The sequence below is a fragment of the Priestia sp. Y58 genome, assembly GCF_029522095.1.
GTDB classification, from domain to species: domain Bacteria; phylum Bacillota; class Bacilli; order Bacillales; family Bacillaceae_H; genus Priestia; species Priestia megaterium_E.
Window position 1 is genome coordinate 57,672 of record NZ_JAKWFL010000002.1, and the last position, 57,671, is coordinate 115,342.

The window sequence follows — 57,671 nt, forward strand, 5'->3', positions numbered from 1 at the left end:
TTCTGGCGTGATGGAAAGCTCGCTAATCACTTTTGTTAATTCTAGTTGAAGCGCAAGTTTCTCCGCTTCATTTTGCTGCTGTGACGCTTTTTTGCTTTTACCCGTGTCTTCAATCGCCGCGAGCTCCGCTTTAGACTGTTTTAACGTCAAAACATGCGTCGCAAGCTTTTTAACAAAGTAGCGGTCGTGCGTCACAAATAAAATCGTCCCTGGATAAGCTTTTAATACTTCTTGAAGCGCTTCTTTTGTATGAAGATCAAGATAGTTGGTCGGTTCATCTAAAAGAAGAACGTTGTAGTTTCCTAAAAAGACTTTTGCTAATGCCGTTTTCACTCGTTCTCCTCCGCTTAGCATCTCTACTTTTTTATACACGTCTTCACGTTTGAAAAGTAAGCGCGATAGTACCGTACGAATAAATTGTTCGGTGTACGGACTATCTTCTTTAATGTTTTCTAAAATGCTTTTAGCGGGATCTAGATTTTCAAGACGCTGATGGAAAAAGCCGAGTTTTACAGGCTTCGCAACCGTGATGCCTTCTGCTTGCTGCTCAATCATATTCAGCAGCGTAGATTTTCCGGCACCGTTTTTGCCGACAATCGCTACTTTCCCTCCTGGCTTCACACCGCCTTTTAGATTTTGAAACAGCATATGATTACCAGCTGATGCCGAGACTTTGTCAAAGCTCAGTGCCTGCTTGCTGTGTACTTGGTGAAACTGAGATAAATCAAAATGAATTTCTTCCATTTCTTTTGGCTTTTCTTTTTTCTCCAGCTTTTCAATTCTTGTTTCAATCGCTTTTGCACTTCTATCTAGCTTCGCTTTTTGTTTTCCGACCGCTCGCTTATGAAGTCTCGCTTCAGAGTTCCCCATGCGGCTCGGCGCTTTTTTAAGCGACTTTGATTTTTGGCTTTTTTCTTCAGAGGCCAGTTCAAGACGCTGCTTTTCTTTTACATACTGTTCATATTCAAACTGCTGTCTTTCAACCGCATGTTTTTTTTGCGTCACATATTCTTGATAATTGCCTTCATAGCAGTGAATTTTGCCGTCTTCTACTTCCCAAATGGACGTACAAAGGCGGTTTAATAATTCTCGGTCGTGTGAAATCAGCAGCAGACTGCCTGTAAAAGATTTCATTTCTTCTTCAAATTTTTCTACGCCTTTTACATCTAAGTGGCTCGTTGGCTCATCGGCTGCAAGCAGTTCCGCACCGGATGAAAGAGCAGCTGCAATTTTCTTTCTTGTTTCTTCTCCTCCGCTAAGAAAGTCCGCTTCAGTTGGCACGTTCCACTGACTTTTCATCTCAGGAGAAACGTCTCCTGTAGCTTGAACATCAAGCTGCGGAATCAATGAGGAACGGCCATATGTTTGCACAATTCCTTGATCTGGACTCATTTTTTTCATTAAAATATGAAGCAACGTCGATTTGCCTTCTCCGTTTTTCCCAACAATTCCAATTCGCTCTCCGCGATGTACTTGAAGCTTCTCTGCTTGAAACAGCAGGCGGTCTCCATAGCTTTTTTCAATATTTATAGCTTCTAACAATAACATAAAAAAACCTCCCTAGGATTTCTAGAGAGGATTAGAGGTCATAATTAGGCATACGCAAATATGCACCCTTTTATAGAGTAAAAAAAAGGGAGAAATCACTTCATATAAGACATATAGAAATGGCACCTAAAAATGTACAGACTAATCCTATCTAGACAAATGTTCATTTAAAATAAAGTTTTAAAAGAATGTCTAAAAAAATAGGATTACTTATCCATTGTCTACGGTACCTTTCCTTTCTTAGTATAAAATGACTTGCTTCTTACAGTGTATGATGAAGTTTTTTAAATGTCAATATCGATTTGGATGATATTCCCTTCTTTTCCTAAGTACAAAAGATCCTCAGCTGATTTCAGCCGAGGATTCTTTTATTACACGTATTGGTTCACTTTCCCTGTAAAATCAGGCAGCCACTCGCCGTGGGCTTCAATTAAATCATCGCACATACGAATGATGTCATCCATAGATAATTCCGCATTTGTATGAGGATCTAGCATAGCTGCTTGATAGATGTGCTCTCTTTTTCTAGTGATCGCTGCTTCAATAGTTAATAATTGCGTATTAATATTCGTACGATTTAACGCCGCAAGCTGCTCTGGTAAGTCTCCTACATAAGTCGGCATAATACCGCTTCGGTCTACAACACATGGAACTTCTACGCACGCTTTTGTCGGCAGGTTACTAATTAAGCCTCCGGTATTTAATACGTTACCGGCAAATTTAAACGGCACGTTTGTCTCCATTGCTTCAATAATTCTAGAGCCGTACTCATGTGAACGCGTATGAGTTAACTGACTGTTGTTAACCATTTCTTCTCTCATTGATTCCCAATTGCTGATTTGCTCTTCGCATCGGCGCGGATATTCATCAAGAGGGATGTTAAACTGATCAACAAGATTTGGATATTTATGTTTAATAAAGTATGGATGATACTCTGCGTTATGCTCAGACGATTCTGTAATATAATAACCGAACTTATCCATTAGCTCAAAACGCACCATATCATGATGCTTTGTCTTTTGTTTTTCTTTTGCCAGACGCTTGATTTCTGGGTATAAGTCTTGTCCATCTCTTTTTACTTCTAGCAGCCATGCCATATGGTTAATGCCTGCAATTTTCTCTTGTATTCCTTCATGGTCCATTCCGAGAGAATCAAATAAATCTTTTGTACATACTTGAACACTGTGACAAAGGCCTACCGTCTTTACATTGGTATAGCGCAGCATTGCACCCGTTAGCGTTGCCATTGGATTGGTGTAATTTAAAAACAGCGCATCTGGACATACTTCTTCAATATCTTTTGCAAAATCAAACAGGACCGGAATCGTGCGCAGTGATCTGAAGATTCCTCCAATTCCTACTGTATCTCCAATTGTCTGACGCAAGCCGTATTTTTTAGGAATTTCAAAATCAATGACGGTGCTTGGTTTGTAACCGCCTACTTGAATGGCGTTAATCACATACTTTGCTCCTGTTAAAGCTTCTCTGCGGTTCAAATAGGCTTTAACCGTAATATTCACTTTATAGTTTTCTTTTAGATTGTTTAGCATATTTTCCGAATCTTTTAAACGCTCAGCATCTATATCGTATAGCGCAAATTCAAAGCCAGCTAAAGCAGGCACAAACATGCAGTCTCCTAAAATATTTTTTGCAAAAACTGTACTTCCCGCTCCGATAAATGTGATTTTAGACATTGTCATCTTCCTTCCTCGTATTGGTTTTATCCTTTTACAGATCCTGATGAAAGCCCTGCAATAAAGTATTTTTGTAGCACTAAAAATAAAATGGTCATTGGAAGCATCGCAATAATCGCAGCTGCTCCTACTAAGCTAAGATTATTTTGATTTTCGGCAAAAAAGCTTGCTAACGTAACGGTTAACGTATGCATTTCCTTATCTTGAAGGAAGAAAATTGCAAACTGATAGTCGTTCCAAATATAGACGCTTGCAATAATTAAAATGGATGCAGTAACAGGCTTTAGCAGCGGAAATACGATTTTAAAGAAAATCGTTAACGTGCCGGCCCCATCAATTCTTGCTGCTTCCTCGAGCTCTTTAGAAATAGTGGAGCGAATGAAGCTCGCATACAAAAAGATCGTTAGCGGCAAAAATGCTGCGACATTATTTAAAATAGCAATTTGGTACGTATTCATCATCCCCATATTCACAACCATTTTGTACAGCGGAACTAACGCTGTTAAAGGCGGTATTACCATCACGGCGATAAAGATAAAATAGACGTACTTATTTAGTTTCGTTTGGCGGCGCGCTAAAGGATACGCAGCCATTGATCCTAAAAAAATAAGCAAAATCGCCGAAACGAATGTAATAATAAATGTGTTAACAAAAGAATTTCCTAAGTTCGCTTGCTCCCAAGCCGCTGTGAAATTTTCAAGGTGTATACTTTTTGGAAATACCCATTTTGAACTAAAATCCCCGGTTGCCTTTAAAGAAGTCGTAACTAGAATATAAAAAGGGACAATATGAACGAGCGTTATACAAAGCGCTAGAAAGGTAAAAAACCGTTTTTTCCGTTTATTTGTATAGTCCATCACGCTTCTGTCTCCTTTCGCTTAAAGTACACAAGTGCTGATAAGCTAATGACTAAGATAATGAGCGCCATGCACACACCTTGAGTTGCAGCATAGCCGGCGTCCTGTCTTCTAAAATATAAATCATACATAAAAGTAGACATTGACTGCGATGCATCTCCAGGTCCTCCTCCTGTCAGCGCAACAATGACGTCAAACAGTTTTAAACCTCCGATAATATTTAAAACGACGTTAATTGTAATCGAAGGCATGAGCAGTGGAAGCGTGATGTTTTTAAACTGCTGAAGAGCCGATGCTCCGTCAAGCTGCGCCGCTTCGTAATAATCTTTTGAAATACTTTGCAGCCCCGCTAAATAAATAATCATCGCAATTCCAACGAATTGATACGTATTGACGAACACAATAATCCAAGAGTTAAGCTCCGGAGTCCCCAAAGCATTAATCTTCTCAAAGCCTAAAAATACAAGAAGGTCATTTAAAGCGCCTCCTTGGTAGGCAAAAAAGAAGTACCAGATATACCCCATAATAATTGGGCTGATAATAACTGGAAGGTAGACAATTGTTCTTGTTACAGCTTTCATTTTAATGCTTTGATTGAGAAGCAAAGCATACAACAAGCCAATAATGTTTTGGAAAATTGTACTGCCTATTCCGTAGAGCAGCGTATTTTTTATCACAAGCCAAGTCGTTGGGTCTGCAAGCAAACGTTTATACTGCTGGAGCCCAATCCAATCGTATGTTTGTGAAAATCCATTCCAATTAGTAAAGGAAAGTCTAATTCCGTTAATAAAAGGATAGATAATAAAAACGGTGATAATTAATAAGCCGGGAAGGTACATCCACCATAAAGAAGACTCTGTTTTTAATTTTTTCTTTCGTTTTTCCGTATCTCTTACTACGGAAACCGACTCTTTCCTGACTATTTCATTCATCGTGTTCACTCCTATTTCAGCTTGTGTTGAAAAGAAGCAGAAGCCTATCTCCCTGCTTCTTAGCGAACAAGGAACTTTTGCACACTATTTTATTGTTTACTGAGACGCTTGTACTCTTTTTCCATCTCTTTTGATAATTGCTTTGGCGTTAAACTTCCCGCTAGCAATTCTTGACCTGTAGAAGACATCACTGCCCACATACCGCTCGGTAAATACTTTCGGTCGAAGTATGGCTCAACTTTAATATCGCTATACTTATCGTAGTATTCAGAGTAGTAGTTTTGGGTTTTATTGTTTGTCAGAGCCGATGCTGAAGACGTTCCTTCGGCAATCTTTTTGGCAACTTCCGGCTGTGACACAAATTCAATAAATTTCTTAGCTTCTTTAAGGTGCTTAGAATCCTTCCACGCAGCAAGGGTAAAGCGCTCTCCGCCAATCCAGCTTTGCGTGCCTCCTTTATGAATAGCAGGAACCGGTACCGTTCCTACTTTTACTTCAGGATTTAATTCTGTTGCATCAGGACCAAGAGATCCCCCCACAAATGTAAAAGCAATTTTATTTTGAGCCATTAATTCCGTTGCTTGAGATACTTTTGCGGTTAATACATCTTCATTCAGCAGCCCTTTTTTCTTCATTTCTGCCATTGTTTCCGCTAGCGGCGTGTAGTTTGACCAATTGAATGTTCCTTTTTCCAACTGCTTAGCATAGTTCTTATTCTTTGCTGTAATAAGCTGAGGTGTAGCCAGCTGATCAAACACTTGAGCAATATTCCCATTTTCCCCTCCTGGGATCCATAGAGGCGCTACTTCTCCTTTGCTTTTCTTTTTTACTGTTTCTAACGCTGTTATAAATTCATCCATTGTGTTAGGAGGCTTTATTCCGTACTTTTTTAATAACGTCGCATTATAGCTAATTCCGTCTTTTGCTTGATTTAAAGGATACGCATACACTTTGCCGCTTTTATCTTTTAAAATTTGATTTAGCGCTGGATCCAAATGCTGAACCCAATCCATATCTTTTAAATCTGCTACATACTCCCCGTAGCGAAGCTGAGACCAGCCGTGCGTATCAAATAAATCCGGCATATCATTTGCACCCATTTTCACACGAAGCATATCTTCATAGCCGTTACCCGGAAAATTTGCATCAATTTTAATATCTGGATTTTGTTTTTCAAATTCTGCAATCGCGTTTTGAAGCGCTTTTCTCTCGCCTTTATTACTCATCGTAGAAAAAAGCGTTAATGTTATTTTCCCATTTCCGCCTGTTGCTGCTTCTTTATTTCCGCAGCCTGCTGCCACAACAGAAAAGACTAGTAATAGAACGAAAAGATACGTAAGCTTTTTCATTTATCTTTTTTCCTCCTTATACTCTATCAAGTGGTAAATAACAGAATATTCAGTATTTTAATCATAGACAAATTTATTGCACAACGAAATAAAGTCACTTATAATTTAGTCCTATACTTTTACAAAGGTTCAAAGAGTCCTAGAGATGAAAAAGCTTTTTCATTTACATATTTATCTGCCAATAAGTATGTAGTTTCTAGGGCTTTTTAACCTGCCTTTTTTATGATTTTTTCTATTTTTCTTCCCCCTTATCACTCTTTATGTATGAATTCTGATTTTTTATCACCCCCTTTCAAGTTATAGCTTTTAGGTTACTGCTTCTTGAGCAAAGCTCCGCAGCTTTCACGGTAAATTAGTTTAGTCGGCACCATGACTTTTAAAGGAATAGACCTGCCGCTTAGCCGATCTACTAGCATTTTAACAGCCTGCCTTCCCATTTCTTCGGTATATACTTTAACCGTGGTGAGCGGCGTGCTCGCAAATGCTGCGACATCCACATCATCAAAACTTACAATCGCTACGTCTTCAGGAACCTTTATATTTGATTGCTGCAGGGCACGCATCGCCCCTATCGCCATTGCATCACTTGCGATAAAAAATGCCTGAGGAAGATTTCCTTGCTTAATCGCTTGTGCCATCAGCTCATACCCTTCAGTCATTGAGTACTCCCCTATATAAACTTTCTCGGAATCAAACAGTCCCTTTTTGTGCATAACGCTTTCAAAAACCGTTTGACGCTGATCTTCAATAATAGAACTTCCATTTATATAGTGTTCTCTTTCTGTCCCTCCGATATAGCCAATTCTTTTATAACCGAGGTCAAATAAATGATTTAATGCATGTTTAGTAGCTTTCTCAAAATCAATCATGACCGAATCGTACAAATCCTCATCCGCTTTGTGATTGATAAAAACAATAGTATCTAAATGATTGCTCACTTCTTGAACCGTTTCTGGACTAACTCTTCCCACTACAATTACTCCATCAAGATCCTGCAGCAGCTCTTCTTGCTTCATGCCTTTTAGTCTAAATGACTTTACTGTAAAAATTTCTTTTTCTGCGCATTCACTCTCTATTCCATGGCGAATAGAAGAGAAAAAAGGGTCTACTAACTCTTCTTCAAGCGATTGAGCAAAAATAATACCTATCCTTGGAGCTTCTATGTCTTTTCCGTTTGCCGTTCCTTTTCGTATCTTCACAGGCGTATATTGCAGCTCCTTGGCTGCATGAAGAATGCGCTCACGGGTAACCTCAGATACAGAAAGCGTATGATCATTATTTAGTACTCTGGATACGGTTGAACTGGAAACATTAGCGTACGCCGCTATATCTTTTAAAGTTGCCATCTTTTTACCTCTCTATTATAATCTTCTATTTTTACTAAATATTTATCTCTTATATTGGAAGAATAGCACATTAATAAAACGCTTTCAATAAATAATTTTAAAATTTCAGTAAATTTATTAAAATATTCTCCAAAATTCTTCATTTATTTTGTTAGTTTCGCCTTTAAAATGACAAAATCACCGCTATTACTACTTTGTTTTTATCACACCTCACTAAAACTTAAGTAAACTTTTAGTAAATATTAATTTTCATAAGAATTTGTTCGTGTTTGATATAAAACGGTTTGTTGGGGAAAATAAAAGAAGAAATACTGATAAGGAAAGAGAGAGCCTATGATGAGCCAACATTCTTATTTCCAACAATGTCTGCCTGCCATTAAACAATTGCATAATATGAATTTCACGAAAGAACAGCTGTTGCAAAAAGACTTTTTAATAGGACAAGAAAATGGATTAAGCATGTACTACTCACCTCATAACGACTACATAAATCCAGACGCTCATATTGTCATTGCGGGCATCACACCGGGCTGGTTTCAAATGAAAACCGCTTTTAAACAATGCGTTTCCAGCCTGTCCCATCATCATCCGCTTGAACAAGTACTGTACGAAACAAAAAAATCCGCTAGCTTTAGCGGAACGATGAGAGTAAATTTAATAGACATGTTAGACAGGTGCGGCGTTCAAAAAGCGATCGGTATGGACAGTGCCGCTGAGTTATTTGCTTCACAGCGAGATATGCTGCATACCACGTCCGTATTAAAGTATCCTGTATTTTACAAAGGAAAAAACTATACGGGTCATCAGCCGCCAATTGAACGATCAGCGCTTCTTTCACACTATGCTTTTGAAGTGTTCACGCATGAATTGAGCGAAATAAAGAATCCATGTTTAATCATTCCGCTAGGAAAAGCAGTTGAAAATGTTTTAAGAAAACTTTCGCGTGAACCTTCGTTTTCTCGGCATACGTATTTATTTGGCTTTCCTCATCCATCCGGAGCAAACGGACATCGAAAACGGATATTTGAAGAACACCTAGATGAATTCACGGAAATTGTGGAGGATTGGGCTGTAAAAAGAAAGAGCTGAAACTAGTTTTGCCTCTTTCTTTTTGTAATTTAAGCCTCTTTATTTCGGGCGATATTTGATGCTTTATTACGCAGCCCTGCACGCATAAAGATTCGCTCTGAGATAAAAGCAGCGATAAAAAATAAAGCGACTAGTCTTCCTAACGTGAACACTAATGAGCATACAGCAATCAAGTGATAGAGCGCTGAAAACATGGGTTCACGTTTTTCACTTGTTTTTTTAATTGAAACGTTCACGGCTAATTCAATCACGGCGGAAAGCAAAATGAGCAGTGCTATTACTTTACCCATCCAATGAAAATCACCAAATCGAGTAGGAATATCAAATACTGGCAGTTTAAGATCCAAATGCAGCCACCGATCTATATAGCTGAAAATAATAGATACAGCAGCTAAGAATACGCAGAAAGTCCAAACCTTGACGACGACAAATCCCACCGCTATTTTTCTAATCATAAAAGAATATAGATACTCCAAATTATTTACCACTCCATTTCTCTATGTTTTTAAGAACATTAGGAACCTTATTTGCTATAATTATGTAAAAATACGCCTACACGGAGGCCAGCCTTTATGTTAACAAATTTAGACGAATATAATAACCCTCTTTTATACGATGATGAAAATGAGCAGTATACAGAAGACGTTGCTTTTTTACTAACAGAAGCAGCTAACAAACGCGGAATGATCCTTGACTTAGCCTGTGGTACAGGGCGCGCAACTATTCCATTAGCACAAGCGGGACATTCACTGATTGGAGTAGATATTCATCCACCTATGCTGCAAGAAGCGCAGAAGAAAGCCGAGGCTTTGAAGCTATCTGTTAAATGGGTGGAACAAGACTGTACTAAACTCGACTTAAAAGTAAAAAGCGACTTTATTTATATCGTAGGAAATTCATTTCAGCATTTTCTAACAAATGAAGAGCAGCATGCCTTTTTACACCGCGTTTATACGCATTTGAACGAAGGTGGAACCTTTATTGTTGGAATACGTTTTCCTTCTATAGAAGAGCTAACATCAACAGAAGCAGAAGAATATTGGAAAAGCTATCAAGATCCTGACACCCGATATACAACAGACGTCTACATAAGCAGCCACTATGATGCCATCAAACAAATTCAGCATAACCTCACAACTAGAAAGATAAGAGATTACGATAAAACAATCATAAAAGAAATAACAACGAAAATAGATTTACGCTACACGTTCCCGCAAGAAATGGCGCATCTTTTAACACGTAGCGGATTTATGATTACGAGCGTCTACGGAGATTGGAAAAAGAGCGCTTTGACCAACCAAAGCACTCAAATGATTTACGTTTGTAAAAAACAAAGAGTCAATTCCACTCCTTAACACGGTTTATAGCCTGTTTATTTCTAGTATTACAAAGAAGGATACACATATCACCTTAGCTTTTTCTTCTTTTGGCATCTCCTTCTTTTTCTTCTATTTCTCGTTCATTTTGCGCTTCGTGAAACTCTTCTTCTGTTTGTGCAGCAAGATAATCAAACGGCGTATAGTAATTACGGGGAAGCTTTCGATGCCACACCGTTTTAATCATAATAATCATCAACGGAATACTCACCATTAAAATAGCGGCTAAAACTAGTAGCGAAAAAATCATAAATTATTTCCTCCTGCTTTATAAACCGTTCCTCCTGGAACAACAAAACGGATACCTTACACCCATTCACTTATATTCAATCTACATTTACCGCCATCAGTATACGAGATTCATCAGTTGCAAAACCGTTTTTTTCAAAGAAACGTTCTGGTTTGCCTTGGCCTCTTTCAGTAGACACATAGACTTCTTTCACTTCTTTTTGTATAAGTAGCTCTTTAAGGAAAGATAAAAGACTCGTTCCTATGCCAGTTTGCTGAGTGCTGCTTAACACACAAATTTCATTTACATAAAACGTCTTATAGTTCGCCCACTGTTCTTCATTTCCTACTATAAATCCTGTGAGTTTATTGTTTTCACTATGAAAGTAACCTATCCCTATGTAACCTGGAGTTTTACTGATATCGTATAAACGGGCATAAGCAGTGTTTATACTCCAAGGTTCATTCCAAGGCCGGGCGCTAAAAACGTTTGTATAGATGATTGCTGCTTCTTTAAGATCTTCATCAGTCAATAGACGAACTTCGGTTTTCATCGTGTTTCTCCTTTTCACATCAGCATTCTTGAAACTCATTAATAACGTTTAACACCTCTTTTAAATTCTCTATTACATACGAATCTTTGAAACTTCCGTCAAAGAAAACGTCTTTTTTCCATACAGCATGCATGCCCGCGCCTCTTGCGCCAAGCACATCATTTTCTGGATGATCCCCGATATATACACTTTCTTCAGCCGACACATCAAGCGCTTTTAACGCTCGCAAAAAGATATCTTTATGCGGTTTTTTAATGCCTTCTTGTTCGGAAACAAGTATGGTATCAAAATAGTGATCAATTCCAAGCCCCTTAATATTCATCCACTGAAAGTCCGTAAAACCATTTGTGATCATGCCTAGTAACAACCCTTTTTTCTTTAGCTCTTTTAGTACATCCTCCATATGTAAAAACGGAACGCAGTGAGCTGGAAAATAGTGAAGGTAGTCGTCTAGCATCCCTTCCCACGTTAAACTTGGAATATCATATTCAGTCAAAAGCTGCTGGTATACTTTATCTTTCCATACGTAGCCTTTTTGATCTAACTCAATAAATCTAGATGTGTACTCTTGCTTGGGTATGAGTGCTAGTTCTTCACTATATCTCTCGTACTGATCTTGAATAAAAAGCTTTAGTGAACTGTCTCGGTCTAATAATGTCCCATCTAAATCAAAAATGACGGCTTTAATCATGATTTTCCTCCTCTATATGTAAATCAATTTAACGATTGGTTAATTATAACATTTATGGCTGTAAAACTAATAAACCATATTTAGTTCTTTCCTGTAAAAGAAAAAGGAGACCCACAGTTCGGGGCTCCTTTTCTTGGATACACTTTATTTTTTTGTACTTGAATTAATAGATGTATCTATAAAATCATTTACATATTTGCTGATTTCTCTGTACTTCGTCCAATGTAAATAGTGATGTCCTTGTAAAACAACTAGCTTTTGCGACGATACGTGACTTAATTGATTTTGATAAAACGTAATATTCGATTTTCCTTCTTTTGCTTCTTTATCTATTTTTCTAGTAAAAATCATTACAGGAATCTTTGAAGGAAACGACATATCGATGGTTTTATTTATATTGTTGTTCAGTTCTTTTGCTTCATCGATGACGTTTTTGTTGTAGCCTTTCCAGCTGGAGATTGCTTTTGTCATTTTTAAATTTTTTGTTGTATACGTTCCTTCTTCGGCTAGAGGTAGATACTGATTAGGACTAGTAAGAAGGGCTAAGCGAGCAAGTCCACTTGGCGCTAAAACACTCATCAAACTTGGTATATTCGGCGCTTCTTCTTTAAAATAATCCAGCGCTTGTGGCAACGTAGGGTCTATTCCAATAATTGCTTTTACTTCATCTGGATATTTATTAGCGTAATACATGCTGTACACGCCAGAAACCGAGTGTGGCATTAATATATACGGACCCTTTATATTCGATTTTTGCAAAGCTTCTCTCATTTCACTTACACTATTTTCTACTGTGCGCTTTTTATTCGTAATGTCACTCCATCCGTATCCAAATGGTTCTACTACCACAACTTTATTATCCTTCGACAGTTCATTTACTAAAGGTTCAAAATCCAGTGCAGGCGCAGTCGTTCCTAGGCCGGTTAGTAGTACAATTGTATTTTTTCCTTTACCTTTTGTATATACATGAATATCTCTGCCATCAACCTCTACTAATTGACCAATAGGCGGGTACTTTTTCTTTTCTACTGCCGTCATTACTTGATTCGTTACACTCCATATGATGCATATCCCCAATATAGCTACTATCACGTTTCGTAGAATCCTCAAGAACCTAAACTTTTTTTGCACGTTTACTTCTCCTTTCCGTAAGTAGCAATTAACAAGCAGATGCCAACCCTAGTGACTCTTTGTGACTGCTTACTTACTATGACGCTTCAGAAAACATTTAGTTCTATTTCCTATATAAAATTTAAAAGAATGATAGCAGCTTACTTCAGCACTAAACGAAAAAAAGGCCTCTTCTTATGGAAGAGACCTTTTACTATTTATTAAAAAGAGAACAATAAAAACTGTAACTCCTTCACTTGATGCCTAAGCGTATAACTGACGCTACGTTTTTAGCCGTTCTTTCAATATTTTCATCAGCTTTTTCTAGCGCTTCCTGAAGAGACACTGCCCCGGGCACGACGCTGAATAAAGCAGAAATACCGTGTTCATACACAGCTTCACTTCCCGCTCCAATGCTCCCTGCTATCGCTATCACCGGAACGCTATGCTTTTTTGCTGTTTTGGCTACGCCAATGGGTGTTTTTCCGTAAATGGTTTGTCCATCTATTCTTCCTTCACCGGTAATGACAAGATCGGCATTTTTAATATAGCTTTCTAGCTGAGTTGCTTTAATGACGATGTCTACACCTGGCTTTAACTCCGCAGATAAAAATGCCAGCAGGCCGCCTCCTAGTCCTCCTGCCGCTCCGGCACCAGGAATACTTTGAATATGAATACCCATTTCTTTTCCAACAATCGCTGCGTAATGAGCTAAATTACGGTCAAGCTGTTTAACCATATCAGGAGTCGCACCTTTTTGAGGACCAAACACAGCGGATGCTCCGGTTTCACCCGTTAACGGATTGTCTACGTCGCACGCCACTTCTACTTTGACTTCAGCAAGCCTGGAATCCAAGTTTGTCAGATCAATAGCAGTTAACCGATCTAAGCTGCCTCCTCCTTCTTTAATTTCTGCTCCGTTAGCATCAAGAAGCTTTGCCCCTAAAGCTTTTGCCATACCGGCTCCTCCATCATTTGTAGCACTTCCTCCGATGCCAATAATTATATGCTTCACTTTGTGATCTAACGCTTTAAGAATGAGCTCCCCGGTTCCTCGCGTTGTTGTGATAAGCGGATTTCGTTTATCGACAGAGACATGATGAAGACCTGAAGCGGCCGCCATTTCAATAACAGCCGTTTTCCTGTCTCCAAGAATTCCGTAAAAAGCTTCCACCTCTTTCCCTAAAGGTCCGGTTACTCGCGTTTGTATAATCTCTCCACCCGTTGCGTCTACAAGCGACTGAACGGTTCCTTCTCCTCCATCTGCCATAGGTACTTTACTAATCCCCGCGTTAGGAAAATGAGTTTTTATTCCTTTTTCCACGGCTTCACAAACGCGCAAAGCCGTTAAGCTTTCTTTAAATGAATCCGGTGCAATCACAATTTTCATGCGCAAACACTCCTTTTTGTTTTTACCCGTATAGCTTTAATACACCAAATATAAGCGTAGATACAATTGCCATAATGAGTCCAATAAGCGATTCGTACGGTATTAATTTTAAACGTTCTTTTATTTTCATATTTACACTTCCGCCCGTTGCGTGGAAAAAGCTTCCGTGCGGAAGGTGATCAAGTACGGTTGCTCCCGCATGAACCATAGCAGCTCCGGCTAAAGCAGAAACGCCTAGCTCTAAAATCGTCGAGCCAAAAACTTGGCTTGCGACTGCTGTTCCTGCAGTTGTCGAAGCGGTTGCGGCTGACATAAAAATACCTGAAACCGGAGCTAAAACATAAGCTGGCAATCCAATGGCAGACAAGCCTTGAATAATCACGTCTTTTAACTGAGAGTTAGCAATGATTCCTGCCAATGTCCCCGTTCCAAGTAGCATAATGGCTACACCTGACATTTTCCCTAACCCTGAAATAGCGTATGTATTAAGCTGTTTTCCTTTTTTCATCACAATGGCACCAACAATCCCTCCTGCAGGAAGTGCAACCATCGGATCAATATTAAGGTCAAAAAGCGGTCGCAGTGCCAGCAGCACGATGGTAACAATGGGTGCTATGATAGCCGTTAAAAACAGCGGCAAACTGCTTGCATCCACTGTATCTATTTCTTCAGCTTGAACCATTGTTCCTTTTTTCACTAATCGTTTGGCTACTAGATAAGTGGCCGCTACGCCAAATACAGCGGGAATAATTCCTGCAGCCATCACGGATGTAAGAGGAATATTAAATGCATCTGAAGCAGCAATAGCGTTAGGATTAGGAGACATTAAATTCCCTGCCTTTCCCCCTCCAATCATTGCTAATAAAATAGCTGGCTTTGACATACCCGTACGTTTAGCAATAGCTAAAGCAATAGGCGCCACTGTGATAACCGCTACATCAACAAACACGCCTACTGTCGTAAGAATAAGTGTGGCTAGCGCTAGAGCTAAAAGCGCTTTTGTTTCACCTAGTTTTTTTACAATGGTTTCTGCTATAACCGCTGCAGCACCTGATTCTATTAATACGCCGGCTAATATTCCAGCTGCAAGAATCCGCAGTACTGCCGGAATAATTCCTTGTGCGCCTTCAATCATTAAATTAATGGTATCAGCGATATTAACTCCGCCAATCAGTCCTCCAATTAAAGCTCCGGCTATCATTCCGTATGCTGGAGCCACTTTCTTTAAGATTAATATAATAGCAATTACTAATGCACAAATAGCGCCTAATGCGCTTACTTGAACGTCCATAAAGCATCCCCTTTCTTGTTTCTCCTGTCCCTAAAGTAAATTGTAAGCGCTATCTAATATTCTTTCATTAGTCACTTCAACAGAAAAAGACCTTGCTATCACAAGATCTTTTATGCACGTGCACAATTATGAAATTTTAGATAGCAGTAGCGCTACATACAGTTCGAGAAGGTCTTTTACTTTCCTTGGATCTTTTCCCGTAATATCTTGAATTTTATCTAGACGGTAGCTTAGCGTATTGCGATGTATAAAAAGCTTTTTAGCTGTCGTGCTTCCTTCGCCATTTTCTTTTATGTAGGTCGTTAACGTTTCGATAAGCTCTTTTTTCTTATCATATTCCTTAAGCTTTTTATAGTGATGCAACAGATCATGATTTTCTTGAAAACCGGCGCGTTGACGTAACAGCACAGGAATTTGATAATCCGAATAGCAGTAGAAAACAGCTTCTGGATGAAGCTTTGAACCAACCGCAAGCGTATCTTTCGCCTGCTGATAAGATACAGGAAGGCCTTTAAAATCAGCTTGAACAGATCCTGCCGCTAACTTACACACCATACCAGACGCCCGAAGCTGTTTTTCCAGCTGTTCCGCATAGCTACTAGCGCTGCCGGCTTCTAGAGATTTTAATAGAACCACTCCGTCTGGAAGCATAGCGTATAGGTCATTATTAGCTATGTATTTCTTTACAAGCTTCATAACTTCATGGCGATTGTTCGCTGTAACAATCAGTGCCACTCGTGGAAGATATAAGTTAATATCAAAGCGATTCGCCCGGTCAAAAAATAAAGAGTCAAACGGATCTTCTTGTTGAAGAAGTTGATGAACCACCTCTTCTTTTAATCGTTCATCCCATTGAATTTCTTCTATTAAAATCATTTCTTGAAAAATCATTTCAGCCGCCATGCGAACAAGCTCTCCGTAATTACGAATCTGTTCTGGCAGTCCTGTTAATCCCACAACCCCAACAATTTCTCCGTTAAAGAAAATAGGCAAATTCACGCCCGGTTTGGCTCCGCGCAGCGAGTCAGCCTGCTGCTGAGTAATTTCGTAGGAACTGCCGCTTTTTAATACCATTAGCGCTCCTTCGTGAATTTGGTCCATTCGCTTTTTGTCACCAGAACCAATAATGACTCCTTTTTCGTTCATCACGTTAATGTTGCAATCAATAATCTCCATTGTTCTACCGACAATTTTCTGAGCTAATTCTTTTGTTACGTATCTCAACATTTCCCCATCCTTTGCCCCTGTGAAGTAAAGCTCAATTTTTTCGTGACAGCTAATTTGCATTCCATTCAATGAAAAATTTGCGATACTTCATTATAATATACGTAGAAGCAAAACCACATCTTTGAAACCGCCACTAAAACAGTACCTACAGGAGGACGAAAGAATGACTGTGTCAAAACTAGTTTTCACCCCTCTCAGCTACACAGGATGGGGATCACTTCAGCAATTGCTTCCGGAAGTAAAAAAATATCACCCTGCTCATATTTTAATTGTCACAGACCCTGTTTTAAAAGATATTGGACTTGTAGATAAAGTGAGTTCTCCCCTTATCCAAAATGGATACGAAGTAGATGTATACGCAGATACGGCACCAGAGCCGCCCTTAGCACTTGGTGAAAAACTCGTATCTTACGCAAAAAGCCGAAAATTTGATTTAGTCATTGGTGTTGGCGGCGGCAGCGCGTTAGATTTAGCAAAACTTACGGCCGTTTTAGCTGTTCATGACGGAGCTGTAGAAGAATATTTGAACTTAACTGGGACGAAACAAATTACGGAAAAAGGGCTTCCAAAAATTTTAATTCCTACGACCTCCGGCACGGGCTCAGAAGTAACGAATATTTCTGTATTATCTCTTGAAAGCAGCAAAGACGTCGTGACCCACGACCATTTGCTTGCGGACGCCGCCATTGTAGATCCCGAGCTTACGCTGAGCGTTCCTTCTAAAGTAACGGCGGCTACAGGGATTGATGCATTAACTCATGCCGTTGAGGCTTATGTATCCGTAAATGCAAATCCAGTAACGGACGCCTTAGCCCTAAAGGCTATACGCATGATCAGCTCTTCTTTAAGAACAGCTGTAGAAGATGGCGAAGATAAAGAAGCGCGAACTCAGATGAGCTACGGAAGCTATTTAGCAGGTCTTGCTTTTTTTAACGCTGGTGTTGCTGGTGTTCATGCACTTGCATATCCGTTAGGGGGACAGTTTCATATTTCTCACGGTGAATCAAACGCCGTACTGCTTCCATATGTTATGGGCTATATCCGCAGCAGCTGCGTGGCAAAGATGGGGGGTATTTTTGAAGCACTAGGCGGAAACGCTACCTCTTTATCGAAAGAAGAAGCTTCTTATCAGTGTGTGAAACAGTTGCAAACACTTGTTAAAGACGTTGGCATTCCTCAGACGCTTCGCGGATTTGGTATTCCAGAAAGTGCCCTTCAAAAACTGACAGAAGATGGCGTCCAGCAAAAACGAATTCTTGCTCGCAGTCCTTTGCCTCTTTATGAAAAAGACATCCGAGCTATTTACCAATCGGCGTATGATGGTGCTATAGTAGAACCTGTGCACTAAAAAACTCCCCCTTATGTAAGGGGGAGCTCTATTTATGCTGCTTTGACCGTTGTACCGAAACGATTTTCTTTTGGATCGCTAGGCTGGAAGAATAAAACAATTAGCCAAATACCTCCAATCAGTGGAACCAAGGTAATGAGCTGCCACCATCCACTTTTTCCCGTATCATGTAGCCTTCTTGCTCCTACCGCTAACGAAGGGACTGCAACCAATAACGAGTAGATTACCGGCAGAAAAAGAGGCTTATCAATAACGAACTGAATGAAAGAAAGAATAAATGAAACAACAAAGTTCACTAACACAAACATCCAGTATTCAGTTCGGCTTGCTCTGCCAGAAAACGTCCCGTAATTTTTCAACACTTTTATGTACCACTTCATATGCAACACCCTCCTTTTTTAGTATAAAATTGTAAATTTATAGTTTATATATCCTTTTTATTCAAAAAACAAACCGTTAAACGAACAAATAACGACATTTTTTACAAGAAGAAAAAACTTCTTTTAAAAAAGAAGTTTTCTTCATGTATTATGCTTTTTCTATTTAATCAAATCATTTCGGTCTTCCATACTTGGCGGTTCCTCAAGCCATCCGTTTTTGGCCATGATTTTTCCCCCGTCTTGCCCATATGTTAAAATGTCTTTGGCCGTACTGACAAGAGTAAGAGGAAGATCTCCACGCAAACTAAACGCAGTGCCTAAAGCGTTGCTTCCTAGCCCGAAACTGCAGAATAAACTCACGCAATACATCATTAGTTTATCTGAAAAAGGTGCTACTTTCGACTCGGTCGCTTTCGCCCCCCACGTCGCAGGCGTCTGAATATCGCTTTCCAAAAGAATTTTACTATAATCACTTACAACTTTTTTAGCCAGCTCTTTTCCTTTTACAAAGTACTTCTTCACTTCAGGCTCACTTGCTACTTGAGCGAATCCTGTAATCATTTGCATGCCAAGAATGTTACTTTCAATAGCATAATAAATATGTGCTACCTCTACAGTATTTAATGTACGTTTACTCGAAAATAAATGGATTCCGTTCATGTAATCTGTGCCTTCAGCAAACTTCGCTGTTTTAGGTATGGAAACAGCTGGAGGCCTTGGAAGCACGTTTTTTTCCTGAAGATAATCTACACATTTGTCATAGCCACTTTGCGTGAAAGCGGTAAGCTCTTTATAGAGAGAGATCATGTCTTTTCTGTAGGACATGGTTAAATGAAGCGTATGTAGCCCCATGCTAATTTCTTTTAAAAGGCGAAGAAACATAATATCAAACATCTTATCATAAAGCTTAGGAACCCCTACATTTACGTCTTTTTCTGTATATCCTACCGGTATGGCTGCCCCTTCATTTTTTAGAATCGTTTTAATATCTTCAATATAATTCACCACTTGCATATGCGTATCTTGCATAATTTCTTTTGCCCCGTCATCTTCTGCCTGTGCAATAAAATATTCCAAAATTCTTCGGATCATTGTTTTTTGCTGATAGGTCATCCAAAGAGTAGCAATTTCACTTGAACTTAACGGTATTTCTTGACTCATACACTAAACCTCCTGCTAGGGATACATACGTAAATCTTCATTTATTCAAGAGTGGGTATCTGTAATGAAGACTTTATTCTAGACCTTAACATTCGTCCCCGCAGTCAGATACAAAACTCTGTCTCTTCCTCAATTAATTCTGCTTCATTTACTATGCACAAATTGGAAGAATTCTATGTATTTACCCTCGCTTTTAAATGGAGGAAACAAAAAAAGCCCCCTCTCATTAAAGGCGCTTTTTCAAAGAAAACGTTTTTATTCCATCGTATCAGAAATTCTTTTGTAGCTTCCGCATTTTTTTAGATATTGAATAATATCTTGATCTTTTACACGCTGAATAGCTGATCCGAACAGTTCTGCTGCTACCTGCATGCGTTCATGTTTATGTTCAATGGTCATAATATATCGAAGCGCATCCACAACCGGTGCATTGTGACGTGTACGACGAGTTATGTACTCGTGAATGGCTTCATTTAACCCTTCCGATTCCGCTTGTTGAAACTCAGGTTTTCTTACTGCTTGACTATATACCACTTTTTTGCCACTCCTTCTCCTCATTTTTAATCATTTTTTATCTTTCTTTTATTTCCATTTCCCTAACAAAAAGGAAACAAAACATGCAATGTTAACTTTTTTAGAGTTTTTTAGCAGATGCATTACGCATTTAAAAGAACGTACGTTTGATCCTTATAAGGGAACTATGATATATTTTTTGTCTACACAGACTATACACAGTAAGGAATGAGGTATTTAGATACGAATAAAGCTGAATTTATTGATGCTGTTGCTTCAAAATCAGAATTAACAAAACAAGACGCAAAAAAAGCGATTGATGGATTATTCGAAATCATTTCTACAACGCTTGCACAAGAAGAAAAAATTCAAATCGCTGGATTTGGTACATTTGAAGTACGTGAACGTGCCAAACGTACAGGCCGTGTCCCCCAAACAGGTGAACAAATCGTGATTGCTGCTACAAAGGCTCCAGCCTTTAAGCCAGGAAAAAAATTTAAAGGCTATGCTTTTACAAAAATCGAAACTGACTACACTTTATATTAAATGCACACATCTTTGTTCATATATTCACATTTGCTTTATATCTCTATTGTATGTTGTAACTAATTAACCTTGTATCGATCGTCTTGTCTAAAACCCAGGCTTTTTTAAAGCCTGGATTTTCTATTGAACCAATAGTATGCTAATCATGAGACCATAAAAAAAAGACCCCTTCATAGGAATCTTTTTTGTTATCACTTTTGATTATGCTTTGTGAACGTTAGCAGCTTGTGCTCCACGTTGACCTTGCTCAATATCAAAAGTAACTTTTTGACCTTCTTCTAATGATTTGAAACCTTCACCTTGAATAGCACTGAAATGAACGAATACATCGTCTCCGCCTTCAACTTCGATGAAACCGAAACCTTTGTCTGCATTAAACCATTTTACTGTACCTTGTGTCATAATGTTGCCTCCTGCTGTGGAATGCTCCACAAATGTATTACCAATCTTGCCCAAACATACTATTTCAAGATAAAAACTTCTAATTAGGTTTTTTCTTTTCTCAATATACCGAACAAAAATAAGTTATCTGTAGTGTAACATATAGTAGGGTTGATAGCAAATAAGGAAAACAATACCTTTAACAAATTCTATCTACTCACCTTTCCCCTATCAAAAATTTATGATATGACATAAGTGGCATAGCTATTTGATGCTCCAACACATCAAATAAAATGAATAAGTACATACATACCTCTGCTTATTACAGATCTTCATAATAAAACTTCATTATTTAATATTTAATCTTTCTTATAAATAAAGGGTGCATGTAATCCAAAAAACCCCTGTTAACTTTACTGAATTATAAATAGGCTATTGGGATATTCTATTTAGGGAAGAAGGAAAACAAGTTATTGATTACAACTAATCATTACAAAGCTTCTTACATTTGGGATGAGGTGTCTACAGCAGGCATATTTCAGAAAACCTTATTGTAAATCGATGTATGTTTGATTCATAAGGGGATGGTAGTCATGAACGTAGTAAGAATATATATAATGGGTAGACAATAATATTCATTTATAACTATACAAATGAGGTGTTTGTCCCAGACCAAGAACGATTTCGTTCACATTGTATATTTTTTAGTTCAATGCTTAAATGAGGTGTTTGTTAAAGAGAATATACTTTTTCAAGTTACTGTTTCATTAGGCAATGGAATTACGTAAATGAGGTGTTCCTTAAAGATCATATGCTGCATTAAAAGCTGATTTTTCCTTCTTCACATGACGGGATGCATAATCGTTTGCATCTCGTTTTTGTTACATAAAAAAAGAATGTTTATTCTCTTTTCATGGGTTAAAGAAAGGCCTGTATCTGTTTAGATACAGGCCTTTCTTTCGAGTTCAGTTACCACAAACTTCTTTATTTAACTTTTGTTTCATCGGAAAATAATATAAGATCGCAGGAACTATTATTCCAATTAGCCACGCAATATCTGCGCCCCCAAATGCCTTTGCTATAGGACCAATGTAGAATGATGTGTTAATAAAAGGAATTTCTGCAACAATTGATACAGCAAATGCCATGCAAGTGATTCCATTTATTTTTCCGTATTGACCATTTACATCAAAAATATCTTTCACATTATATTGACCACGGCGCAATAAATAGTAGTCCACAAGATTGATAGACGTCCAAGGAATCAAGAAATAGCTAATGAAAAAGATAAAATTTAAGAAAAATGATAGAAAATTACTTTGGCCTAATAAACATAGGATAGTACCTGCCAATGTAACACAAAATATCATCCATACTCTAACTTTTTGTGTTACTTTCAGCTTCCAAAAGGGCTCTATAGTTGTAATGGTTGACATGAAAGCACCATATAAATTAAAAACATTAATAGCTAGTTGACCAAAAATAATGATCAAATACATAAAGATAGCAAAACTTCCGAATAAGTGAGCTAAATTCCCACCAGAATGATCAAGGAAATTAGGAATAGCAATTGTTAAAGTTGCTCCTAAAATCATCATCCATACAGTCCCCACAAATGTACCCAAGTAACTATACCAAAAGGTTTGTGCAGTTGATGTATTAACAGGAAGATAGCGTGAATAGTCTGCTACGTATGGTGCATATGCTAATTGCCACGTTGCTACAATGCTGATAGCGAGTAAAAATACAGGTAAATCCAAACCACTTAATGAAAAACTTCCTGTCGGAAGTGGTAACTGAAATATAATAATTGTTGCTGCTAGATACACAACAAATGAAGACCATGATAAGACTTTCTGCATTTTATGAATTAAATCATGGCCAAAAATTGTAACAACGAAACAAAGAATATTTAAGATTATTATGGCCCAGCTTTGATTAATGGGTATTAAACTATTTAGTGTTTGTGCTGCAAGCACACTACTACTTGCGAAAAAACCTAAATACACGAACATTACAAGAAATAACGGAAAAATAGCCCCGATTACTCCAAACTGTGCTCGACTTTGAATCATTTGAGGAATTCCAAGTTTAGGTCCCTGAGCAGAATGTGAAGCCATAAAAATAGCACCTAATAAGGTTCCAAGTATAATAGCTGCGAAACTCCAAAATAAATTAAGGCCTAAACTAATTGGTAATGCACCTGTTACAAGAGTTGTAATGTGCATGTTTGCTCCAAACCAAATGGGGAACAAATCTTTTGCTTTTCCATGACGTTCGTCTACTGGAACAAATTCAACGCTACGTGTTTCAACTTTCAATAGATATACCACCTTGTAAGATATTTGCTGCTTGCACTCTAAGTCAAACTATATAATTCAACGTTTTTATACTTACTTATAGTAGGTGATGAATCATTCGTATAATTAACATGTATTCCCTTGAATCATTTGATATAACAGCTATATAAGACTTCGCTACGTTTAATTAAGTAACAATTTTATCTGTGCTCCTTTTATAAATTGCTGTTCATAAAAAAGGTGGTGCAATGGAGGGATAAACTTTCTTAATAAGAGGAACTGCAAGGTTTTAGTACCTAACTGCTTAGGTATCTTCTTATTTAACCTGATAATTTTTTATACGGTTTCTTAGAGCATTAGTATACATAATAACATAGATGCATCTTCTATTAACAATTTCTTTAGGACCGTCCAATACTACTTGAGGTATTGAACTTGCTTTTCCTGCGCCAGCTTTTCCAATCTAACTTATTTATTCAAATATCAAACTTCCTTTTATTTAATCAAAAACATTCATAAAAGTGCATCATAAACATATGAAGACGTTCGTAATTTGTTTTTTAACTAAAACGATAAAATTGATAATAAGTGCATCTGTGTGTAAATCTGAATTTTGTAATCCTGTTGATACACGTGCATATCCAATAAACACCTATTATCACTCTTTCTTATTTTGGTCTTATCCGATTGTAATATAAGATAGAATAAGAAAGGTTATTGAACACAGAATATTGTACAGAGTTTTATTACACACAAAATACTAAAAATCGACTTTTCCCACTTAGAATGTAGCGTGTTCAGAAACAGATAAAAAAACAATTATTTTTTATAAAGCTCTAACAAGCGTTTGTGTATCCAAATAGCGGCTTGTAAACCTTCTCCCATCGCTACCGTAACTTGTTCAGAATGAGCCACAATGTCTCCTGCTGCCCACACGTTTGAAACATTTGTTTCTTTTGTACGCGAATTTACGATAACGTGCTGATTTTCTAGGAGTTCTACTCCGAGCCCATGCGCTAATTCTGTTCGAACTTCATTTCCTCCAAACGCTAAAAAACCTCTTTCTCCATAGATAAATTCATCGTTTTCGAGGATGACTCCTTTTAACATTTCTGCTTCAGTTATGACTTTTTTTATTGCCCCTTCTTTATAGGTAATTCCCTTTTGTATCAAAGTATCTGCTAAAAGTCCAATCTCTTTTTTGTCATGATTAATGTACGTAATGTCATTTGTCCAATATGTTAACGTAAGAGATAAACTGGCTCCTGCTTTTCCCGACCCTAGTACTAATACCCTTCTATTATTTACTTCATACCCGTCGCAGTCGGGACATACATATACCGTTTTTCCCATACAGTGATGTAGCTCTTGCTGAAGTTCAGAAGGAATTCGGTCTACGACTCCGGTCGCAACCAGTAAAGTAGCGGCTTCGTAGTTAGCAGAGTTTGTAATGACGTTAAACCCTTCTATTTCTTTTTCACACTGAAGGACACGCTCTTCTGCAAATTGAATGCCGTAGCTTTTTGCTTGCTGCCTTCCCGTTTCTCTTAAAGTTTGACCGCTTATTCCCTCTGGCCATCCCAATATATTTTGATAATTTTTGCAAAGATTGGAACGTCCATCGTTTGAATCAATAACCAATACACTACGCTTATATCTTCCAAGCTGAATAGCAGCTTGAAGTCCTGCAATTCCTCCACCTATAATGACACAGTCATACTTGTTTGCCACAGCACATCACCCCAGCTTTTACTATTTTCTAAACGAAAGCTTCAGTTTTTCATTATCTGTTCTTCTATTATTTTTATACGCTTTACTGTCTTTATTTTTTGAAGTCATTCTACATACAAAAAAACCGCCTCGGCAGCTGACCTGCCTAGAGACGGTTTTTTATAAAATGAAGAAAGACGATATTACTCATTTTTCTTTCCTGCTTCTTTTTCATTAATTTTAGTAATCAGCTCTTCTTTATATACTTCACTATCTTTCCCGTAGCGTAGACGGCTATGACAGTTGGGACATAGTGCCGCAGCGTCCTTTGGCTTAGAAAGTCCGCCCTCTGACAGCTTTGAAAGATAATACATTTGCAAAAAGGAGCTTCCATCTTTTGCGATAAACGGCGCGCTTTCTCCGCAGGCTTCACAAATACCAGCTGCGCGTTTGTGAACATATTGTTTAAGAGCTGCGGTTTGCTCATAAATATTTGTCTTTTTGTCTTCCCCTAACGCTATATGACGAAGTTGTTCAGTTGAGTAAGCTGCAACATCCAGCTTTGCTGCTTTTTCCTCGATCACAGGATTTCGTTCCAGTTCAAAAATAATGGCTTCACGAAGCTCTCCGTCTGAGTCCCACATAATTTCTAATTGATGATTAATATACGTCACTTCATTAATAAACTCGACTACTCCCGGCTCCACGTAGTGAAACAAGTAAACGGCTTTTCCTGATAAAAAATGTTCACGAAGCGCTTTATTGCCTTTAATGAGCTGCATCGATCCTCTTTGACCTTCTCCCGTATAGAAAAAAGAGGTCTTATCTCTATTCCATCCGTGTCCTGTTCCGTATTCACTTCCGCTTTCTTTTGTGAAAATAAAAATATATGGATGCGCTTTCGGCGTTGATATTTCGCTTTGTTCCTGTCCTTTATAAAGCTTATGAATTTGTTTTCTGCGATAACGATGTCCTTTTTGAAAGAAATCTCCGCGCTGTAAATCCGTAATCAATGAATTGCCTCCTACTGCGGTCCTGCTTTTATAGTACTTATAGCTCTACTATACACTAATTTTTGTTTTCTTTGCAGATCGTTTCCTCTATCTATTGGATTTATATCATACAAAAAAGCAGCTGTATGGGCAGCTGCTTTTTTGCTATAGTCAATTTTGCACCGTATAGTCTTCTCCTAGCCATTTTGTGCTGAGTTTTTTTAACGTACCGTCTTTTTTCAGCTTTTTAATCGCCTGATCGACTTCCGACTTTAACTTTTCGTCTTTTTTGTTAAACATAAAATATACTTTTGAATTAATCACGATATCTCCAACCGTTTTTTGCTGAAATTTCAGCGCTTGATTGCTAAAGTCGATGGAAAATGGTGTCGCAAGCGTAGCATCTGCCCGGCCTGTTTTTAATTGAGTTGTGGCATCATCCGCACCTTGACCGGCGTAAACTACATCGATTTTATTGCCGTGTTTTTGATTGTATTTGTCTAGATAGACAGCCGCATTGCTTGTAGCTCCTACAATCATTTTTTTACCTTCTAAATCTTTTAATGAATGAATATCATTTCGATTTTTAGGAACTGTTACATAAAGCGGAGAATAATTATATGTTTCATCATTAAATAAAAACTTTTTCTTTCGCTCAGCGTTCTGAGCCATATTATGAGCAATCATATCAATTTTATTACTTTCTAAGCTGAGAAGCAGATTTGAAAATTCCATCGTTTTAAATTCAAATTTATAATCCTGTAGCTCTTTGTCAATTGCTCTTACTACTTCTACATCGTAGCCGGTCAGTTTGCCTTTATCATCGATAAAGCAAATATTAGGAAACTGAGTGCCTGTTCCAACAACAATCGTTTGAACATCTTTTTCTTTCTTTTCTCCTGCACTTGAAGATGCGTTTGTTCCGCATCCTGCCACGCTCACAGCTACTACAATTGAAAGTAAAAACAGCCAATATTTTTTCATACGTTCCTCCTCTAAATCCCTATATTATGTAATAAAAAGAGGCTCTTGATAAAGCAGCTGCTTCATCAAGAGCCTCTGGTTAACCAGTGGGCTTACGTCGTGTAAGATTATTCACATCATAATACTAGTTAACCGATAAATCAAGTGGGTTTTTAGAAAAAGATTATCTTGACAGCCCGGTGTCTACCGCTTAAGATACAACTAATAAAACATTGAAACTGCATATCTACCAGTCAACTGGAGGCAAATGGACACGATAATGCGTGTACGTTTGCTTTTTTTATTGTCGTCCACCATTTTATCTTTTGGAGGTAAAACGTATGAAATTTGCTTTATTTAGTCTTATTCAAAACATCCCGAACCCGGTTACTGGAGAAACATTCACTGCTCAAGAAAAGTTTCAGCATGTGTTAAATCAAGCAGTGATGGCAGAAAAGTTAGGTTTTGATGCTTACGGAGTCGGCGAAAGACACGGAGCTCCTTTTTTGTCTTCTTCTCCTCCCGTTGTTTTAAGTGCAATTGCGGCTAAAACGTCACACATCCGTCTCCTTACGACCGTTACCGTTCTAAGTATTTTAGACCCTGTACGAGTAGCTGAAGATTATGCAACGCTTGATCACCTGTCAGGTGGACGCCTTGAACTAATTATTGGAAAAGGCAACGACCCGCGTCATTATCCGCTTTTTGGTATTACAGAAGAAGAACAATGGGAATCTCTTGCTGAAAGATACGCTCTTTTGAAACAGCTTTGGACAGAAGAAAATGTCACGTGGAGCGGCCGTTATCGTCCGCCTTTAACAAACGTTACGACTCAGCCTCGCCCGTTTCAACCTTCTATTCCTGTTTGGCATGGAAGCGCGTCAAGCCCGCTGTCTACAGAACTTGCAGCTAAATACGGAGAGCCGCTATTTTCATCCAATTCTTTTCACCCTCAGGCTAAATATAAAGCGCTGATTGACCATTACCGGGAACGTTTTGCCTATTATGGTCATGATCCAAGCAAGGCCATCGTCGGTTCAGGAGCAAGCAGCTTATATATTTCTAATACAACGGAAGAAGCGATTCGCCGCTATCGCCCGTACTATAACGCGTTTAGCAATACAGAGGCAGCGAAACATAATCAATCGCCGTTCACGTCACTAGAAGATATCGTTCAACACGGTCCTGCTTTAGTAGGAAGCACGGAGCAAATCATTGAAAAAATAATAGATTATCACCATGCTTATGGAAACGAAGTGCTGAGCATCAGCGTAGACGGTCTAAGCGAAGCAGAACAGCGCGAACAGCTAGAGCGCTTTGCAAGTGATATTGCACCTGTTCTTCGAAAAGAAATTCCCAGCAGCGTATGGGAAAATGAAAAAAAAAGAGATTGAGACATAATGAAATCAGTCCAATCTAAAGACGAACAAATCAGATACATGAGCTGAACCGCTTATGACACCGCAGTTGATTTCCGTGCAAGGCTTCGCTTTCCGCGGGCGGGCGCTGAGCCTCCTCGTCGCTTGTGCTCCTGCGGGGTCTCATCTCTCCCGCTTTTCCCGCAGGAGTCTTCGCCTTGCCCTCCAATCAACTGCTAGAAGAATCTACATACATAAAATTTACGTTCACCATCACACTATGAAAAAATCCGAACTAATTGGATTCTCTATCAAGAATCTCAATTAGTTCGGATTTCCCTTCAACTAAATTACTTTTGTCCCAACCTCTTTTTAATTAGAAACAATTCGCACGTTTAGTTTACTAACTTTTTAAACTAATAAACTACTCTGGTTAAGAAGCCTGCGTGTCTGTGTCGTAAATATTGGCCGTTACTTCGCTTCTTTGACAAAGTAAGATGAGCAGCCAAATGCCTCCGATAACTGGAACAAAGTTAATTAAATACCACCAGCCGCTTCTTCCTGTATCATGCAGTCGGCGAACAGTAACTGCAAGTGAAGGCAGAATCATTGCTGCTCCGTAAAGTAATACTAAAATAACTCCAAATACTGCAAGTGAATCGATAAAAACCAAGATATATGGAATGATCATAAAGATATAAGCAAATAATGTAAACAGCCAATACTCCGTACGCGTTGCTCTTCCTCGAAACGTCGCATAATTTTTTAACGCTTTTATATACCAGTACATTTTTAAACCCTCTCTTTGTTTATTAAATTAAACTACCTAACCGTTTAAGTCCTACGCAACTTTATTAGGTACATCAAAACGGTTTAACTGCGACTCACTTCTTAGACAAAGAAGAATTAATAGACAAATAGCTCCGGCAATCGGAATAATATTAATGAGCTGCCACCAACCGCTTCTTCCTATGTCATGCAGTCGGCGCGCCGTCACAGCAAGAGATGGAATGAAGACTGCAACAAGATAAACTATACGCAAAAACGGAGGCATATCTGTTATAAGTTCAATAGCTAAAAGCACACACCATATAATAAAATTAAATAAGACAAACATCCAATACTCTTTACGCGTTGCTCTTCCTTGAAACGTTGCATAATTTTTTAGTACATGTAAATACCACTTCATATAATAACCTCCTTTTTAAACTGAATTTTGTAAGACAAGCTTACTAGCAGTAATTACCTTAGCATACAAAAAATTAATTTCATATCCTATTTTTTGAAAAAATCCCAAATGATAATATAGATACAGGAGAGAGATGGATAATAATTAGTAATAAATACCCAAAAACTCCAAAATAAAAACCATTTTATTACTATAATTACTTTTAATTAATAAAATGTTCTTTTATAACAAAAAACCTACCGTGTTATTAAGCATGGCAGGCTCTATCTTCACTTATGTTCGATAAAAGTAAGGTCCACGTGAACTTTCATGCGTGATCACATAAGTCCACGTAAAATCTTTATCCACCACATATAAATCTTCTAAATACATATTTGTATTTCCACTCAAATCAGTGGTTAATAAATGCTTACATTTAGATAGCTGCAGCACTCGTTCATCATGCTCAAATAACAAATAACAGTCGTACTTTGCTTGCTTCTCAAAAGCTTGAATTGCCTGTTTTTCTTGTAAACAAAGAAGCTTTTCATAGCTAAACGCATGCCACAGAAACTGATCCATATAAATTTTCTTTTTTTGCGATGTGCTTAAAGCACTTGCAAATTCATGTTCCCACCGCTTTCGGAAGAGCTCACCTTGATTCGGTAATTTTTTAACAAACATTCCTTTTTTCTTTAACGCATCTTTCATTTTCACTGTGCTTTTCCATCCTTTATCCTGTATTCATTTCTTTTTATCGGCTTCTTAGCTTATTTGTCCACTAGTACCCGTGCGTTAGATTCTTTGCTTTTTGACCAAATTCACTTTATAAAACGTCGGCTTTAACGTGCACAAAAACAATACAATTGTACTTAAAAGCATGATCAGGCTTCCACCAATTACAGCTTCCTGAATCGAAAAGATGTGCGCAGCCATGCCGCATAAAAAAGTCATGATTATGATCAGAAATGACTCAAGCAGTCCATATATACTTCCTACTCTCCCCATCATGTCAACGGGAATGCTGTTTTGATAAAAGGTTTGAAAACCAGCACTTGCAAAAGCTAACGCAAAAGATAAGCTAAAAAATCCCGCTCCAATAGTTTGAAAAGAAGACGAACACGCATACAGCAAATAGCCAAGCGATACTCCTACACTGCCGGCACCTATTAGAAAGTTCGTGGACAGCTTCTTAGCAAACAGTGTATTAATAACTGCGCCAATCATAATGCCAGCGCCTGCTACGCTTAATAAAAATCCGTATTCACTTTCGGACAAATGAATGACTTTTGTTGCAAATGAAACTTCAAGTGAATCAATTGCGGTGGCCATGACCATTAAGAAACTGAATAATACATAAATGGTCATAATATATCTGTTAGCTCTACTGAAACGAAACACCGCTTTCCAATCTTCTCCAATTGTGTTTACAGAGAGTTTATTTTCTTTAGCTTCTGTTTTTATATCTAAGTTCGGCATTAATAAAGTAACCATTCCTGACACCACGAGCGCTGCAGCATTGGCATAGATAGCAAACGCAGGCGTTCCAATCATAAATAACGCACCGGCTGCGGCCGGACCAAGAAGAAAGCCTCCTGAGTCAATCAAACTGCGCAGTGAATTAAATCTTTTTCGTTTTTCACGTGGAATAAGCTTTGTGATATAAACCATCGATGTCGGACGAAACATCGAACTTGCCATACTGATGATAAATACCAGCACATAAATGATAAGGATGGATGAGAAAAACGGAAGGCAAACAATAATTCCGGCGCGCATCCAATCTAAAAACATCATAAGCTTCCGTTTGTTCATGCGGTCAATTAAGCTTCCAGACCATATATTTGTACAGAGCGCAGCAAGCGGCTTTATCATGTATAGTCCTGAAACCGCAAGCGGCGAATTCGTCATATCAAGCATCATGACATTTAAAGCAATTAAATAAATCCAGTCGCCGATATTGCTAGTGCCAATTCCAAACAGCAATAAACACGGGTATTTCCAAGACAACAGCTTATTTTTCATAAAAGAAAGGCCTCCGCTTCACTATTGATTTTGATCAATAAAAAAATCCCACCCCCAAGACATCTGTCTTAGGGGCGAGATTATAAATCGCGGTGCCACCCTAGTTTGTTCATATGTCGCCATATAAACCTTATCGAGTACGGCTTTCGCTTATACTCTAGCTTTGTAACGGAAGCAGCCGTCGCACTATCACGTTAGATCCAATGCGCTGCTCAGAGGCTTGTTTCAACAGCGTTTTTCTTGCTCCTTTTCAGCTTCCGGAGCTCTCTGCTAAGAATACGCGCTGTCTACTTTTCTCTTCACGGCATTTAATTTCTAACATCTTACCATTATTATCTATTTTTTGTAAATACTTTATTTCAAAATCATTTTTTTCGGCTGAGAAAAGAATAGTCGATATCCTACGTATACAAAATAAATGATGGAAGCTACCAACACGATTCCCCACATATTGTACATATCTTTATTTCCCCATACGCCCGTTAGCGAAAACAGCGCTGGGATTGTTAAGGTCACCCAAGACTGTACAATCGCCACTTTCCCTACATATGCAGATACATCTTTTTTGCTCGTATTAAGCACATAAAATAAAAACCATAAAAACGACCAAAGAATCCATGTAATGGCATTCACTACGTCATGATAGTGAACAAGAGAAACCGTAACGTACACTAAAGCGATAATGGATACCCAAAGTGAATAATAGCCCAGCCCCGTTCCCTGCATTCCTTTTAATACCGTCACGCCTACATATAAATACGTGAGGCCAAATAAAAAGATTGCCGTTCTTTCATATAAAATCCAGTTGCTTTGGTCTGACGTAATAATTAAATAAAACGGAGCAATAACTTGAAAAGCTCCAACAAATAGGTTAAATACGCCTACATTTTTTTCATCTGCTTTTCCAAGCAGCATCAGTCCGTTTAAAAATAAAGCTGCACCTGACAGCAATAGTCCAATTTGATCCATTTTTCAGTAAGAAAAGCCCCCAGCTTTTCTTGTCCTCCTCTGCGTCGATGTTTTTCTTTAGGATGTGCGGAGTTACGGTTTACATGTAAAAAAGAAAAAGCAATTCCTTTTGAAAAGGAAACTGCTTTTCTTTCTGTTTCTATTACACTTATAAAATGAAGCTGACAACAATCGCTGACAGTACGCTTACAAGCGTAGCTCCATACAGTAAGCGAAGACCAAAGCGCGCTACTGTATTTCCTTGCTTTTCACTTAAGCCTTTAACCGCTCCTGACACGATTCCAATTGATGAGAAGTTAGCAAATGATACTAAGAATACGGATACAATTCCAAGTGTTTTAGCACTGAATGTTGAAGCCATATCTGAAAGACTCATCATTGCCACAAATTCATTTGTTACAAGTTTTGTTGCCATAATTCCACCCGCTGCCACAACTTCTGAAGCAGGAACACCCATGATGAATGCAAACGGTGCAAACACATAGCCAAGCAGGTGCTGGAACGACAGACCAAACAGCATTTCAAACACATTATCAATCGCAGCCATTAGCGCAACGAAACCAATTAGCATCGCGCCTACGATAATCGCTACTTTAAATCCATCCATAATATATTCGCCAAGCATTTCGAAGAACGTTTGCTTATGACCTGTTTGTACCTCTAAAATATCTTCTTGATCCGTTACTGTGTAAGGGTTAATGATAGAAGAAATAATAAATCCGCCAAATAAGTTAATAACGATCGCTGTTACTACGTATTTTGGTTCAATCATTGTCATATAAGCACCGACAATTGACATAGAAACAGTCGACATAGCTGATGCACAAAGCGTATATAAACGGTTTGGCGGCAGTTTGTCTAGTTGCTTTTTAACAGTAATAAATACTTCTGACTGACCTACAATCGCAGAAGCTACTGCGTTATAAGACTCTAATTTTCCCATTCCGTTAATCTTGCTGAGAACTAAACCAATCCATTTCATAATGAAAGGAAGAATTTTAAAGTGCTGTAAAATCCCAATCAAGACAGAGATAAAAACGATTGGAAGCAGGACGTTTAAGAAAAACGGCATTGATCCTTTGTTCGCAATGCCTCCAAACACGAACTCTACTCCTTGGTTTGCGTATGAAAGCAGCTTTCCAAAAACGCTGGCAATCGCATTGATAATAATCAAGCCAAACTTTGTATTAAGAAGTAAAGCTGATAAAAGAACTTGAATCACAACCATAATAATGATTGGTCTATATTTGATTTCTTTACGGTTATTACTTGCAAGATACGCTAATCCAAAGACAACGAGTAACCCTAAGATGCCAATTAAATATTTCATAGTATCCTCCACTGCTTACTTATTTTTGTAAGTCTTTTGATGAAAAATAGCCCGGTAAGATTTCGTTGATGTGGGTAATCACAAAATCTCCTTTTAGGTTTGCTAAGATAATTTGTGTGTGATCATCACAGAACTCAGCTAATACTTGTCTGCATGCGCCGCAAGGAGAAATTGGGCCGTCCGTATCTCCTACAACTGCAATAGCTGAAAACTGCTTGTCCCCTTCTGAAACAGCTTTAAAAATAGCCGTTCGCTCAGCGCAGTTCGTCAATCCATAGGAAGCGTTTTCAATATTGCATCCACGATAAATCTTCCCATCGGTTGTTAAAAGAGCTGCACCAACATGGAATTGAGAATATGGTACATGTGCTTGTTTGCTTGCTGCGATTGCTTCATCTATTAATTGTTTTGGCTCCACCGTCATCACCCTTTGCTTAGTTTACAGCAGGTTAGCTAGTACTAACCTGCTGTCATTTATTAATAATCAGAGTTGCTTAATTGACCTTTTGCAATTGATACGCCAGAGCTTGCACCAATACGTGTTGCACCTGCTTCAATCATTGCTTTTGCATCTTCTAAGCCTCGAACGCCGCCAGAAGCTTTGACACCTACATCTGGTCCAACCGTTTTTCTCATAAGCGCTACGTCTTCTACCGTTGCGCCTCCTGTTGAGAAGCCCGTTGACGTTTTAACAAAATCAGCTCCAGCTTTTACAGCTAGCTCAGAAACTTTTGCTTTTTCTTCGTCAGTTAAAAGAGCTGTTTCAATAATTACTTTTACTAGCGCTTTGCCTTTTGCAGCATCTACTACTGCTTGAATATCGCTTTGCACTAGGTCATAGTTTTTGTCTTTTAACGCGCCTATATTGATTACCATATCTACTTCATCTGCACCGTTTTCGATTGCATTTGTTGTTTCGAATGCTTTTACTGCTGAAGTCGTAGCCCCAAGAGGGAAGCCGATTACCGTACACACTTTTACTTCTGGAGCGTCTTTTAATAACTCAGCTGCTTTTTTTACCCACGTTGGATTTACGCAAACCGAAGCGAATGAATATTCTTTTGCTTCTTGTGCTAAAATCGTAATTTGCTCTTCTGTTGCATCTGCTTTTAATAATGTATGATCAATAATACCCGTAATGTTTTGACTCATTTTGTTCTTCCTCTCTGTCTCTTAATGAATTTCTTTATAAATTAACGTTGGAGCTTCCACTTTTTCAGCGACTGTGCTGTAAGAATCATAAACGATATCCATTACTTCCTGTACATCTTCACTGTTGCTGTGAATTGTAACAAGAGAGTCGCCTTTTTTCACTTGGTCTCCAACTTTTTTATTTAGCATAATACCAACTGCTAAGTCGATTTCAGATTCTTTTGTTGCACGTCCTGCACCTAGCTTCATTGCTGCTACGCCGATTTTTTCTGCAACAATTTCTGAAATGTAGCCATCTTCTTTTGCTGGCACTTCAATTTTGTGCGCTGCATCCGGTAATTTAGACGGATCGTCTGCCACAGAAGCGTCTCCGCCTTGTGCGCTTAAGAATGTTTTAAATGATTCTAATGCTTTTCCGTTTTTAATTACTTCTTGAAGCATTGCACGCGCTTCGTCTAGGCTGTTTGCTTTTTCAGCAAGTACAACCATGTGACTTCCTAATGTTAAGCAAAGCTCCGTTAAATCTTCAGGACCTTCGCCTTTTAACGTGTCGATCGCTTCTTTCACTTCAAGCGCATTACCAACCGCAAAACCTAGAGGCTGGCTCATATCTGAAATGATGGCTTTTGTGTTTCGGCCTACGCCTTTTCCGATTTCAACCATTGCTTTTGCTAATTCTTCAGCGTCTTCAAGCTTTTTCATAAATGCGCCGTTCCCCGTTTTTACATCCAAGCAAATGGCATCTGCTCCAGCCGCAATTTTCTTACTCATAATTGAGCTTGCAATTAACGGAATCGAATCAACCGTTGCTGTTACATCACGAAGCGCATAAAGCTTTTTATCCGCTGGCGTTAAGTCTCCGCTTTGACCGATAACGGCAATTTTATTTGTATTTACTAAACGAATAAATTCTTCGTTTGTAATTTCAACGTGGAAGCCAGGCACTGCTTCAAGTTTATCAATTGTACCGCCAGTGTGTCCTAAGCCGCGGCCAGACATTTTAGCAACCGGTACATCAACCGCAGCTACTAAAGGTCCTAATACAAGTGTTGTTGTATCACCTACGCCGCCTGTGCTGTGTTTGTCTACTTTAATACCTTCAATTTTTGACAAGTCGATTTGATCGCCTGATTCAACCATTGCTTGCGTTAAATTTACGCGTTCTTCCTGCGTCATTCCTTGAAAGTAAATTGCCATCGCAAATGCCGATAGCTGATAATCAGGTAAATCCCCTTTTGTATAACCTTCAATAATAAAATCGATTTCAGCTTTATTTAATTCATGTCCATTACGTTTTTTTTCAATTAAGTCAACCATTCTCATGACGTTTTCCCCCTAAAAGTATCTGCATATTGTGCATCCACTAAAACGTTTTCAACAACTTACACCCTTACTATATAATAGCTTTGAACAATTGTAAACAGATATATTTACATTTGTTCAAAAATATTTATAGCCGCTGTTTTAGTGAATAAAAAAGACTTCCGCATTCGGAAGTCTTCCCTTATTTTTCAGCTTTTATCACAAATGACAATACGATTCTGTACTTATTCTTTACCTTTTTATAAGGAATTAATACATATGGCTGATCAGGCGGCGTAAACCGTTCAATTCCTTTTTGATTAGCATCAGGAGAGAAGTACATTCTTCCCCACCGTTTAATGATATAGCCCGTCATTCCCTTGGCAATCACTCCATCTTTTGAAGCGCCTGCTTGAAAAGGATACCGGTTTCTCTGTGCCTGCAGAGATGATGCAGAATAAGATACAATATCTTCTATTATTTCAATTTGATGAAGCTTTTGCTCTTGAAAAAACAGCGCCTTCATCTCCCTTACTCTTGTTTATCTAACAAAAAGCGCGCCGTAAACTGATCAGTAACCAGCACATTTGCAAATTTTCCTTGCAGCGCTCCGTAAATGCTGTCAATTTTCTGATCCCCGCCCGCTACTAAAATCGCGTACTCTTTCTTCTTCAGTTCCTCCAAATCAAGTCCTAGCGTCCGTTCATCCAGACTTTCATTGCAAATTTGTCCATCTTTATCAAAAAAGCGTGAACAAATGTCTCCCACTGCTCGAGAGGAAATCATCTCTACATCTTGTTCGGAAAAGTAGCCAAGCTGAAAAAGCAGCGAATCCGTTTTGATGGGTCCCGTAGTAAAGACGGCAATGTTGGCTTGTTTGCCTAAATCTAAAATGCGCTTAATATGACGATCCGTTTCCATTGCTTTTTTGACTACCACGTGATCAACAATTACAGGCAAAGGAAGATGCATAGGAGGCGTATTGTATGCCTTTCCAAATAAGTACATAATTTCAGAAGCATACGTGCTCGTTTCCGAATGGCTTACTCCGCCTTTTAACTGTACAACCTGCACGTCATTCACATACTTTTGTTTTAAATCGATGGCCACTTGATAAAGAGTTGTTCCCCACGTCACCCCAATAATGTCTCCATCTTTTACAATGTCATAGAGATAGTCAGCTGCTGCCACGCCTAGATGACTTTTAATAATGTGATTTTCATATTGAGGCACCGGTGTGACGATTGCTTTTTTTAAATTGAATTTTTGTTCAAGCTGAGAAGACAATTTTTCACTATTGATAGATGAATCCACAATTTTAATTTGAACAATGCCTTCTTCTTTTGCTGTTTGCAGCAATCGAGAAACCGTAGGCCTTGATACACCAAGCTTTTTTGCAATTTCACTTTGATTATAATCAAGAATATAATACATCCTTGCCGCTTCAATCACTTTATTAAATTTCTCTTGATCCATCTCCATCGACTTGTTCTCCCTTACCTCATGAATTTCTTATCCCAATTTTACCAAACTTATGTCTTTAGTTTACTTGTTTGGTGAACAAAATTTCAAGAGGGGATTTTGTAACTGAGATGAAAAGAGAAATACTCGGGATTAAGGAGACCAGTTTTCTACGTATCCATTCATTCCAGCATACTCATAAAGAGCTTTTAACTTACGCTCTGAATAATAGTTAAAATCATTGTGAACTGCTGTTAATTTAAGATTATCGTTACGAACAAACATCTTCTCGAGGTATACACTCTTAGCAAGTTTATTGCTCTTTTTTGTGTTGCAGCTTTGACAGCTTAACACCAAATTCCACATATTATCTGATTGGATATAACTCCATGGAATAAAATGATCTACATGAGTAGCGATGCGTTTATCAGACAGCTGTTTTCCACAATAAAAACATTCTTTTGTTTCATATTTCCAAAGGATGTTATAGAATGCATGCAGCGATTCACGTTTTGAAACATTTTCTACTTTTAACAAGACATCTTCTAACTTATTTTTGTCATTATACTTTTCTAAAAATTTCGCCAAATGATAATTAGTTAAATGAGTAACAATTTGTCTATATTTTTGTAAAAAAATATATATACTGCTATTAAACTTTATGTATTCTGTTCTTGTATCAAACTCATAAACAGAACCTTCCATATCTCCGTATAACGCCCCTACTACATACCTTGCCCCCACTTTTTTAGTTCTTTCTACTAACTGCAATTGAAGATTATTTGGTAAACGATCAAATACTATTTTATTGGGGACACCATGCATTAACTGAAATTCCTTTAACTCTTTTTGAATTCCAGCTTGTCTGTTGGGTGTATTTAACTGATTTAAATCATGATGAATAACCAAGTTCCAATATATTTTAGCAAATGAAAAATACACTTGATCAAACGTGAGTACTAACCGATTGTCAACATTATATAGGTTTTCAATTAAAGCTTTCATCAATCCATATTTATATGTTGTGGTAAAGTGACCATTAGCGAAAAATTGGTTAATGATCTTCCAAATTTCTCGTTCTGTTAAATAAGTTTTTTTTATTTCTCCTACTTTTAAATTAAAACTCACCTGCCACCGCTCGCTCCTTCCACTATTGCACCACCAAACTACGCTTCTTCTGTTTCCACTAAATAAATCCGATCATCAAACTTCCCGCGCTTCTTGGCCTTCTCTTCACGCACTTTCTCAAGTTGTTGGGGCGTGGCCCCGTGCACAGCTGCTAGCGCGTGCATAACTTCCAGTAAATCTGCGAGTTCTTCAATGGCATCTTGATGCGTTTGGGCTTCTATGTACTCTTGAAGCTCTTCTTTTGCCTTTTTCTTCAGCTCATTTGATACTCCTCTCGCTGCAGCACGCGTGATTTGAAGGTGTTTCCACTTTGTTCAATAATCGCAGGAATTTTATCTCGCACTAGCTTGTTATAAGTAGGCATCGTTTCTCCTCCCTCTCTTACCTTTCTAGTAAACTAGTATTTTTCAAATTCTGCTTGGTTTCCGTTAAACACATTTAAATCAATAAACGTTTCTTCACCTTTATAGCCGCTTAACCGCCCTTTGTCCGTATACTGCCAAAACGTCCATTCTTGCTGTTCTTCAAGAGTTGGCTTTTTTACAACGTCGCGAATCCAAATATCACATCCGGGATATCTGTTTTTAATGTACAAGTCATACGCTTTAGGCGTCGTATAAAGAATAACGCGCTTGTCATAATGAGATTCAAGACGTGTAATCATGCTAGAAAGCTCCTTGTATACACGTTTCTGAGACGGCAGGTTTTGTTTTTTATCTCCGTAAAATTCTACATCAATCACTGGTGGCAAATCGTTATTTTTAAGAGAGACCGCCTTGATAAAATTAGCCGCTTGTGTGGAACCTTTGCTATCGTAGCTAAAAAAGTGATAAGCTCCGATTCGCATGTTTTTCCGATTTGCTTGTTCCCAGTTTTGTTTAAATAAAGGATCTTGAAATGAACTTCCTTCCGTTGCTTTGATAAAAGCAAACTGAATATCTTGTTTACTCAGCACACTCCAATCAATCTCCCCTTGATAAGAAGATACGTCTACGCCTTTTACATCATAGCGGTTGGCACTTATCGCATTAGGAATTGCCCATCCTTTACTCCATAGTAAAAATATAAAGCTTACAAGAGCGACTAATATGAGTCCTGCTGTAAACAGTCTTTTGTTTTTTTGATTGGCTTTGTCTATTATGTTTACCCCCTTTTTTAGAAAATACTTCTAATATTCTAACATAAAAAGGATTTTCCAAAACAATATAGCCTCCAAGTCTGTGCATTAAATACAAAAAACCACCTAAAAATCAGGCGGCTTTTCTTTTATGCTGCGTCTTCAGATGGCTCGTTATCTTTGGCTGCTTCTATCAGTAAGAAAATAGCCGTTAAAATATGCATAATCATGCCGACAATTGGAATCCACGCAATAGCAGAACAGACAATTCCCATGATATGCCCTGTCCGAACTTTGTTTGTTTTAATCGCAAATACTAAACCTACGACGTGCAATGCGAGCATTAGAATGAGCGGCGTGTAGGCTAGACTTATAACCAAGGTGCCGCCTAAGAGGGGAATCCCCCAGAGAGCCTCTAATCCTCCGCTGACCCATTTCAATATACGACTTGTTTTTCCCAATGTATCCTCCCCCTTTGTCTTCAATGTATGCACAGACGTTTTGTTTCTGAACGGTTGTATATGAAAAAAGTGGCAAAAATACGTGTGCTAAAAATAAATCAATAGTCCCGTATAAAGATACGCTTTTGTACGGGACTATTGTAATAATGGAAAATGAATGAGAGGAAAAGACGCGGTTTTACATGTAATAACAAGGAGCTCTTCGTAAAGAAAACGAATTAAACATAAACAAAAAAGCCGAACTCAAAATGTAAGCTCGGCTTTTTCTTATATAACAAATAGAAGTATTATAAAATGTTTTTCGTATTAGTGTTCTCGACTCTTCTCAAATTTTTCAACAGCTTCAAAATCAAGCTCGGCTGATATCCAATCGCCTTTTTCCGGGAATTCTAGATTGCGCACGACTATTTTATTCGGCACCTTTTTTTCTAAAATTTTCGCCTGGCAGTTTTTGTACATAACTACTTCTCGTTCTTTGATATCTGTCCACAACAAGTGCAGGACCCCTTTCAACTTTAAGAAGTTAATATTTCGAAACACCGTTTTACATTTTATTATATTTCTTTTGATTTGTTAATTTCTTTGTCTTATTTTTTATAAAAAAATATTAAAACACATTTCTTCTAATACAATATACCCAAAATATCTTTTAATCCTTAAACATTTATGTTATATTTTAAAAATTGTATTACAAGTTTTTATTTTTGTAGAAAAAATCAGAACGGCTGATGCGCAAAAAACTTTGCTGTTGTTGTAGGAAGTTTTTTTATTTTTGCCTTTACGCCTATCCTCTTTTCTTTTTTTACATATTTATAATGGACATATGGATTCGTCCTAATACGTAGAAAGGCTTGAAAATCCAAAAATATCCTAGCATAAAGTCATGAAGCTGTTCCGCTAAAAATATAGTTGAATCTACAAATGCTCTACCGAAACAGCCAGCACCCTCTATCCATACAAAAAACTGCTTTTTCCGCGTTTATCTTTTGTAGAGATATAAAAGACTACCTTCCACAATTTACTCGCTGGGAAGCAATACATACTGATAGAAGTGTTCAGAAACAAAATAAACTTTACTCTTGATATCTTGCTATAAAATGAATAATAACAACACAATTTGAGGTGCCAACAATGAACGTATTAACAAACACTATAATTATCTTATTAGCTTATTTAATTGGGTCAATTCCTTTTGCTTTAGTGATTGGAAAGGGCTTTTACAAAACCGATGTTCGCAAGCACGGAAGCGGTAACTTAGGAGCTACTAATACCTTTCGCACTCTAGGAAAGAAAGCAGGTATTATAGTATTGATCGGCGATATAGCAAAAGGCTCGCTAGCCGTCTGTTTACCGCTTATGATGAATAGTCACTTGCATATGCTTGTCCCTGGATTTATTGCTATTCTCGGACATAGCTATCCGGTTTTTGCAAGGTTTAAAGGAGGAAAATCTGTAGCGACTGCCGCTGGTGTATTCCTTGCATTTTCACCATTAGCTTTCATTCTAGGGATTCTTGCTTTTTTAATTTCTCTCAAAATTTCTAAATACGTATCCTTATCTTCACCTATTGGCGCATTGGTTGCCTTTTTGGCATCACTCTATGTAGGTGATGTTGTACTAATCGTATTTGCAGCCGTTATTTTTGTTTTTATTACATGGAAGCATATTAAAAACTTCAAACGCATTAAATTAGGTACAGAACCTAAGGTTAATTTTTAAACGTACTAAAGTTAGTAATCTTTAAATGGTGTTACCAAAAAGGTGTTCATGAGTTGAACACCTTTTTAATTATTTTAGTACGTCTTGTCCCAAGATAGACGTAAATTATGAAATTTATTTAAACATGCTCTTGATTATAGACTAAACAATACATTTTGCTGCTTCCTATATCTCATTTTGTAATTTGATATTTACTATTTAACCACCTTAAAACGATGAGTGTTACGGCACCAGCAGCTAAATATAAGAAGCCTCCAAATTCTATTACATAGCCAAAAGGTGGAATAAGCTTTGGTAAAAAAACCATCCCTGCAAGAGAAATAAAAATTAAGACAAAGAGTAGAAAAAAGTCCTTAATCTTATTCGTAATTTTGTAAACAGATTTTTGTATCCATTTTAAAAGCAGAAAAACATCAAGAGAAATAATAGCTGCAACAATAACAAAAGTGACGATTGCTGTTCCGATATAAACAGTCTGGCTGCTATCCTTAACATAATGTACAACAATATTTCCTATCCCGCTTACTATAGCCATCAAGCTTGCAAGCTGTAACAATAAAAAGCTTATAAAAAAAGCAGTGCTTTTTAAGGGTTCTTTAGGTAACTGTTTAATCATTTCATCACAGTACGTCTTAAGGTTTTCTCCAAATACCTCTTCAGCGCGCTTCCCTTCCGCTTGTGCGTCAATAAGGTGATCTAAAAGCTCCATCAATAACTCCTCAGCCTGCTGTTCAGAAGCTGACACACTTGTTCGAATGTAAACAAGCATATTATCATAGTACTCTTCATTTTCCTTGGTCAGCTCTCTTCGCTTCTTATTATTTAATTTAATTAATTCCTTAGCGGTCATTGTAAAAACTCCTATTCAACAATTTATCTACAGGGTTTTGAATGTTGATCCATTCCTCTTGGATTTCACATAATGCTCTCTCACCAGATGCCGTAAGATGATAGTACTTTCGTTTAGGACCCGAAGGCGATGCTTTCATTTCTCCCTTTATTAATCCCTCCTTTTGAAGACGTAGTAAAATTGGGTAAATCGAACCTTCACTCACATCATTTAATCCATATTGTTGAAGCTTCTGGGATAGCTCATAGCCATAAACCGTTTCTTTTTGAATGATTGATAAGATACACCCTTCTAAAATTCCTTTTAACAATTGACTTCTCAAAGACATATCGATTTCTTCCTTTTCACTATCTTGTTATACAAGATACATTTTTAAAGTAAAGCTACCTTGCAAGACAAGATAGCTTTATATGACTTATAATAACCTATTTATGGTAAGTATTCAACCATTTATTTACTTTTTTTATTAAACCACTTAACATAGTAATCTTTTTAGTAAATTTGAATAAATAAATGAAACCTTTCCTCTCCTCTGACCGTATACCTATCATGCACGTATTAGTTAAAGGAGGAAGACTTGTGCTAAAACGAATTTCACTGTTTATTTTCGTTAATATTTTAGTATTAATCACAATCACAACGATTACATCTTTATTAGGTGTTCAAAGCTATATGGGAAGCAGCGGTTACGGCGGCCTGCTGGCATTTAGCGTCATTGCCGGCTTCAGCGGCGCGATTATTTCTCTTATGATGTCACGCGTGATGGCAAAGTGGATGATGGGTGTTCAAGTTATTGATGAACGTTCTCCTCAAGGTGAATATGAGCGATTTGTTTTAGAAGAAACGCACCGACTTGCATCTGTTGCAGGATTAAGAAAAATGCCTCAGGTCGGAATTTATCACTCGGCGGAAGTTAACGCTTTTGCAACGGGTCCAAGTAAAAGACGCTCGCTTGTTGCTGTTTCAAGCGGAATGCTTGAACGAATGGACCGCGATGCCATCAGCGGCGTTATCGCTCACGAAATAGCGCATATTAAAAGCGGTGATATGGTCACAACTACGCTTCTGCAAGGAGTATTAAACACATTCGTTATTTTCTTCTCTCGTTTAGTAGCCAAAGCGGTGTCAAACTTCGTGCGAGAAGAGTTTGCGATGGTTGTCTATTTCCTTACATCGATTATATTTGAGATTCTCTTTAGTATCTTAAGCAGTCCAATTATCTTCTGGCATTCAAGAAGACGTGAATTCAAAGCCGATGAGCTTGCAGCTAAACTCGGCGGCAAGGAAAAAATGATTTATGCGTTAGAATCGCTTCGTCATACTACTTCATTAGTAGATGACCGCCAAAAATCAATTGCCGCTTTTAAAATTAGCGGTAAAGAAAAATTCTCACGCTTATTCTCTACTCACCCGCCGCTTGAAAAACGCATTGAGCGCTTGCATTCACTATAAGCATAAAAACCAGCTTCTTTATAGAAGCTGGTTTTTTATGTTATGACTGAGGAGCAAGCACACGTGTAGTTTCCCACAGCAAGACGCCGTCTCGATTTTTTGTTAATTCAACGTATCCTTCTTTCTCTAAATACGTAAGCTGGCCGTACACTTCTGAGAAAATAAAGTCCGGTGCTTTTTGATACATATCCGGGAAAAAAGCTGCGCTGACTTCAAGCGTTGTTTTCTTTCCTTCACCCATCGCTTGTAACACGCGCAGCGCCCATTTATGCTGTTTTTGAATACGTTCCATAATTAAAGAATGAATATCACTAAGCGGTTCACCATGTCCGCTGTAAATCAAGTCAATGTCGTAGTTCAACGTTTTTTCAAGAGAAGCCAAGTAGTCCAATAGCGGCTGTGGCTTAGGATTTTGAATGGTCGGCTCTAAATATGGATTTGACGGTACTTTTGGCAAAATATGATCTCCGCCAAACGCGACTTTTTCTTTTCGATTGTAAAACATCAGCTGACTCAAAGAATGTCCCGGCGCTTCAATTACTTCCCACTCACTCGCATACGGAAGTGTATCTCCTTCTTGTAAATACCCAGTTAGCTTCTGCCCTTTAGGTGAATACACTTGAATCGCAGCCGTTGCTTTACGAAGCCATTCTTCCATTACATCATCACTGACTCCAAACTCTATAAGGAAATTACGGTATAACTCATTATGCTGCTGAACAAACTCTTCATCTTGGTAAATCCAAGGCTCCACAAGCTTATGACCGTAAACCGGTATATCACTCGGCAGCCATTCTAAAAATCCAGTGTGATCCGGATGCTGATGAGTAAGAATAACTTGTTCAATATCTGTTACTTTATATCCTTCTTTACGAAGCGCCTCTTCAAAAACATTCCACGCTTCTTTGGTTTTCATACCTGCATCAATTAACGTTAACTTGTCTGCTTTTAATAAAAACACATTCACTGGTCCAATTGGAAATGGCGTAGGCAGCTCAATGCGTATTACTTTATGATCTAAACTCATTTTACCAAACCCCTATATCTGCATTCTTTTTACTTTTTTATACTGTTAAACGTTCTATTCTTTTAAATAGTCAATTTCCTGCTAACTTCTACTTGTAAAAGTACGCTGAGCAGTAGTCATTAAATAACTCTTTGTACTCGTACAAACATTTCACATAAACTCATACTATTAATAGTTTAGCAGGTTTGAAGACAAATTGATAAAGGAATGCTTTCCAGTACACTTATATCGAACAAATGGTCCATCAAATGAAAAAAGTAAGATAGAATAAAGAGAAGAAATGATGATATAAGGAGTATAGTTTATGATTAAAGCGATTTTTCTTTTTATCTTAGCGGGTCTTGCTGAAATTGGCGGAGGCTATTTGATTTGGCAGTGGCTGCGCGAAGGAGCATCAAGCTGGTTAGGGCTGCTGGGCGGTATTGCTTTGGTGCTGTACGGAATCATAGCAACGTGGCAGCCATTCCCGGACTTTGGGCGTGTATATGCAGCTTACGGCGGCATTTTTATTGTTTTAAGCCTGTTTTGGGCGTGGTGGGTTGATAAAAAAATGCCCGATACATATGATTGGATTGGCGGACTTGTGTGTCTAATTGGCGTAGCCGTTATGCTTTGGCCAAGAAGTTAAGTGATAATACAGAAAGGCAGCAGAACACATAAATTCTGCCGCCTTTTATTTTTTTAGATAAATACAGCTATGTTTCTGGTTTGTGTACCCACAAAAAAAAGACAACCCCAAGGTTGTCTTTTCCATTACTTCAACTCAGCCCATCTTTTATCTAAAGATTTTAATAGCTCATCTTCAGACGTTTGGCCGCCGATGTATTCTTGTACATCCGCTCCAAATTTTTGCGTGACGCCTTCAGGGAATTTTGTCCATTCCCAAGGAAGCGTTTTTTGCTCCTTAGAATATTTAAGAAGTTCTTCACCTAAAGGTCCGATGTCTTTTGCTTCGATTGACTTAAAGGCTGGAATGTACTTGAAGTCTTCTACTAGCGCTTTTTGACCTTCTTTAGATGTGACCATCCAGTTTAAGAAGTCTTTTGCTGCTTTTTTATCTGCCGCTGGTGCTTGTTTGTGAATAACCCAGTTGCTTGGAACGTCAATTGCAAGCTTGTCAGATGCAGTTGCATCGTCGCTTAGCGGCATAGGTAGAATCCCTACATCCATGTTCGGCGTAATTTTATCAAGCATTGGCTGAATCCAGTTTCCTTGCTGAATCATCGCTGCTTCACCGTTCGCAAATTTCGTTACTTGCGTGTTATAGTCCGTCGTTAACGGATTTTTGTTTCCATATTTCACTGTTAAATCAAGCAGCTTTACATACTGTTTGAACTGCTCGTTTCCTGCGATTTTTGTACTGCCGTCATTTAATCCTTTAATAAATGCATCCGGATCTTTTTGACTTGCAAATGGAATATTTAAGCCGTGATTTCCAAGTACCCACCACTCGCCGTAGCCGATAGAAAATGGCGTAATGCCGGCAGCTTTTAGCTTTTTAGCCGCTGCTTCTAATTCTGAATATGTTTTTGGAAGTTCTTTGATGCCTGCTTTTTTGAACAGTTTTTTGTTATATGTAAATCCATAGCCTTCAAGACTGATTGGCTGTCCATATACTTTACCGTCCATCGTCATTGGTGTAAGTGTGTTTTCGTACGCATCATCAATCCAAGGCTGATCTGATAAATCTTCTAATTTATTTTTCCACGTTTTCGCCTCTTGATATCCGCCGTTTGTGAAAAGATCAGGTGCATTCCCCGACGCAAACTGCGCTTTTAAGGCTGCTGCGCCGTCAGCTCCTCCACCAACCGTTTGGATATTAAACTTTACGTTTGGATGTTCTTTTGTATATTGATCAGTTAGAGCTTTTAGCTGATCTGCAATTTCTACTTTTCCTTGAAATACATCTACTACTACTTGATCTCCGCCGCTTTTTTTATTACCAGATGCGCTTTCGTTTGAACACGCGGTTGAAAATAAAAGCGTAGCCGATAAAACACCTACTGCTAAAGGCCATTTTTTCATTTTAAATGCCATTTTCCGTTCCTCCCTATTTCCTGCTGGTTTTGATGCCTCAGCCTCAAAACCAGCCCTGTTGCCGATACTATTATTTAATTGAACCGCTTGTAATTCCTTTAACAATGTGTTTTTGCATTGCAAAGAAGAAGATTAATAGCGGGATAATACTGATTACAAGTGCTGCTAGTGCTAAATCCCACTGCTTTGTATACTGACCAAAGAAGAAGAATGTCGCAAGCGGAATCGTTCTTAGCTCAGGATCTTGCAGAACAAGAGACGGAAGTAAGAAGTCATTCCAAATCCATAGGCTGTTTAAGATAACTACGGTTACTGTAATTGGTTTTAATAACGGGAATACAATTCTCCAGAATACGCCTAGACGTGAGCATCCGTCGATGATTGCCGCTTCTTCTAGCTCAACTGGAATTCCTTTAATAAATCCGTGGTATAAGAAAATCGTCATACCTGAACCAAAGCCTAGATACATGATCACAATACCCCAGATGCTGTTTAACAGATTTAAGTTTCCTGCTACTTTTACAAGTGGAATCATGATGGATTGAAACGGAATAACCATTGCCGCTACGAATGCCATAAAGATAATACTGCTGATTTTTTTCTTTGTTCGAACCAGCATGTAAGCTGCCATTGAACAGAAGATTACTAGAACTGCGTTACTGATAACAGTAATGATTAGCGAGTTGCTAAGCACTTTTAAGTAGTTCATTTGGTTGAATGCATTTACAAAGTTTTGAAACTGAATCGTTGTCGGCAGTGCCGATGTGTTTGATAAAATTTCTGCAAATGACTTCAACGAGTTTGAAAGCACGTAATAAAATGGAACCAAGAACACCAGTCCAAGCAGGACCGCTAAAATTTCAACAATAAAGGTTTTGCTCGTATATTTGTTTCCCATTACGATTCAACCTCCTTCTTCTTCGTGTATGTTACTTGAATAATCGTAATCGCTGCTACGACGATGAAGAAAATTAAGGCTTTTGCTTCACCTAGACCGTATCTGTTATTAACAAATGCTTCTGTATAAATGTTAAGCGCTAACATTTCTGTTGATTTGAATGGACCACCGTTTGTTAATGATAAGTTGACATCAAATACTTTGAATGACCATGAAATCGTTAAGAATAAACAAACCGTGACTGCCGGCGCTACCATTGGAATTGTGATGTGACGAAGAATTTGCCATCTGCTTGCTCCGTCAATTTTTGCTGCTTCAATTAGCTCTTGCGGTACGTTTTGCAGTGCTGCTGTGTAAATAAGCATGATATAACCTGCTCCTTGCCATACACTTACAATCACGATGCCCCAAAATGCTGTTTTTGCGTCTCCCAACCAAGGAAGTTCAAAAAGCGAAATTCCCGTGATTTGTCCGATGGATGCAAATCCTTTTACAAAAATGAACTGCCATACAAATCCTAGTAAAAGTCCGCCAATTAAATTCGGCATAAAGAAAACCGTACGTAAAATGTTTCGTGTTTTTAACATTTGAGTAACAAGGATTGCTAACACGAACCCAACCACATTCGTTAAGATAATCGCAACGACCGTATATTTTGTTGTGATCCAAAACGATTGCTGAAACTGCTTATCTTCAGTGAATAAGTACTTAAAGTTATCAAGTCCCACCCAGTTAATCGTACCGTTTACTCCGTTCCAGTCTGTAAATGAGTAATAAATCCCTGTAAAAAATGGTATAAGTACAATCACACAAAACGCTAAAAGTGCGGGCCCTACAAATAGTGCAAATAAACCTACATTTTTCAAATTTTTACGTTTTTTCGTATTAATCGATGGTTCTCTTTTAAGTTCTTGCTCTAAAGGAACATATTCTGTCTCCTGTAATTTACTTTGGCTATTCATCTTACTAGCACCTCCCTATGTCTTATTTTAGCGAAATCCGCTATTTATGAAACCGCTTTAATTGACGAGTAGGGTGTAAAATATTGACCTTTGTGCAACATTTTCTCCCCTGTGCACATTTTACGCACTTTTTTAAAGCATGAAAGAAAAAGCTAGAAGTGGACGACGTATCTTCTTATCTTATACACTAGAAAAAAGATGTAGTTGGGAGGAACATACGCATGACAGCCAAACGAGCGTTAATTACGGGTGCCAATTCTGGAATGGGGCTGGCCACAACGATTGAACTAGCTAAAAAAGGATTCGAAGTCATTATGGTATGCCGAAATGAAGAAAGAGGAAATACGGCTTTAGAAGAAGCCAAGCGCCAAAGCAGATCAGACTCCATATCTCTTATGACCTGTGACTTAGCTTCTCTCGCTAGTATCCGGTCTTTCAGTGATGACTTTATGTCTCGCTACAGTGTACTTGATGTGCTGATTAATAACGCAGGTGTGGTAACAATCAAACGTGAAACAACACAAGACGGATTCGAAATGATGCTTGGCGTCAATCATTTGGGACACTTTTTGTTAACTAATTTACTTTTAGATCCGTTAAAAAAGGCTAAGCAAGGATGCATTATAAATGTTGGCTCCGGTGCTCATAAAGCTGGAAAAATAGATTTCGACAATCCTCACTTAACAACAGGATTCGGAATATGGCGAGGATACTCTCAGTCTAAATTAGCGAATAATTTATTTACGGTCCATTTAAGTAAAAAGCTAAAAGATACTTCTGTAACCGTAAATTGCCTACACCCTGGTGCAGTCTCTACCGCTATCGGCGTTAATCGCCAAACGGGCTTTGGAAAAAGCGTTCACGCCGTGCTTCGCCCTTTCTTTTTAACGCCTCTTGAAGGTGCCGAAACAGCTATTTATTTAGCAGACAGCCCTGAAGTAACGCATATTAGCGGCGCTTATTTTTATAAAAAACGTGTTACACCCCCTTCTTCAAGAGCAAAAAATGAACGGCTTGCAGAAGAATTCTGGAACTGGAGTGCACGCGAAGTTGGCTTATAATGTAGAATAAAAAAAGGTCAGCTTTTCAGCTGACCTTTTCGTATTAGAAAAACGTTAGTCCTACAGCAAAAATAAAGCCTGATACAATTAAGGTCGTCACGCAGTAGCCCATTATATCGCGCGCTCCGAGCCCTGCGATAGCTAGTGCGGGCAGTGCCCAAAACGGCTGCGCCATATTCATCCATGCTTCTCCGTAGGCAATGGCCATCGCGGCGACTCCCGGATCTACGCCGAGCTGTTCAGCTGCCGGCATAATAAAAGGTCCTTGTACAACCCAGTGTCCTCCTCCCGACGGAACAAAAAAGTTCACAACGCCAGAACTTAAAAACGCGAGAAATGGAAATGTTGTTTCATTTGAAATCGAGATAAAGGCATTTGTTAGCTTACCGCCTAAGCCTGATAGCTCCATCATGCCTTGAATACCTGCGTAGAATGGAAACTGAATCACAATCCCAGCGGTTCCTTTCGCAGCATTGGAAACGGCATTCATATAGGATAAAGGCGTGCGGTGAAGTAAAATACCCGTCGTAAAAAACAATAAATTCACTGTGTTGATATCCATTTTAAAACCGTTTGTAGCAAAATAATAAATTAAATATGAATACCCAAGAAGTGCAATTGTTAGACTTAAAAACCTGCTGTTCTCCATGCGTACAGCAAATGTTGGCTTAGAAGAAGTTGTCTCAACAACTGTAGCCGGCGCCATTTCATCTTCTGCCAACAGTCTTGGATCGATTTCTACCACTTCTTTTCCCGTCGGCATCATCAGTCTTGTCATAATAGGAAGGACAATTAATAATCCGAGGGTAATAAATAAGTTGTAGCCTGTAAAAATCGTGTCTGACAGCGGAATAAGTCCAGCCGTTTTTTCCATTGGGTTTCCAGGTGTAGCAGCGACAAGAGGAATCGAACCTGACAAGCCTCCGTGCCATGTTAAAAACCCTATGTAAGCACAGGCAATTAAAAACCGATAATCAGATCCCGGCACGCGTTTCGCTACTTCTTTCGCAAACAGCGCACCTACAATTAAGCCAAACCCCCAGTTAATCATACAGGCCATGGCTGCGCCTAGCGTGACCAGAATAACCCCTTGCGCCGGAGTTTTGGCTAACAGTGCTATGTTCACAAGCCACTTCTTTACAAGCGGCGAGCTGGCAAGCGCATGTCCCGTGACAAGCACTAAGCTCATTTGCATCGCAAATGCCAAAAGGTTCCAAAATCCACTTCCCCAAAACTGAACCATTTCAATCGGCCCGTGAGGAGTAAAAACAATACCTGATACAAATAAAATCAGCGTCAAGATTAAAGCAAATACAAACGGATCAGGTAAAAAACGCTGCACAAGCGCCGTAAAGAAATTAGATAACGCTTTCATTTTACTCCTCCTTTACAGGAATACTCCTGTGAATAAATGTCGACAAGCATCTTTAATTATACATAATTTGTTGAAAATTGTTAATATTTAGTTTAATAAAAGAGGCTGGGACAAAAGTATTTTAGCCCAAGTGAAAAACGAACCATTAATCAACGCGTTTGATGAGTGGCTCGTTTTTTTGTGATTGTGCATATAATTTTATCTGTTTCGTTCCTTCTAGCAGTTGATTGGAGGGCAAGGCGAAGACTCCTGCGGGAAAAGCGGAACAGATGAGACCCCGCAGGAGCGAAAGTGACGAGGAGGCTCAGCGGCCGCCCGCGGAAAGCGAAGCCTTGCATGGAAATCAACTGCGTTTTAACAAGCAGTCCAGCTCATGTACCTCATTTGTTCATCTTTCAATTGGGTTCATTTCGTTATGTCTCAACCTCTTTACACATTAAATGTTTGAACAAGAGTTAGCTCTCCATCAATTTCAATTTTCTTTTCTTGAAAGGAAATATGTAAGCTTTCATAAATATGTTTCCAAAATGAAATAGCCCTCTTATTGCCTGCAAGCTCAATAATCATATATGTTCCTTTTCGATGAGAGAAAATGTCTTTTACCGTTTCGGAAGCGATGCCGTGCCCGCGGTATTTGTTTAAGATAAAAAAATCATTGATGCAGTAATCTGCTTCTTGCTGAAGTGCGGGCTGTTCAAGAAGTAAAAAAAAGCCTGTCAGCTTATCATCTACTTTAATAAAGTATGGCGAGAGGCCTTCTACTTTCCAAAACAGGGGCAGCTCTTCAAAATGAAAAGCTCCATCTTCGCGAATATCTAAAGAAGGTGTATACGCAGATAAATCATGGAGATAAAGAGAATACAAATTTTGCAAAACGCCCGCTTGGTTTTTAGGTACTTTTTCAATCGTAAGCATTCTTAGTTCATCTCCTTCTTTACTATCATAAGGGTTTTTTGTGAAAGTTTACAGTAAAAATGTTTGGGGCAGAGTAAAGAAAGATAGATAGTGAAACAGCTCTTTTTCATTTTGTGGATAAATTAAATGCAAACAAAAAAACGATCATCTCCGGTACTGTATGCTCCGTCTGATAATCGTTTTTTATGTTTTGTGTGCTGATGCTGAAGTTTTTCCTTCTTTGTTTTGGTTGTCCGCGTTTCCATGTCTGCAAATACAAACAGGCTGCGGTTTAATTCTGGATTTCGCTTTCCTTCACGCGTCATTTTATCACGCATTTTTTTTGCTTTTGACTTTGCCATGTAACTTCCTCCCTATATAAATGATGTATACATATCTTACTGCTTTTTTATAAAATGTCAAGTACAAAAGCACTGATGTATTGACAGTGCTTTTGTATAGTCAAGACTCTTTATTTTTTAGCATATCATCTAATCTTTGCTCTATTCGCTGAAGCCTTTTTTCATTTGCTACCTGCCTTTGAATCAATCTTTTTACACCTATAATGAATGCAATAATTATTCCCGCTCCGCCTATAAGAATCAGCAGCATAAGAATTTGAAAAATAATATCACCTGTATTAACCATAAATCCACCTTTAATCTATTTTTTTACATTATATCATTTTTTTGGTTTTTTTCGCTTTATTTTATAAAAAAAACTCTCAATGCTGAGAGCTTCATTTACTATCTTCATCGTAGACCGTCCACTTTTCCTGTTTGATTTGATTGGAAACATCAATCAGCTTATTTTTCACTCGGTCCTTTTCCGCGCCTGTTAAAGGCGTAGGTCGGTAGTCGTTTCGCGCTGTTGTGGAAGAAATACGGAATGGAATGACGTTGATGTCTTTATTCGTCGTTAGCTTTCCATCTTTAATTGTAAACTTCTGCTGAAATACAAATGTATCTTTATCACTTGGATTTTTGTTTCCGCCAAACATAAAGTTTCCTAAGCTATAGACAATAAATTTATTTTTGTACTCTTCAATTCCTTGAACAACATGAGGATGATGACCTAAAATTAAATCTGCTCCGTTATCAATTGTATACTTTGCCAATGCTTGCTGCGCTGTATCAGGAACATAGTGTCGTTCGGATCCCCAGTGGAAATGCACAATGATAATTTTAGCTCCTTTTTCTTTTAAAGACTTAATTCCGTCTTTAATCTGGCTTCTTATTTCTTTGGTGTCATCCCAGCCCGGATATCCAAGCAACCCTACTTTGACTCCTTTTACCGTTGTAATATATGTATCTTCATAGCCAAAATAGCCTATTCCGCTTTTCTTTAAGTTTTCTCGTGTATCATCATATCCTTGCTGTAAATAATCATGCGTATGATTATTAGCCAAGTTAACGGTTTCAATACTTCCTTGCTTTAAAATATTTACAAACGAAGGATCACCTTTAAAACGAAATGTTTTACTTGCTTTTTCCGTCGCAGTTGTCAGCGTTGTTTCTAAATTAACCGTTGTTAAGTCATCTTGCTCAAAGATCGATTTTACATTTTGCGTAAAATACGGCAGGCCATTTCTTGCTGCTACGTCGTTAAAGGTAGAATCGTACCCAAAGCTTTCATCGTTTCCTAAGGTAAAATCTCCTGCTGCGCTAACTTTAATGGTTGTATTGATTGCGTCTTTTTTCTCTTTTTTACTCGCTTCTTCTTTAGACTTTACTGTTTCTTCTTTTTTCTGCGGCTCAGAAGAGGTTTGTTCTCCTGCTCCTCCGCACGCTCCCAATAAAAAACACAAACTTCCATAAATAACAGCTTTTTTTAAATACTTGTTCATGTAACGTTAAAACCCCTTTTTACGTTTTGATAACTGTGTTTGGACATGGTGTTTACTCTACATTTCGCCAAATACATACAATCTTCCTGTTATATCGGCAAAATAAGTGAAAATTTTATAAAAAAAGGAAGTTTTTATATTCTTTTTGAGTCAGAACAAGAGATTTTAGCTAAGAGAAAAGCAGCGCAAACGCTGCGGAGAAAACTGATGAGCTGTACTAAACTTCAAGTGATTCACAAAATAGCACAGCGATTCCAAACATCACCTAAAATAAAAACCTCCTTTGCTCATGCAAAGAAGGTTTTATCTAAACTTAACAAATCGAATCATTAGATTTAGGGTTTTTGAGTCCAAATAACGGTCGGATAAATAGTGCTACGCCTGTGCCAAGCATCGCCATAACCATCCATACCCATCCATGAAGACTAAATGAAGCAATGCCGCCAAAGTAAGCGCCGATGTTACAGCCAAAAGCAAGACGCGCACCATACCCCATTAAAAGGCCGCCAACAACAGCTGCTCCCGCAACTCCGGGCTTAATCTTTCCCGGTTTGAACGTCCCTTGCGCCGTCGCTGAAATGAAGGCCCCTAGTACAATCCCAAAGTTTAACACGCTGGTAGAGTCTGCTAGCACACTTTGCGTTAGCGCTTCTCCATTTGCACCTTGGAAAAATCCCCAGCTCGACACATCTATCCCGGCTGCCATCATGGCTTTTCCGCCCCATAATGCAAAAGCAGAAGTGATTCCCCAAGGGTTTCCTCTTACAGCAAGCGTCAATGCATTTAATACGGCCAGCACAATCGCTGCTGTGAATAGAGGCCAAGAGCCGCGAATAATCTTTTTCCACCCTTTTGTAGTAGGAAGCTGTTTCATCATAGGCGGATTTTTCTTTTTGGCAATTTGAATCGTAATCCAGTAAATCGCTGCGAACGCGATAAGCTGTACAATCCAAGCTCCAAAATAACCAAGACCTGTCGATTCAGCTAATGAGATAGGGGGAAGCGAAGGTTGCTTTTGCCAAAGTGGCAAATGATAAGCCCCAAACATAGAACCTACAATAAAGGCTAAAAGCGTTAAAATCATAGAAGAAGAGCCGCCGCCTAACGAATACAGCGTCCCTGAGGCACATCCATTTCCTAACTGCATGCCAATTCCAAACATAAACGAACCAACTATCACGCTTACTCCTACAGGTGAAACATATCCTTTTGGCGTTACCCCTGTAAAGCTAAAGCCTGTACTTAAAATAATAGCAAACAATGTTGACGCAATTGCAAGCATAAGCATATGCGCTTGCAAGCCTTGAACATTGCCGACAGATACAAGGCGGCGAAATGCTGATGTAAAGCCAAAACGTGCGTATAGAAGCGTCATTCCTAACGCTAGGCCGATAATAAATAAAACACCTTGCGTCCAATTAGTCGTGAGCACAATCGCAAGAAATAAAATAACTGCTGCTATAACCCCTCCTGCAAATAATGGCTTTTGCATAGGGCTTAATTCTGTTACAACAGTAGTAGGCTTTGATTTATATGATGAGTGCAACGTTTGCGCCACATCATCAACTCCTTTTCTGATAGAAATACTAAGAATTAATATTTATCATCTTATAGCACTTCCCTTCTCCTGTAAACTGTTTAGCAAAATAAAAGTGAATTGTTTATTTTTTAAATATTCTTACCTTTAGTCATACAAAAAGCAGAAGCTTCTATTCTTCTGCTTTTCGCTACTAAACGTAAATAGAATAAATCTCTTTTACCGGAGTAGGGTGAGGCTTTGCAAAATAATACCCTTGAAACAAATCATATCCCATCTCTATCAGGCATTTTAAATCTTCTTCTGTCTCTACTCCTTCCGCAAGAGCCTTCGCCCCCATTTTATGGGTGATAGCTAACATCTCTTGGGCCACTTTTTTCTGTTTCTCATTTTTACTAACTCCGTTTGTGAATTCAAATGCTAACTTCACCACGTCAGGCTCCACTTCTAAAAGCCTCTTCAGCGTGTTATAGCCAACACCTACGTCATCTAAAGCATATTTAAATCCGTGGGAACGATAATAATTCAAAATGTTTTTTAAATGCTCAATATCTTGAACATCCTCCGTCTCAATCACTTCAAACACTATTTGCTCGGGTTTTATATTCAATTCTTGAATTAACGCAAATGTAGATGCCAAGCAATGCTCGGGATTATATATTGCTGTAGGAATAAAGTTAATAAAAATCAGCTGGCGATCAATAATACTAGCATTTTTTACAGCTTCTAAGCGGCAGGCTCGGTCAAGAGCGAAGGTTTTATTTCTTATTTGAGCAGCTTCAAACATTTTAAAAGGCGGGATAATACTTCCGTCTTCTTCTAATCCTCTTGATAAAATTTCGTGGCCAACGATATGCACGCGTTCGTGATTAACCGATACAATCGGCTGATAATATGAGCAAATTCGCTTGTCTTCAATCAGCTCATCAATCCACAAGGCATCTTTCATTTTTTGAAAAACGGTGATTGGCTCCATACGCGGCAGGTTTTCAAACGGGCTCCGCTGTTTTGCTTCTACAGCCCACACATGCCGAGGGTCTAGATGCTGATGAACATAATCCATAAAACTCCAAAAGATATCTTCCCTCATCCAGACCATATCTTCTCCAAGAGTCTTCCATTGGTTTTGAGAAATATCTTTAAAGTATTTTTCCAATTTCTTCACATCGCTTGATTTCTGAAAAGAAACCGTATATCCTGTCCTAATTGGCAGACACGCGTCGCACCCCATAGCTCATCTTCTCCCTCATTTATCATCAGTTTTTTGTATGTATACATGGATAGTTCTTAGGAACTATACCACTTTTAAGAAACTTACAAACCCTATTTTTCCGCTAAAATAGAATGTATCAAAAAGTTTTGGTAAAATGATAGACGTGTTTTATTGTCTACATCATAAGACGCACCTGATAAAAGGAAGTGAATCATACATGAGCAAAAACCGTTTTACGAAGTGGTTTTTATTTTCTTTAATACTCTTTTCCTTAAGTACTGGAGCAATGTATTATACGCTCTATATATCGTACTGGGCGTATTCTATCAAGCTGTTTTTAATCGTGGTGCCGC

General features: G+C 38.4%; 60 protein-coding genes, 2 pseudogenes and 1 other annotated feature (2 of these 63 cut by a window edge). Of the genes and pseudogenes, 10 read left to right on the plus strand and 52 right to left on the minus strand.

The features are described from left to right. The 6 genes from abc-f to MMB68_RS06025 all read right to left on the minus strand — a co-directional run. Positions 1 to 1,548 carry the 5' portion of a ribosomal protection-like ABC-F family protein gene (abc-f, locus tag MMB68_RS06000; protein WP_221813227.1) on the minus strand. The gene continues 81 nt to the left of window position 1, outside the view, so the window shows 1,548 of its 1,629 coding nt (coding positions 1-1,548); it begins with the start codon at positions 1,546 to 1,548; the stop codon falls past the left edge of the window. A 371-nt stretch (positions 1,549 to 1,919) separates the two neighbouring features. Further along, positions 1,920 to 3,242, minus strand: a complete 1,323-nt coding sequence (melA, locus tag MMB68_RS06005) for an alpha-glucosidase/alpha-galactosidase (RefSeq protein ID WP_277548449.1) — start codon at positions 3,240 to 3,242, stop codon at positions 1,920 to 1,922. A 26-nt stretch (positions 3,243 to 3,268) separates the two neighbouring features. Further along, positions 3,269 to 4,099 (minus strand): carbohydrate ABC transporter permease, encoded by an 831-nt coding sequence (locus MMB68_RS06010; RefSeq protein ID WP_028412981.1) that lies wholly within the window; start codon positions 4,097 to 4,099, stop codon positions 3,269 to 3,271. Further along, on the minus strand, positions 4,099 to 5,031 hold the full coding sequence (locus MMB68_RS06015) for a carbohydrate ABC transporter permease (protein ID WP_216141395.1): 933 nt from the start codon (positions 5,029 to 5,031) through the stop codon (positions 4,099 to 4,101). Before MMB68_RS06015 ends, MMB68_RS06010 begins: the two co-directional genes overlap by 1 nt. Before the next feature lie 89 nt (positions 5,032 to 5,120). Further along, positions 5,121 to 6,380 (minus strand): ABC transporter substrate-binding protein, encoded by a 1,260-nt coding sequence (locus MMB68_RS06020; protein ID WP_264407754.1) that lies wholly within the window; start codon positions 6,378 to 6,380, stop codon positions 5,121 to 5,123. Positions 6,381 to 6,691: 311 nt separating this feature from the next. Continuing rightward, on the minus strand, positions 6,692 to 7,726 hold the full coding sequence (locus MMB68_RS06025; protein ID WP_221813223.1) for a LacI family DNA-binding transcriptional regulator: 1,035 nt from the start codon (positions 7,724 to 7,726) through the stop codon (positions 6,692 to 6,694). 333 nt (positions 7,727 to 8,059) lie between these two features. Between MMB68_RS06025 and MMB68_RS06030 the strand changes: the two genes are divergently transcribed. Beyond that, on the plus strand, positions 8,060 to 8,815 hold the full coding sequence (locus MMB68_RS06030; RefSeq protein WP_221784900.1) for a uracil-DNA glycosylase family protein: 756 nt from the start codon (positions 8,060 to 8,062) through the stop codon (positions 8,813 to 8,815). 29 nt (positions 8,816 to 8,844) lie between these two features. Here MMB68_RS06030 and MMB68_RS06035 read toward each other — a convergent pair whose 3' ends face one another. Further along, positions 8,845 to 9,270 (minus strand): hypothetical protein, encoded by a 426-nt coding sequence (locus tag MMB68_RS06035; protein ID WP_182421442.1) that lies wholly within the window; start codon positions 9,268 to 9,270, stop codon positions 8,845 to 8,847. Positions 9,271 to 9,387: 117 nt separating this feature from the next. Here MMB68_RS06035 and MMB68_RS06040 point away from each other — a divergent pair, with 117 nt between their 5' ends. Next, complete coding sequence (locus MMB68_RS06040; protein WP_014459686.1) at positions 9,388 to 10,170, plus strand: class I SAM-dependent methyltransferase; 783 nt, start codon at positions 9,388 to 9,390, stop codon at positions 10,168 to 10,170. A gap of 55 nt (positions 10,171 to 10,225) precedes the next feature. Here MMB68_RS06040 and MMB68_RS06045 read toward each other — a convergent pair whose 3' ends face one another. From MMB68_RS06045 to MMB68_RS06075, 7 genes are all read right to left on the minus strand, one after another. Continuing rightward, positions 10,226 to 10,441 (minus strand): DUF3951 domain-containing protein, encoded by a 216-nt coding sequence (locus MMB68_RS06045; protein WP_014459685.1) that lies wholly within the window; start codon positions 10,439 to 10,441, stop codon positions 10,226 to 10,228. A 76-nt stretch (positions 10,442 to 10,517) separates the two neighbouring features. Beyond that, positions 10,518 to 10,973 (minus strand): GNAT family N-acetyltransferase, encoded by a 456-nt coding sequence (locus MMB68_RS06050; protein WP_140451485.1) that lies wholly within the window; start codon positions 10,971 to 10,973, stop codon positions 10,518 to 10,520. Between the two features lie 19 nt (positions 10,974 to 10,992). Continuing rightward, entirely contained in the window at positions 10,993 to 11,664 is a 672-nt protein-coding gene (locus tag MMB68_RS06055; RefSeq protein WP_221784898.1) for an HAD family hydrolase, read from the minus strand. 144 nt (positions 11,665 to 11,808) lie between these two features. Continuing rightward, positions 11,809 to 12,756 carry an alpha/beta fold hydrolase gene (locus tag MMB68_RS06060; RefSeq protein WP_481861938.1) on the minus strand — a complete coding sequence of 316 codons (948 nt, stop codon included), beginning with the start codon at positions 12,754 to 12,756 and terminating at the stop codon, positions 11,809 to 11,811. A gap of 271 nt (positions 12,757 to 13,027) precedes the next feature. After that, complete coding sequence (locus tag MMB68_RS06065) at positions 13,028 to 14,164, minus strand: glycerate kinase (RefSeq protein ID WP_277548452.1); 1,137 nt, start codon at positions 14,162 to 14,164, stop codon at positions 13,028 to 13,030. A gap of 22 nt (positions 14,165 to 14,186) precedes the next feature. Continuing rightward, entirely contained in the window at positions 14,187 to 15,455 is a 1,269-nt protein-coding gene (locus MMB68_RS06070) for a GntP family permease (protein WP_277548454.1), read from the minus strand. A gap of 126 nt (positions 15,456 to 15,581) precedes the next feature. Next, entirely contained in the window at positions 15,582 to 16,682 is a 1,101-nt protein-coding gene (locus tag MMB68_RS06075) for a sugar diacid recognition domain-containing protein (protein WP_260506791.1), read from the minus strand. 163 nt (positions 16,683 to 16,845) lie between these two features. On the opposite strand from MMB68_RS06075, the gene MMB68_RS06080 reads away from it, so the two are divergent. Further along, positions 16,846 to 18,030 carry an iron-containing alcohol dehydrogenase gene (locus tag MMB68_RS06080; protein WP_221784896.1) on the plus strand — a complete coding sequence of 395 codons (1,185 nt, stop codon included), beginning with the start codon at positions 16,846 to 16,848 and terminating at the stop codon, positions 18,028 to 18,030. 32 nt (positions 18,031 to 18,062) lie between these two features. On the opposite strand, the gene MMB68_RS06085 is transcribed toward MMB68_RS06080, so the two are convergent. The 3 genes from MMB68_RS06085 to MMB68_RS06095 form a co-directional block, all read right to left on the minus strand. Next, the gene (locus tag MMB68_RS06085; protein WP_277548456.1) at positions 18,063 to 18,410 is read right to left on the minus strand and encodes a DUF805 domain-containing protein; all 348 of its coding nucleotides are present in this window, start codon (positions 18,408 to 18,410) and stop codon (positions 18,063 to 18,065) included. Between the two features lie 159 nt (positions 18,411 to 18,569). Next, entirely contained in the window at positions 18,570 to 19,571 is a 1,002-nt protein-coding gene (locus MMB68_RS06090; RefSeq protein WP_221784894.1) for a DUF3231 family protein, read from the minus strand. A gap of 255 nt (positions 19,572 to 19,826) precedes the next feature. Beyond that, positions 19,827 to 20,105 (minus strand): hypothetical protein, encoded by a 279-nt coding sequence (locus MMB68_RS06095; RefSeq protein WP_013083544.1) that lies wholly within the window; start codon positions 20,103 to 20,105, stop codon positions 19,827 to 19,829. Positions 20,106 to 20,312: 207 nt separating this feature from the next. Here MMB68_RS06095 and MMB68_RS06100 point away from each other — a divergent pair, with 207 nt between their 5' ends. Next, positions 20,313 to 20,630 carry an HU family DNA-binding protein gene (locus MMB68_RS06100; protein WP_221784893.1) on the plus strand — a complete coding sequence of 106 codons (318 nt, stop codon included), beginning with the start codon at positions 20,313 to 20,315 and terminating at the stop codon, positions 20,628 to 20,630. A 201-nt stretch (positions 20,631 to 20,831) separates the two neighbouring features. Here MMB68_RS06100 and MMB68_RS06105 read toward each other — a convergent pair whose 3' ends face one another. The 5 genes from MMB68_RS06105 to MMB68_RS06125 form a co-directional block, all read right to left on the minus strand. Then, positions 20,832 to 21,032 (minus strand): cold-shock protein, encoded by a 201-nt coding sequence (locus tag MMB68_RS06105; protein ID WP_045295226.1) that lies wholly within the window; start codon positions 21,030 to 21,032, stop codon positions 20,832 to 20,834. A gap of 944 nt (positions 21,033 to 21,976) precedes the next feature. Continuing rightward, positions 21,977 to 23,332 carry a purine-cytosine permease family protein gene (locus MMB68_RS06110; protein ID WP_221784892.1) on the minus strand — a complete coding sequence of 452 codons (1,356 nt, stop codon included), beginning with the start codon at positions 23,330 to 23,332 and terminating at the stop codon, positions 21,977 to 21,979. Positions 23,333 to 24,130: 798 nt separating this feature from the next. Further along, positions 24,131 to 25,042 carry an NAD(P)/FAD-dependent oxidoreductase gene (locus MMB68_RS06115; protein ID WP_221784891.1) on the minus strand — a complete coding sequence of 304 codons (912 nt, stop codon included), beginning with the start codon at positions 25,040 to 25,042 and terminating at the stop codon, positions 24,131 to 24,133. A 182-nt stretch (positions 25,043 to 25,224) separates the two neighbouring features. Next, positions 25,225 to 26,034: an HNH endonuclease gene (locus MMB68_RS06120; protein WP_221784890.1), complete on the minus strand. Its 810-nt coding sequence runs from the start codon at positions 26,032 to 26,034 to the stop codon at positions 25,225 to 25,227. Positions 26,035 to 26,184: 150 nt separating this feature from the next. Next, positions 26,185 to 26,997, minus strand: coding sequence for an amino acid ABC transporter substrate-binding protein (locus tag MMB68_RS06125; protein WP_016764533.1), 813 nt, complete (start codon positions 26,995 to 26,997; stop codon positions 26,185 to 26,187). A 320-nt stretch (positions 26,998 to 27,317) separates the two neighbouring features. Here MMB68_RS06125 and MMB68_RS06130 point away from each other — a divergent pair, with 320 nt between their 5' ends. Next, complete coding sequence (locus tag MMB68_RS06130) at positions 27,318 to 28,370, plus strand: LLM class flavin-dependent oxidoreductase (protein WP_269871840.1); 1,053 nt, start codon at positions 27,318 to 27,320, stop codon at positions 28,368 to 28,370. A 59-nt stretch (positions 28,371 to 28,429) separates the two neighbouring features. On the opposite strand, the gene MMB68_RS06135 is transcribed toward MMB68_RS06130, so the two are convergent. The 17 genes and pseudogenes from MMB68_RS06135 to MMB68_RS06215 all read right to left on the minus strand — a co-directional run bounded on the left by MMB68_RS06135 (position 28,430) and on the right by MMB68_RS06215 (position 40,942). Beyond that, positions 28,430 to 28,567 (minus strand): hypothetical protein, encoded by a 138-nt coding sequence (locus tag MMB68_RS06135; protein ID WP_186808517.1) that lies wholly within the window; start codon positions 28,565 to 28,567, stop codon positions 28,430 to 28,432. A gap of 200 nt (positions 28,568 to 28,767) precedes the next feature. After that, positions 28,768 to 29,124 carry a DUF805 domain-containing protein gene (locus MMB68_RS06140; protein WP_140451474.1) on the minus strand — a complete coding sequence of 119 codons (357 nt, stop codon included), beginning with the start codon at positions 29,122 to 29,124 and terminating at the stop codon, positions 28,768 to 28,770. 51 nt (positions 29,125 to 29,175) lie between these two features. Continuing rightward, the gene (locus tag MMB68_RS06145) at positions 29,176 to 29,523 is read right to left on the minus strand and encodes a DUF805 domain-containing protein (protein WP_221784887.1); all 348 of its coding nucleotides are present in this window, start codon (positions 29,521 to 29,523) and stop codon (positions 29,176 to 29,178) included. Positions 29,524 to 29,796: 273 nt separating this feature from the next. Beyond that, positions 29,797 to 30,213, minus strand: coding sequence for a DUF4275 family protein (locus MMB68_RS06150; RefSeq protein ID WP_260507841.1), 417 nt, complete (start codon positions 30,211 to 30,213; stop codon positions 29,797 to 29,799). Between the two features lie 84 nt (positions 30,214 to 30,297). Continuing rightward, positions 30,298 to 31,527 carry an MFS transporter gene (locus MMB68_RS06155; RefSeq protein WP_221813209.1) on the minus strand — a complete coding sequence of 410 codons (1,230 nt, stop codon included), beginning with the start codon at positions 31,525 to 31,527 and terminating at the stop codon, positions 30,298 to 30,300. Positions 31,528 to 31,594: 67 nt separating this feature from the next. Next, positions 31,595 to 31,839 (minus strand) — a binding site (T-box leader). Between the two features lie 42 nt (positions 31,840 to 31,881). Continuing rightward, on the minus strand, positions 31,882 to 32,496 hold the full coding sequence (locus tag MMB68_RS06160) for an AmiS/UreI family transporter (protein WP_098196627.1): 615 nt from the start codon (positions 32,494 to 32,496) through the stop codon (positions 31,882 to 31,884). A gap of 148 nt (positions 32,497 to 32,644) precedes the next feature. Then, positions 32,645 to 33,826, minus strand: a complete 1,182-nt coding sequence (locus tag MMB68_RS06165; RefSeq protein WP_013057474.1) for a NupC/NupG family nucleoside CNT transporter — start codon at positions 33,824 to 33,826, stop codon at positions 32,645 to 32,647. 19 nt (positions 33,827 to 33,845) lie between these two features. After that, positions 33,846 to 34,244 carry a cytidine deaminase gene (locus MMB68_RS06170; protein WP_221813208.1) on the minus strand — a complete coding sequence of 133 codons (399 nt, stop codon included), beginning with the start codon at positions 34,242 to 34,244 and terminating at the stop codon, positions 33,846 to 33,848. 59 nt (positions 34,245 to 34,303) lie between these two features. After that, complete coding sequence (deoC, locus tag MMB68_RS06175; RefSeq protein ID WP_221784884.1) at positions 34,304 to 34,978, minus strand: deoxyribose-phosphate aldolase; 675 nt, start codon at positions 34,976 to 34,978, stop codon at positions 34,304 to 34,306. Positions 34,979 to 34,999: 21 nt separating this feature from the next. Further along, complete coding sequence (locus MMB68_RS06180) at positions 35,000 to 36,301, minus strand: pyrimidine-nucleoside phosphorylase (RefSeq protein WP_221813205.1); 1,302 nt, start codon at positions 36,299 to 36,301, stop codon at positions 35,000 to 35,002. A gap of 181 nt (positions 36,302 to 36,482) precedes the next feature. After that, on the minus strand, positions 36,483 to 36,806 hold the full coding sequence (locus MMB68_RS06185; protein ID WP_221813203.1) for a hypothetical protein: 324 nt from the start codon (positions 36,804 to 36,806) through the stop codon (positions 36,483 to 36,485). Positions 36,807 to 36,811: 5 nt separating this feature from the next. Then, complete coding sequence (locus MMB68_RS06190) at positions 36,812 to 37,756, minus strand: sugar-binding transcriptional regulator (protein ID WP_026106623.1); 945 nt, start codon at positions 37,754 to 37,756, stop codon at positions 36,812 to 36,814. A gap of 138 nt (positions 37,757 to 37,894) precedes the next feature. Next, the gene (locus MMB68_RS06195; RefSeq protein WP_264407769.1) at positions 37,895 to 38,869 is read right to left on the minus strand and encodes an HNH endonuclease domain-containing protein; all 975 of its coding nucleotides are present in this window, start codon (positions 38,867 to 38,869) and stop codon (positions 37,895 to 37,897) included. A 38-nt stretch (positions 38,870 to 38,907) separates the two neighbouring features. Continuing rightward, positions 38,908 to 39,233: pseudogene (locus MMB68_RS06200) on the minus strand (pyrophosphohydrolase domain-containing protein). A 33-nt stretch (positions 39,234 to 39,266) separates the two neighbouring features. After that, positions 39,267 to 40,007: a glycoside hydrolase family 25 protein gene (locus tag MMB68_RS06205; RefSeq protein ID WP_221785112.1), complete on the minus strand. Its 741-nt coding sequence runs from the start codon at positions 40,005 to 40,007 to the stop codon at positions 39,267 to 39,269. Between the two features lie 128 nt (positions 40,008 to 40,135). Continuing rightward, complete coding sequence (locus tag MMB68_RS06210) at positions 40,136 to 40,447, minus strand: hypothetical protein (RefSeq protein ID WP_043982736.1); 312 nt, start codon at positions 40,445 to 40,447, stop codon at positions 40,136 to 40,138. Between the two features lie 306 nt (positions 40,448 to 40,753). After that, positions 40,754 to 40,942: a hypothetical protein gene (locus MMB68_RS06215; protein ID WP_225049418.1), complete on the minus strand. Its 189-nt coding sequence runs from the start codon at positions 40,940 to 40,942 to the stop codon at positions 40,754 to 40,756. Between the two features lie 636 nt (positions 40,943 to 41,578). On the opposite strand from MMB68_RS06215, the gene plsY reads away from it, so the two are divergent. After that, a complete protein-coding gene (gene plsY, locus MMB68_RS06220; protein WP_221784882.1) occupies positions 41,579 to 42,166 on the plus strand; it encodes a glycerol-3-phosphate 1-O-acyltransferase PlsY in 588 nt (195 codons plus the stop codon). Positions 42,167 to 42,338: 172 nt separating this feature from the next. Here plsY and MMB68_RS06225 read toward each other — a convergent pair whose 3' ends face one another. Together MMB68_RS06225 and MMB68_RS06230 are read right to left on the minus strand one after the other, a co-directional pair. Then, positions 42,339 to 43,016, minus strand: coding sequence for a DUF1129 family protein (locus MMB68_RS06225; protein ID WP_221784881.1), 678 nt, complete (start codon positions 43,014 to 43,016; stop codon positions 42,339 to 42,341). After that, entirely contained in the window at positions 43,006 to 43,344 is a 339-nt protein-coding gene (locus tag MMB68_RS06230) for a PadR family transcriptional regulator (RefSeq protein WP_217027509.1), read from the minus strand. The genes MMB68_RS06225 and MMB68_RS06230 overlap by 11 nt, the downstream gene beginning before the upstream one ends. A 251-nt stretch (positions 43,345 to 43,595) precedes the next feature. On the opposite strand from MMB68_RS06230, the gene htpX reads away from it, so the two are divergent. Next, entirely contained in the window at positions 43,596 to 44,468 is an 873-nt protein-coding gene (htpX, locus tag MMB68_RS06235; protein WP_057273378.1) for a protease HtpX, read from the plus strand. A 40-nt stretch (positions 44,469 to 44,508) separates the two neighbouring features. On the opposite strand, the gene MMB68_RS06240 is transcribed toward htpX, so the two are convergent. Next, positions 44,509 to 45,495, minus strand: a complete 987-nt coding sequence (locus tag MMB68_RS06240) for an MBL fold metallo-hydrolase (RefSeq protein WP_221784880.1) — start codon at positions 45,493 to 45,495, stop codon at positions 44,509 to 44,511. Positions 45,496 to 45,799: 304 nt separating this feature from the next. Here MMB68_RS06240 and MMB68_RS06245 point away from each other — a divergent pair, with 304 nt between their 5' ends. Further along, positions 45,800 to 46,123: a YnfA family protein gene (locus MMB68_RS06245; protein WP_221784879.1), complete on the plus strand. Its 324-nt coding sequence runs from the start codon at positions 45,800 to 45,802 to the stop codon at positions 46,121 to 46,123. A gap of 125 nt (positions 46,124 to 46,248) precedes the next feature. Here MMB68_RS06245 and MMB68_RS06250 read toward each other — a convergent pair whose 3' ends face one another. From MMB68_RS06250 to MMB68_RS06260, 3 genes are all read right to left on the minus strand, one after another. Continuing rightward, positions 46,249 to 47,532, minus strand: a complete 1,284-nt coding sequence (locus MMB68_RS06250; RefSeq protein WP_221784878.1) for an ABC transporter substrate-binding protein — start codon at positions 47,530 to 47,532, stop codon at positions 46,249 to 46,251. A gap of 70 nt (positions 47,533 to 47,602) precedes the next feature. Beyond that, positions 47,603 to 48,430: a carbohydrate ABC transporter permease gene (locus tag MMB68_RS06255; RefSeq protein ID WP_013057493.1), complete on the minus strand. Its 828-nt coding sequence runs from the start codon at positions 48,428 to 48,430 to the stop codon at positions 47,603 to 47,605. Beyond that, positions 48,430 to 49,392, minus strand: coding sequence for a carbohydrate ABC transporter permease (locus MMB68_RS06260; RefSeq protein WP_013057494.1), 963 nt, complete (start codon positions 49,390 to 49,392; stop codon positions 48,430 to 48,432). The genes MMB68_RS06255 and MMB68_RS06260 overlap by 1 nt, the downstream gene beginning before the upstream one ends. 221 nt (positions 49,393 to 49,613) lie before the next feature. Between MMB68_RS06260 and MMB68_RS06265 the strand changes: the two genes are divergently transcribed. Next, on the plus strand, positions 49,614 to 50,453 hold the full coding sequence (locus tag MMB68_RS06265) for an SDR family oxidoreductase (protein ID WP_221784877.1): 840 nt from the start codon (positions 49,614 to 49,616) through the stop codon (positions 50,451 to 50,453). Between the two features lie 43 nt (positions 50,454 to 50,496). Here MMB68_RS06265 and MMB68_RS06270 read toward each other — a convergent pair whose 3' ends face one another. From MMB68_RS06270 to MMB68_RS06300, 7 genes and pseudogenes are all read right to left on the minus strand, one after another. Next, entirely contained in the window at positions 50,497 to 51,828 is a 1,332-nt protein-coding gene (locus tag MMB68_RS06270; protein ID WP_221784876.1) for a TIGR00366 family protein, read from the minus strand. 429 nt (positions 51,829 to 52,257) lie between these two features. Beyond that, on the minus strand, positions 52,258 to 52,743 hold the full coding sequence (locus MMB68_RS06275) for a GNAT family N-acetyltransferase (protein ID WP_221784875.1): 486 nt from the start codon (positions 52,741 to 52,743) through the stop codon (positions 52,258 to 52,260). A gap of 106 nt (positions 52,744 to 52,849) precedes the next feature. Further along, positions 52,850 to 53,084, minus strand: a pseudogene (locus tag MMB68_RS06280) (hypothetical protein). 100 nt (positions 53,085 to 53,184) lie between these two features. After that, positions 53,185 to 53,370: a DUF4083 family protein gene (locus MMB68_RS06285; RefSeq protein WP_221784873.1), complete on the minus strand. Its 186-nt coding sequence runs from the start codon at positions 53,368 to 53,370 to the stop codon at positions 53,185 to 53,187. Positions 53,371 to 53,461: 91 nt separating this feature from the next. Then, entirely contained in the window at positions 53,462 to 54,568 is a 1,107-nt protein-coding gene (locus MMB68_RS06290; protein ID WP_221784872.1) for a CapA family protein, read from the minus strand. Between the two features lie 313 nt (positions 54,569 to 54,881). Then, positions 54,882 to 56,126 carry a YeeE/YedE family protein gene (locus MMB68_RS06295; RefSeq protein WP_221784871.1) on the minus strand — a complete coding sequence of 415 codons (1,245 nt, stop codon included), beginning with the start codon at positions 56,124 to 56,126 and terminating at the stop codon, positions 54,882 to 54,884. 172 nt (positions 56,127 to 56,298) lie between these two features. Beyond that, positions 56,299 to 57,336 carry an EAL domain-containing protein gene (locus tag MMB68_RS06300; protein WP_221784870.1) on the minus strand — a complete coding sequence of 346 codons (1,038 nt, stop codon included), beginning with the start codon at positions 57,334 to 57,336 and terminating at the stop codon, positions 56,299 to 56,301. A gap of 199 nt (positions 57,337 to 57,535) precedes the next feature. On the opposite strand from MMB68_RS06300, the gene MMB68_RS06305 reads away from it, so the two are divergent. Further along, a protein-coding gene (locus tag MMB68_RS06305; protein ID WP_221784869.1) for a hypothetical protein crosses the window boundary here: on the plus strand, positions 57,536 to 57,671 show its start. It continues 197 nt past the right edge of the window; only the first 136 of its 333 coding nucleotides appear in the window; the start codon lies at positions 57,536 to 57,538; its stop codon lies off the right edge, out of view.

Bases quoted from the DNA above. Each gene is read 5' to 3' on its own strand.
- MMB68_RS06080 (WP_221784896.1), top strand. From the start codon at position 16,846: ATGACTGTGTCAAAACTAGTTTTCACCCCTCTCAGCTACACAGGATGG.
- MMB68_RS06040 (WP_014459686.1), top strand. From the start codon at position 9,388: ATGTTAACAAATTTAGACGAATATAATAACCCTCTTTTATACGATGAT.
- MMB68_RS06105 (WP_045295226.1), bottom strand. From the start codon at position 21,032: ATGACACAAGGTACAGTAAAATGGTTTAATGCAGACAAAGGTTTCGGT.
- MMB68_RS06245 (WP_221784879.1), top strand. From the start codon at position 45,800: ATGATTAAAGCGATTTTTCTTTTTATCTTAGCGGGTCTTGCTGAAATT.
- plsY (WP_221784882.1), top strand. From the start codon at position 41,579: ATGAACGTATTAACAAACACTATAATTATCTTATTAGCTTATTTAATT.
- MMB68_RS06045 (WP_014459685.1), bottom strand. From the start codon at position 10,441: ATGATTTTTTCGCTACTAGTTTTAGCCGCTATTTTAATGGTGAGTATT.
- MMB68_RS06165 (WP_013057474.1), bottom strand. From the start codon at position 33,826: ATGAAATATTTAATTGGCATCTTAGGGTTACTCGTTGTCTTTGGATTA.
- MMB68_RS06035 (WP_182421442.1), bottom strand. From the start codon at position 9,270: ATGATTAGAAAAATAGCGGTGGGATTTGTCGTCGTCAAGGTTTGGACT.
- MMB68_RS06270 (WP_221784876.1), bottom strand. From the start codon at position 51,828: ATGAAAGCGTTATCTAATTTCTTTACGGCGCTTGTGCAGCGTTTTTTA.
- MMB68_RS06055 (WP_221784898.1), bottom strand. From the start codon at position 11,664: ATGATTAAAGCCGTCATTTTTGATTTAGATGGGACATTATTAGACCGA.
- MMB68_RS06065 (WP_277548452.1), bottom strand. From the start codon at position 14,164: ATGAAAATTGTGATTGCACCGGATTCATTTAAAGAAAGCTTAACGGCT.
- MMB68_RS06145 (WP_221784887.1), bottom strand. From the start codon at position 29,523: ATGAAGTGGTATTTACATGTACTAAAAAATTATGCAACGTTTCAAGGA.
- deoC (WP_221784884.1), bottom strand. From the start codon at position 34,978: ATGAGTCAAAACATTACGGGTATTATTGATCATACATTATTAAAAGCA.
- MMB68_RS06100 (WP_221784893.1), top strand. From the start codon at position 20,313: ATGAGGTATTTAGATACGAATAAAGCTGAATTTATTGATGCTGTTGCT.
- MMB68_RS06070 (WP_277548454.1), bottom strand. From the start codon at position 15,455: ATGGACGTTCAAGTAAGCGCATTAGGCGCTATTTGTGCATTAGTAATT.
- MMB68_RS06130 (WP_269871840.1), top strand. From the start codon at position 27,318: ATGAAATTTGCTTTATTTAGTCTTATTCAAAACATCCCGAACCCGGTT.
- MMB68_RS06155 (WP_221813209.1), bottom strand. From the start codon at position 31,527: ATGAAAAATAAGCTGTTGTCTTGGAAATACCCGTGTTTATTGCTGTTT.
- MMB68_RS06020 (WP_264407754.1), bottom strand. From the start codon at position 6,380: ATGAAAAAGCTTACGTATCTTTTCGTTCTATTACTAGTCTTTTCTGTT.
- MMB68_RS06300 (WP_221784870.1), bottom strand. From the start codon at position 57,336: ATGGGGTGCGACGCGTGTCTGCCAATTAGGACAGGATATACGGTTTCT.
- MMB68_RS06275 (WP_221784875.1), bottom strand. From the start codon at position 52,743: ATGCTTACGATTGAAAAAGTACCTAAAAACCAAGCGGGCGTTTTGCAA.
- MMB68_RS06090 (WP_221784894.1), bottom strand. From the start codon at position 19,571: ATGAGTCAAGAAATACCGTTAAGTTCAAGTGAAATTGCTACTCTTTGG.
- MMB68_RS06290 (WP_221784872.1), bottom strand. From the start codon at position 54,568: ATGAACAAGTATTTAAAAAAAGCTGTTATTTATGGAAGTTTGTGTTTT.
- MMB68_RS06150 (WP_260507841.1), bottom strand. From the start codon at position 30,213: ATGAAAGATGCGTTAAAGAAAAAAGGAATGTTTGTTAAAAAATTACCG.
- MMB68_RS06255 (WP_013057493.1), bottom strand. From the start codon at position 48,430: ATGGGAAACAAATATACGAGCAAAACCTTTATTGTTGAAATTTTAGCG.
- MMB68_RS06285 (WP_221784873.1), bottom strand. From the start codon at position 53,370: ATGGTTAATACAGGTGATATTATTTTTCAAATTCTTATGCTGCTGATT.
- MMB68_RS06180 (WP_221813205.1), bottom strand. From the start codon at position 36,301: ATGAGAATGGTTGACTTAATTGAAAAAAAACGTAATGGACATGAATTA.
- MMB68_RS06075 (WP_260506791.1), bottom strand. From the start codon at position 16,682: ATGTTGAGATACGTAACAAAAGAATTAGCTCAGAAAATTGTCGGTAGA.
- MMB68_RS06190 (WP_026106623.1), bottom strand. From the start codon at position 37,756: ATGGATCAAGAGAAATTTAATAAAGTGATTGAAGCGGCAAGGATGTAT.
- MMB68_RS06140 (WP_140451474.1), bottom strand. From the start codon at position 29,124: ATGTACTGGTATATAAAAGCGTTAAAAAATTATGCGACGTTTCGAGGA.
- MMB68_RS06030 (WP_221784900.1), top strand. From the start codon at position 8,060: ATGATGAGCCAACATTCTTATTTCCAACAATGTCTGCCTGCCATTAAA.
- MMB68_RS06265 (WP_221784877.1), top strand. From the start codon at position 49,614: ATGACAGCCAAACGAGCGTTAATTACGGGTGCCAATTCTGGAATGGGG.
- MMB68_RS06050 (WP_140451485.1), bottom strand. From the start codon at position 10,973: ATGAAAACCGAAGTTCGTCTATTGACTGATGAAGATCTTAAAGAAGCA.
- MMB68_RS06230 (WP_217027509.1), bottom strand. From the start codon at position 43,344: ATGTCTTTGAGAAGTCAATTGTTAAAAGGAATTTTAGAAGGGTGTATC.
- MMB68_RS06085 (WP_277548456.1), bottom strand. From the start codon at position 18,410: ATGAAGTGGTACATAAAAGTGTTGAAAAATTACGGGACGTTTTCTGGC.
- MMB68_RS06260 (WP_013057494.1), bottom strand. From the start codon at position 49,392: ATGAATAGCCAAAGTAAATTACAGGAGACAGAATATGTTCCTTTAGAG.
- melA (WP_277548449.1), bottom strand. From the start codon at position 3,242: ATGTCTAAAATCACATTTATCGGAGCGGGAAGTACAGTTTTTGCAAAA.
- MMB68_RS06160 (WP_098196627.1), bottom strand. From the start codon at position 32,496: ATGGATCAAATTGGACTATTGCTGTCAGGTGCAGCTTTATTTTTAAAC.
- MMB68_RS06010 (WP_028412981.1), bottom strand. From the start codon at position 4,099: ATGGACTATACAAATAAACGGAAAAAACGGTTTTTTACCTTTCTAGCG.
- MMB68_RS06240 (WP_221784880.1), bottom strand. From the start codon at position 45,495: ATGAGTTTAGATCATAAAGTAATACGCATTGAGCTGCCTACGCCATTT.
- MMB68_RS06015 (WP_216141395.1), bottom strand. From the start codon at position 5,031: ATGAATGAAATAGTCAGGAAAGAGTCGGTTTCCGTAGTAAGAGATACG.
- MMB68_RS06185 (WP_221813203.1), bottom strand. From the start codon at position 36,806: ATGAAGGCGCTGTTTTTTCAAGAGCAAAAGCTTCATCAAATTGAAATA.
- MMB68_RS06125 (WP_016764533.1), bottom strand. From the start codon at position 26,997: ATGAAAAAATATTGGCTGTTTTTACTTTCAATTGTAGTAGCTGTGAGC.
- MMB68_RS06250 (WP_221784878.1), bottom strand. From the start codon at position 47,532: ATGGCATTTAAAATGAAAAAATGGCCTTTAGCAGTAGGTGTTTTATCG.
- MMB68_RS06025 (WP_221813223.1), bottom strand. From the start codon at position 7,726: ATGGCAACTTTAAAAGATATAGCGGCGTACGCTAATGTTTCCAGTTCA.
- MMB68_RS06225 (WP_221784881.1), bottom strand. From the start codon at position 43,016: ATGACCGCTAAGGAATTAATTAAATTAAATAATAAGAAGCGAAGAGAG.